71 protein-coding genes (2 of these 71 only partly in view) are annotated in these 52,408 nt (G+C 56.2%); 36 read left to right on the top strand and 35 right to left on the bottom strand.

The window, feature by feature from the left end:
- From GHN92_RS05170 to GHN92_RS05160, 3 genes are all read right to left on the bottom strand, one after another.
- A protein-coding gene (locus GHN92_RS05170) for a phage antirepressor KilAC domain-containing protein (RefSeq protein WP_153379562.1) crosses the window boundary here: on the bottom strand, positions 1-42 show its 5' portion. It extends 717 nt beyond the left edge of the window; the window shows 42 of its 759 coding nt (coding positions 1-42); the start codon lies at positions 40-42; the stop codon falls past the left edge of the window.
- Positions 43-375: 333 nt separating this feature from the next.
- Entirely contained in the window at positions 376-564 is a 189-nt protein-coding gene (locus GHN92_RS05165; protein ID WP_047274383.1) for a hypothetical protein, read from the bottom strand.
- 30 nt (positions 565-594) lie between these two features.
- Positions 595-819 (bottom strand): helix-turn-helix transcriptional regulator, encoded by a 225-nt coding sequence (locus GHN92_RS05160; protein WP_047274381.1) that lies wholly within the window; start codon positions 817-819, stop codon positions 595-597.
- Between the two features lie 103 nt (positions 820-922).
- On the opposite strand from GHN92_RS05160, the gene GHN92_RS05155 reads away from it, so the two are divergent.
- From GHN92_RS05155 to GHN92_RS05140, 4 genes are all read left to right on the top strand, one after another.
- On the top strand, positions 923-1,753 hold the full coding sequence (locus GHN92_RS05155) for a LexA family transcriptional regulator (RefSeq protein ID WP_153379560.1): 831 nt from the start codon (positions 923-925) through the stop codon (positions 1,751-1,753).
- A gap of 19 nt (positions 1,754-1,772) precedes the next feature.
- Positions 1,773-2,012, top strand: a complete 240-nt coding sequence (locus tag GHN92_RS05150; RefSeq protein WP_153379558.1) for a hypothetical protein — start codon at positions 1,773-1,775, stop codon at positions 2,010-2,012.
- 134 nt (positions 2,013-2,146) lie between these two features.
- Complete coding sequence (locus tag GHN92_RS05145; protein WP_153379556.1) at positions 2,147-3,844, top strand: AAA family ATPase; 1,698 nt, start codon at positions 2,147-2,149, stop codon at positions 3,842-3,844.
- A 103-nt stretch (positions 3,845-3,947) separates the two neighbouring features.
- Entirely contained in the window at positions 3,948-4,826 is an 879-nt protein-coding gene (locus GHN92_RS05140; protein ID WP_153379554.1) for a DNA adenine methylase, read from the top strand.
- A gap of 293 nt (positions 4,827-5,119) precedes the next feature.
- Here GHN92_RS05140 and GHN92_RS05135 read toward each other — a convergent pair whose 3' ends face one another.
- Positions 5,120-5,437, bottom strand: a complete 318-nt coding sequence (locus GHN92_RS05135; protein ID WP_153379552.1) for a DUF1654 domain-containing protein — start codon at positions 5,435-5,437, stop codon at positions 5,120-5,122.
- Positions 5,438-5,977: 540 nt separating this feature from the next.
- Here GHN92_RS05135 and GHN92_RS05130 point away from each other — a divergent pair.
- Entirely contained in the window at positions 5,978-6,262 is a 285-nt protein-coding gene (locus GHN92_RS05130; RefSeq protein ID WP_141228733.1) for a hypothetical protein, read from the top strand.
- A 51-nt stretch (positions 6,263-6,313) separates the two neighbouring features.
- On the opposite strand, the gene GHN92_RS05125 is transcribed toward GHN92_RS05130, so the two are convergent.
- Entirely contained in the window at positions 6,314-6,724 is a 411-nt protein-coding gene (locus GHN92_RS05125) for a hypothetical protein (RefSeq protein WP_153379549.1), read from the bottom strand.
- A 69-nt stretch (positions 6,725-6,793) separates the two neighbouring features.
- Between GHN92_RS05125 and GHN92_RS05120 the strand changes: the two genes are divergently transcribed.
- From GHN92_RS05120 to GHN92_RS05040, 17 genes are all read left to right on the top strand, one after another.
- Entirely contained in the window at positions 6,794-6,976 is a 183-nt protein-coding gene (locus tag GHN92_RS05120; RefSeq protein WP_153379547.1) for a hypothetical protein, read from the top strand.
- A gap of 71 nt (positions 6,977-7,047) precedes the next feature.
- On the top strand, positions 7,048-7,485 hold the full coding sequence (locus tag GHN92_RS05115) for a hypothetical protein (protein ID WP_153379545.1): 438 nt from the start codon (positions 7,048-7,050) through the stop codon (positions 7,483-7,485).
- Entirely contained in the window at positions 7,482-7,667 is a 186-nt protein-coding gene (locus GHN92_RS05110) for a hypothetical protein (RefSeq protein ID WP_153379544.1), read from the top strand. The genes GHN92_RS05115 and GHN92_RS05110 overlap by 4 nt, the downstream gene beginning before the upstream one ends.
- Entirely contained in the window at positions 7,664-7,873 is a 210-nt protein-coding gene (locus tag GHN92_RS05105; RefSeq protein WP_106111221.1) for a hypothetical protein, read from the top strand. The genes GHN92_RS05110 and GHN92_RS05105 overlap by 4 nt, the downstream gene beginning before the upstream one ends.
- 408 nt (positions 7,874-8,281) lie before the next feature.
- Entirely contained in the window at positions 8,282-9,034 is a 753-nt protein-coding gene (locus GHN92_RS05100) for a recombinase RecT (protein WP_047274357.1), read from the top strand.
- Positions 9,031-10,632: a YqaJ viral recombinase family protein gene (locus tag GHN92_RS05095; RefSeq protein WP_153379542.1), complete on the top strand. Its 1,602-nt coding sequence runs from the start codon at positions 9,031-9,033 to the stop codon at positions 10,630-10,632. Before GHN92_RS05100 ends, GHN92_RS05095 begins: the two co-directional genes overlap by 4 nt.
- Entirely contained in the window at positions 10,629-10,868 is a 240-nt protein-coding gene (locus GHN92_RS05090) for a hypothetical protein (RefSeq protein ID WP_169894845.1), read from the top strand. Before GHN92_RS05095 ends, GHN92_RS05090 begins: the two co-directional genes overlap by 4 nt.
- A complete protein-coding gene (locus GHN92_RS05085; RefSeq protein ID WP_153379540.1) occupies positions 10,865-11,329 on the top strand; it encodes a hypothetical protein in 465 nt (154 codons plus the stop codon). Before GHN92_RS05090 ends, GHN92_RS05085 begins: the two co-directional genes overlap by 4 nt.
- 72 nt (positions 11,330-11,401) lie before the next feature.
- Complete coding sequence (locus GHN92_RS05080; protein WP_139056675.1) at positions 11,402-11,812, top strand: hypothetical protein; 411 nt, start codon at positions 11,402-11,404, stop codon at positions 11,810-11,812.
- Positions 11,812-12,330, top strand: coding sequence for a hypothetical protein (locus GHN92_RS24130; RefSeq protein WP_241485550.1), 519 nt, complete (start codon positions 11,812-11,814; stop codon positions 12,328-12,330). Before GHN92_RS05080 ends, GHN92_RS24130 begins: the two co-directional genes overlap by 1 nt.
- Positions 12,331-12,626: 296 nt before the next feature.
- Complete coding sequence (locus GHN92_RS05070; protein WP_153379539.1) at positions 12,627-12,818, top strand: hypothetical protein; 192 nt, start codon at positions 12,627-12,629, stop codon at positions 12,816-12,818.
- A gap of 170 nt (positions 12,819-12,988) precedes the next feature.
- Entirely contained in the window at positions 12,989-13,207 is a 219-nt protein-coding gene (locus GHN92_RS05065) for a DUF3850 domain-containing protein (protein WP_153379537.1), read from the top strand.
- 84 nt (positions 13,208-13,291) lie between these two features.
- The gene (locus GHN92_RS05060; protein ID WP_153379535.1) at positions 13,292-13,639 is read left to right on the top strand and encodes a hypothetical protein; all 348 of its coding nucleotides are present in this window, start codon (positions 13,292-13,294) and stop codon (positions 13,637-13,639) included.
- 2 nt (positions 13,640-13,641) lie between these two features.
- Complete coding sequence (locus tag GHN92_RS05055) at positions 13,642-13,815, top strand: hypothetical protein (RefSeq protein WP_153379534.1); 174 nt, start codon at positions 13,642-13,644, stop codon at positions 13,813-13,815.
- The gene (locus GHN92_RS05050; protein ID WP_153379532.1) at positions 13,812-14,267 is read left to right on the top strand and encodes a hypothetical protein; all 456 of its coding nucleotides are present in this window, start codon (positions 13,812-13,814) and stop codon (positions 14,265-14,267) included. Before GHN92_RS05055 ends, GHN92_RS05050 begins: the two co-directional genes overlap by 4 nt.
- Before the next feature lie 407 nt (positions 14,268-14,674).
- Positions 14,675-15,859 (top strand): tyrosine-type recombinase/integrase, encoded by a 1,185-nt coding sequence (locus GHN92_RS05045; protein ID WP_153379530.1) that lies wholly within the window; start codon positions 14,675-14,677, stop codon positions 15,857-15,859.
- A gap of 734 nt (positions 15,860-16,593) precedes the next feature.
- Positions 16,594-17,862 carry a hypothetical protein gene (locus GHN92_RS05040; protein WP_153379528.1) on the top strand — a complete coding sequence of 423 codons (1,269 nt, stop codon included), beginning with the start codon at positions 16,594-16,596 and terminating at the stop codon, positions 17,860-17,862.
- 43 nt (positions 17,863-17,905) lie between these two features.
- Here the strand turns inward: GHN92_RS05040 and GHN92_RS05035 are convergent, their stop codons facing one another.
- From GHN92_RS05035 to GHN92_RS04900, 28 genes are all read right to left on the bottom strand, one after another.
- Entirely contained in the window at positions 17,906-20,440 is a 2,535-nt protein-coding gene (locus tag GHN92_RS05035) for a hypothetical protein (protein WP_153379526.1), read from the bottom strand.
- Between the two features lie 24 nt (positions 20,441-20,464).
- Positions 20,465-22,042, bottom strand: a complete 1,578-nt coding sequence (gene terL / locus GHN92_RS05030) for a phage terminase large subunit (protein ID WP_256666425.1) — start codon at positions 22,040-22,042, stop codon at positions 20,465-20,467.
- A gap of 25 nt (positions 22,043-22,067) precedes the next feature.
- Positions 22,068-22,403, bottom strand: coding sequence for a hypothetical protein (locus GHN92_RS05025; RefSeq protein ID WP_153379522.1), 336 nt, complete (start codon positions 22,401-22,403; stop codon positions 22,068-22,070).
- On the bottom strand, positions 22,400-24,847 hold the full coding sequence (locus GHN92_RS05020; RefSeq protein ID WP_153379520.1) for a hypothetical protein: 2,448 nt from the start codon (positions 24,845-24,847) through the stop codon (positions 22,400-22,402). Before GHN92_RS05020 ends, GHN92_RS05025 begins: the two co-directional genes overlap by 4 nt.
- A gap of 75 nt (positions 24,848-24,922) precedes the next feature.
- Positions 24,923-26,821, bottom strand: a complete 1,899-nt coding sequence (locus tag GHN92_RS05015) for a hypothetical protein (RefSeq protein ID WP_153379518.1) — start codon at positions 26,819-26,821, stop codon at positions 24,923-24,925.
- On the bottom strand, positions 26,818-28,839 hold the full coding sequence (locus GHN92_RS05010) for a hypothetical protein (protein WP_153379517.1): 2,022 nt from the start codon (positions 28,837-28,839) through the stop codon (positions 26,818-26,820). The genes GHN92_RS05015 and GHN92_RS05010 overlap by 4 nt, the downstream gene beginning before the upstream one ends.
- Entirely contained in the window at positions 28,839-29,369 is a 531-nt protein-coding gene (locus tag GHN92_RS05005) for a hypothetical protein (protein ID WP_256666415.1), read from the bottom strand. Before GHN92_RS05005 ends, GHN92_RS05010 begins: the two co-directional genes overlap by 1 nt.
- Complete coding sequence (locus GHN92_RS05000) at positions 29,369-29,818, bottom strand: GNAT family N-acetyltransferase (RefSeq protein WP_153379515.1); 450 nt, start codon at positions 29,816-29,818, stop codon at positions 29,369-29,371. Before GHN92_RS05000 ends, GHN92_RS05005 begins: the two co-directional genes overlap by 1 nt.
- 9 nt (positions 29,819-29,827) lie before the next feature.
- Positions 29,828-31,978 carry a hypothetical protein gene (locus tag GHN92_RS04995; RefSeq protein ID WP_153379513.1) on the bottom strand — a complete coding sequence of 717 codons (2,151 nt, stop codon included), beginning with the start codon at positions 31,976-31,978 and terminating at the stop codon, positions 29,828-29,830.
- Positions 31,978-32,565: a hypothetical protein gene (locus GHN92_RS04990; RefSeq protein WP_256666414.1), complete on the bottom strand. Its 588-nt coding sequence runs from the start codon at positions 32,563-32,565 to the stop codon at positions 31,978-31,980. The genes GHN92_RS04995 and GHN92_RS04990 overlap by 1 nt, the downstream gene beginning before the upstream one ends.
- 73 nt (positions 32,566-32,638) lie before the next feature.
- Positions 32,639-33,100, bottom strand: coding sequence for a hypothetical protein (locus GHN92_RS04985; protein WP_153379511.1), 462 nt, complete (start codon positions 33,098-33,100; stop codon positions 32,639-32,641).
- 44 nt (positions 33,101-33,144) lie between these two features.
- Complete coding sequence (locus GHN92_RS04980) at positions 33,145-34,011, bottom strand: phage capsid protein (protein WP_153379509.1); 867 nt, start codon at positions 34,009-34,011, stop codon at positions 33,145-33,147.
- A gap of 197 nt (positions 34,012-34,208) precedes the next feature.
- A complete protein-coding gene (locus tag GHN92_RS04975) occupies positions 34,209-35,051 on the bottom strand; it encodes a hypothetical protein (protein WP_153379507.1) in 843 nt (280 codons plus the stop codon).
- 2 nt (positions 35,052-35,053) lie between these two features.
- Positions 35,054-35,299, bottom strand: coding sequence for a hypothetical protein (locus GHN92_RS04970; RefSeq protein WP_218580725.1), 246 nt, complete (start codon positions 35,297-35,299; stop codon positions 35,054-35,056).
- On the bottom strand, positions 35,296-36,891 hold the full coding sequence (locus tag GHN92_RS04965; protein ID WP_153379505.1) for a portal protein: 1,596 nt from the start codon (positions 36,889-36,891) through the stop codon (positions 35,296-35,298). Before GHN92_RS04965 ends, GHN92_RS04970 begins: the two co-directional genes overlap by 4 nt.
- Positions 36,888-37,091, bottom strand: a complete 204-nt coding sequence (locus GHN92_RS04960; protein WP_095018599.1) for a hypothetical protein — start codon at positions 37,089-37,091, stop codon at positions 36,888-36,890. Before GHN92_RS04960 ends, GHN92_RS04965 begins: the two co-directional genes overlap by 4 nt.
- 4 nt (positions 37,092-37,095) lie before the next feature.
- Complete coding sequence (locus tag GHN92_RS04955) at positions 37,096-37,503, bottom strand: hypothetical protein (protein WP_141232516.1); 408 nt, start codon at positions 37,501-37,503, stop codon at positions 37,096-37,098.
- A gap of 70 nt (positions 37,504-37,573) precedes the next feature.
- Positions 37,574-38,020, bottom strand: a complete 447-nt coding sequence (locus GHN92_RS24010) for a lysis system i-spanin subunit Rz (protein WP_095018597.1) — start codon at positions 38,018-38,020, stop codon at positions 37,574-37,576.
- The gene (locus tag GHN92_RS04945; protein ID WP_153379503.1) at positions 38,017-38,526 is read right to left on the bottom strand and encodes a glycoside hydrolase family protein; all 510 of its coding nucleotides are present in this window, start codon (positions 38,524-38,526) and stop codon (positions 38,017-38,019) included. Before GHN92_RS04945 ends, GHN92_RS24010 begins: the two co-directional genes overlap by 4 nt.
- A complete protein-coding gene (locus GHN92_RS04940) occupies positions 38,523-38,801 on the bottom strand; it encodes a holin (protein WP_231740659.1) in 279 nt (92 codons plus the stop codon). Before GHN92_RS04940 ends, GHN92_RS04945 begins: the two co-directional genes overlap by 4 nt.
- Positions 38,802-38,891: 90 nt before the next feature.
- Complete coding sequence (locus GHN92_RS04935) at positions 38,892-39,137, bottom strand: hypothetical protein (RefSeq protein ID WP_095018595.1); 246 nt, start codon at positions 39,135-39,137, stop codon at positions 38,892-38,894.
- A 10-nt stretch (positions 39,138-39,147) separates the two neighbouring features.
- Entirely contained in the window at positions 39,148-39,495 is a 348-nt protein-coding gene (locus GHN92_RS04930) for a hypothetical protein (protein WP_141232514.1), read from the bottom strand.
- Positions 39,476-39,766: a hypothetical protein gene (locus GHN92_RS04925; protein ID WP_095018593.1), complete on the bottom strand. Its 291-nt coding sequence runs from the start codon at positions 39,764-39,766 to the stop codon at positions 39,476-39,478. The genes GHN92_RS04930 and GHN92_RS04925 overlap by 20 nt, the downstream gene beginning before the upstream one ends.
- Positions 39,763-40,206, bottom strand: a complete 444-nt coding sequence (locus GHN92_RS04920; RefSeq protein WP_095018592.1) for a RusA family crossover junction endodeoxyribonuclease — start codon at positions 40,204-40,206, stop codon at positions 39,763-39,765. The genes GHN92_RS04925 and GHN92_RS04920 overlap by 4 nt, the downstream gene beginning before the upstream one ends.
- Positions 40,199-40,774 carry a hypothetical protein gene (locus GHN92_RS04915; RefSeq protein WP_178102599.1) on the bottom strand — a complete coding sequence of 192 codons (576 nt, stop codon included), beginning with the start codon at positions 40,772-40,774 and terminating at the stop codon, positions 40,199-40,201. Before GHN92_RS04915 ends, GHN92_RS04920 begins: the two co-directional genes overlap by 8 nt.
- Positions 40,722-41,696 carry a DnaT-like ssDNA-binding domain-containing protein gene (locus tag GHN92_RS24420; RefSeq protein WP_178102598.1) on the bottom strand — a complete coding sequence of 325 codons (975 nt, stop codon included), beginning with the start codon at positions 41,694-41,696 and terminating at the stop codon, positions 40,722-40,724. The genes GHN92_RS04915 and GHN92_RS24420 overlap by 53 nt, the downstream gene beginning before the upstream one ends.
- 2 nt (positions 41,697-41,698) lie before the next feature.
- Entirely contained in the window at positions 41,699-42,007 is a 309-nt protein-coding gene (locus tag GHN92_RS04905) for a CII family transcriptional regulator (protein WP_095009759.1), read from the bottom strand.
- 2 nt (positions 42,008-42,009) lie between these two features.
- Positions 42,010-42,273 carry a helix-turn-helix domain-containing protein gene (locus GHN92_RS04900; RefSeq protein ID WP_256666413.1) on the bottom strand — a complete coding sequence of 88 codons (264 nt, stop codon included), beginning with the start codon at positions 42,271-42,273 and terminating at the stop codon, positions 42,010-42,012.
- A 90-nt stretch (positions 42,274-42,363) separates the two neighbouring features.
- Between GHN92_RS04900 and GHN92_RS04895 the strand changes: the two genes are divergently transcribed.
- The 11 genes from GHN92_RS04895 (at position 42,364) to GHN92_RS04850 (ending at position 49,035) form a co-directional block, all read left to right on the top strand.
- Positions 42,364-43,005, top strand: coding sequence for an XRE family transcriptional regulator (locus tag GHN92_RS04895; RefSeq protein ID WP_153379497.1), 642 nt, complete (start codon positions 42,364-42,366; stop codon positions 43,003-43,005).
- A 16-nt stretch (positions 43,006-43,021) separates the two neighbouring features.
- Positions 43,022-43,363: a Rap1a/Tai family immunity protein gene (locus GHN92_RS04890; protein WP_153379495.1), complete on the top strand. Its 342-nt coding sequence runs from the start codon at positions 43,022-43,024 to the stop codon at positions 43,361-43,363.
- Positions 43,364-43,681: 318 nt separating this feature from the next.
- Complete coding sequence (locus GHN92_RS24115) at positions 43,682-43,816, top strand: hypothetical protein (RefSeq protein WP_256666412.1); 135 nt, start codon at positions 43,682-43,684, stop codon at positions 43,814-43,816.
- A gap of 65 nt (positions 43,817-43,881) precedes the next feature.
- Positions 43,882-44,073: a hypothetical protein gene (locus tag GHN92_RS04885; protein WP_097192795.1), complete on the top strand. Its 192-nt coding sequence runs from the start codon at positions 43,882-43,884 to the stop codon at positions 44,071-44,073.
- 70 nt (positions 44,074-44,143) lie between these two features.
- On the top strand, positions 44,144-44,431 hold the full coding sequence (locus tag GHN92_RS04880; RefSeq protein WP_153379493.1) for a hypothetical protein: 288 nt from the start codon (positions 44,144-44,146) through the stop codon (positions 44,429-44,431).
- Positions 44,428-44,661, top strand: coding sequence for a hypothetical protein (locus tag GHN92_RS04875; protein ID WP_153379491.1), 234 nt, complete (start codon positions 44,428-44,430; stop codon positions 44,659-44,661). Before GHN92_RS04880 ends, GHN92_RS04875 begins: the two co-directional genes overlap by 4 nt.
- 290 nt (positions 44,662-44,951) lie before the next feature.
- Positions 44,952-45,713, top strand: a complete 762-nt coding sequence (locus GHN92_RS04870; RefSeq protein ID WP_094994163.1) for a recombinase RecT — start codon at positions 44,952-44,954, stop codon at positions 45,711-45,713.
- Positions 45,700-47,343 (top strand): YqaJ viral recombinase family protein, encoded by a 1,644-nt coding sequence (locus GHN92_RS04865; protein ID WP_153379490.1) that lies wholly within the window; start codon positions 45,700-45,702, stop codon positions 47,341-47,343. Before GHN92_RS04870 ends, GHN92_RS04865 begins: the two co-directional genes overlap by 14 nt.
- Before the next feature lie 2 nt (positions 47,344-47,345).
- On the top strand, positions 47,346-47,546 hold the full coding sequence (locus tag GHN92_RS04860) for a hypothetical protein (protein WP_095009747.1): 201 nt from the start codon (positions 47,346-47,348) through the stop codon (positions 47,544-47,546).
- 8 nt (positions 47,547-47,554) lie between these two features.
- Positions 47,555-48,370, top strand: coding sequence for a DNA translocase FtsK (locus GHN92_RS04855; protein ID WP_153379487.1), 816 nt, complete (start codon positions 47,555-47,557; stop codon positions 48,368-48,370).
- Positions 48,371-48,432: 62 nt separating this feature from the next.
- A complete protein-coding gene (locus tag GHN92_RS04850; protein WP_153379485.1) occupies positions 48,433-49,035 on the top strand; it encodes a 3'-5' exonuclease in 603 nt (200 codons plus the stop codon).
- 10 nt (positions 49,036-49,045) lie between these two features.
- Here GHN92_RS04850 and GHN92_RS04845 read toward each other — a convergent pair whose 3' ends face one another.
- On the bottom strand, positions 49,046-49,735 hold the full coding sequence (locus tag GHN92_RS04845) for a hypothetical protein (protein WP_153379483.1): 690 nt from the start codon (positions 49,733-49,735) through the stop codon (positions 49,046-49,048).
- 65 nt (positions 49,736-49,800) lie between these two features.
- Here GHN92_RS04845 and GHN92_RS04840 point away from each other — a divergent pair, with 65 nt between their 5' ends.
- Together GHN92_RS04840 and GHN92_RS04835 are read left to right on the top strand one after the other, a co-directional pair.
- Complete coding sequence (locus GHN92_RS04840; protein WP_153379481.1) at positions 49,801-50,523, top strand: HNH endonuclease signature motif containing protein; 723 nt, start codon at positions 49,801-49,803, stop codon at positions 50,521-50,523.
- Entirely contained in the window at positions 50,504-50,749 is a 246-nt protein-coding gene (locus tag GHN92_RS04835; protein ID WP_153379479.1) for a hypothetical protein, read from the top strand. Before GHN92_RS04840 ends, GHN92_RS04835 begins: the two co-directional genes overlap by 20 nt.
- A gap of 112 nt (positions 50,750-50,861) precedes the next feature.
- On the opposite strand, the gene GHN92_RS04830 is transcribed toward GHN92_RS04835, so the two are convergent.
- Complete coding sequence (locus GHN92_RS04830) at positions 50,862-51,749, bottom strand: hypothetical protein (RefSeq protein WP_153379477.1); 888 nt, start codon at positions 51,747-51,749, stop codon at positions 50,862-50,864.
- Positions 51,750-52,090: 341 nt separating this feature from the next.
- Here GHN92_RS04830 and GHN92_RS04825 point away from each other — a divergent pair, with 341 nt between their 5' ends.
- A protein-coding gene (locus GHN92_RS04825; protein ID WP_153379475.1) for a tyrosine-type recombinase/integrase crosses the window boundary here: on the top strand, positions 52,091-52,408 show its start. Its footprint extends 861 nt past the window's final position; the window shows 318 of its 1,179 coding nt (coding positions 1-318); its start codon is at positions 52,091-52,093; its stop codon lies off the right edge, out of view.

The following is a 52,408-nucleotide window of genomic DNA, read 5'->3' as shown; positions in this document are numbered from 1 at the left end:
ATGAATTGATACGGGATTGACATTATTCTGCTGAGTGCGCATTATTCGCTCCAGACATTAGTTTTAAGTGCTGCATAAGAAGCCACCATTGCCCGGTGGCTTTTTTGTGCCTGCGATTCGGTAATCAGTTGTTTCATTGGCAGCTCCTTAATAGTCCCTAAGGGGCTAATCAGCCCTTCGCCCTAGCGACCTGACCTTGCCCCTGCTTGGGGGTGGTCTAGACATTCGGTCCAATTCCTTGTTGATGATTCTTGCTGCCAGCTCTTCCGGTGTTACGCCTGCTTGCCTGGCTAAAAACTCCAGATTGCTGACTCCTTCCCATTCGAGCTGGACATCCAGCTGTTTTGTTTCAGGCACAGGGCCTCCTCGGCAACTTCAGGCCACATCGGTCTTTGCGTTAAGCTCTTCCATCATCTGGTTCAGTCCGCGCTCAAGTATTTCCCGAGCAAGAACGGCTTTTTGTGTGCGCTGGTATCTCGCCATTGCGGTAAGCAGATCGTCAGCCACCTCGTCGAGGCGCACCTTTGTCGGCTTGTCGTGCATGTGGCTTGGGTCGTAATGCATGTGTTGCTCCTTGTGGCTGATGAATTGGGTTTAAGCGGCTGTTAATGGCTGTTTTTCGGGAGGGAAGGCGTCATCCAGCTCGCACTCCGCGCCGAGCACATTTAAGGCGTTGACGATGAGTCGGGCCTCGCTGAGCCCTGGGCAACGAAGACCGGACTCGTAATTCGCCAGGCGGGATTGATTCCAGCCGAGCGCCCGGCGCAGCGCTGCCTGTGTGACGCCAGCCCTCTCGCGGATCATTCGGACTTGATTCATCTGGTGCTCCTTCATAATTAAACACAGGATAAACACGCATCGTGTTAAAGGCAAACACAATAAGTGAAAGCCGGGTATTTCAATTCGTGATTGAATCCCGCGAATGAACGAATCTTTAGCGCAGCGCATAAAGCGCCTCAGGAAAGAAGCTGGCCTCTCCCAGGCCCAGTTGGCAGATGCTTGCGGCTGGAAGTCTCAGTCGAGAGTGGGTAATTACGAGGCGGGGACCAGAGAGCCAAACCTGGCTGACATCTCCGCGATAGCAAAAGCGCTCAGAATTGATGACGCACAGCTACTGCTAAGCACACCACCAGCCGACCTTAGCCCCCTCAGCTTTGAGACTGCGCAGACCTCGGTCGCCCCAGGCAGCGCCGCCGATGCAGTCCGGGCAATGCTCGCCAAGAGCGGGAAGAATGTGCCGGAGGCTTTGAAGCAGAAAATTATTGCCGTAGCGGATACTGCAGACAGCAACGTCGTCACGGTGGAATTCTCCCGCCCCGGCCTTGTTGGGGACGAGGTATGGATTGCTCACTACGACATCCGTGGCGCCATGGGCGCTGGCCAGAGCATTCACGACTTCCCCGAGATGCTCAAAGATATCCGCGTCAGCCCAAGTCATTTACGCGAGCTGGGCGTTGAGTTCGAGGAGCACTATCACCTGAAATTGGTGACTGGCTGGGGCCAGTCGATGGAGCCGACGATCAAGCACCGCGACCCGCTGATCGTGAATGTCCATGTCCGGGAATTCTCAGGCGACGGCATCTACCTCTTCTTCTGGGACGATCACGTTTACATCAAGCGGCTGCAGGTTGCGGACGAAGACCATTTCGAAATGATCTCGGACAACACCAGACACAAGGATCGGCTGATCCGTCGGGACATGACCTACATTCAGGCGCGAGTGTTGCTCGTATGGAATGCCCACCTACTGTAGGCCAAGCCAGGAGACCGCCATGTCCCTCACCAAGCCCAACCAAGACCTAAAGCGCGACCTGCAAGGCATCGCCTCCGACCTCAAGTGGTCGGCCGTAGAGCTGATGAGGATTGCGGAACGCCTGAGCCTGGCAGGCAACGAGGCGGATGCACAGGCCGTGCTGAAGATGTGCACCGTGTTTCATGCGGACGAGGATCGGCAGACAGGCTATGCGGATGAGGTGAAGGTGGGAAGGATTGTTCGGGGGAAGGCTGGATAGGTTGAGTGGTGAGCACCTGAAACCCGTAGTGAAATTGAAGAATGGATGAATGCGAAATAATTAACACAACAAACTAGAGCTCTTGATATTCAGCCTCTCATGCTACCAGCCGCATTTATTTGAAGGGACTCGAAATGGCTAAACCAGCACCAACAAAATTACAAAGAATCGAGATTAAGAAATTTCGCGGCCTCACTGACGTAACCATAGAGTTCGCAAATAGAATCACGCTGATCTGCGGAAAAAACGGAACATCAAAATCGTCAATACTTGGGATCGCCGCACAGGTATTTAGTTTCCGAAAAGACTACGCCGCTGGAACATTACTATCATTTAAAACGCTTACCGGTGATAACTTCAAATCACAGATTTCGGATCACTTCCGGCTCTCGAAGAAATTTGATGTATCGGGCTCAATGGACACGGCCATTTACATCCATGATGGATACACTAACAGCTCGGCCGAATTCAGCCTGAAACTATATAACTCCGCCGACCGGGTTCAGCCGCGACCAGTGGTTAGGGGAAACACCACTACCCCGGGAATAAACAGCAGTAGAAATGCTACACACCCAGTAATTTATCTAAGCCTAAAACGACTAATACCGATTTCATTCCGCGACAAATACACCGAACACGATCTCGAATATTTAACCAAACATAAAGAAGACTTCCTGCGATGCACTCAGAGAATTTTAGGGAAGTTTACTAGTACAGAGCTTACAGCCACAGCAGGAACAATCCACTCAGCTGTAGCGCACAGCGACGAATATGACCAAGATTCTGTTTCGGCGGGCGAAGACAACATCGGCCAAATCCTAATGGCTGTTTTCTCATTTCGAAAGCTTAAAGAAGAGTATAAAGACTACAAGGGCGGCTTATTACTCATTGACGAGGCGGATGCCGGACTGTTTCCAGCGGCACAACTGGAGCTGCTGGCGTTTCTCAACAAGGAGTGCAAGTCATTGAACTTGCAGGTTGTGATGACCTCTCACTCTCCAACCATGATAGAGACAATACACACAGCAAATCAAAGAAGTCAATCCGACAACAAAACTGTTTATCTAACAGACAGTTATGGCTCAATAACGACTCAAAACAATTTTAATTGGTCAGAGATTTACGCGGACCTGCATCAAAAAACAGTTGCTTTCGACGATGAAGTATCTCTCCCATTGGTTAACATATACTTTGAGGATAGAGAGTGCGCCGATCTTTTTTCAGCAATAATCACTGCGCGAAACACCAACAAAGCCATAAACAAATTAAAGGATGTCGCTCTGGGGTGCGGTGAATACATAAAGTTAATCGAGCGGAAAATACCAGAATTCACCCATAAAAGCATAGTTGTATTGGATGGCGATGTTGAGAACGTAAAGAAATTACCAAGCATAATACAGCTACCATCAGTCCTGCCTCCAGACCAGCTTATCTTTGAATTCCTCTTCAATCTTTCTCCTGATGATATTTTTTGGAAAAACAAAGTAATGTACACCAGATTGATTTTCCTGAAGTCAGCCGAGGAAATATTAACAGCTCTTAAAATAACGGGCATGACAAAGTCTATAAGCATGCGTGACTTAGCAAAAGATTATCAAAGCAACAAAAAGCCTGAACAGAAGTCGCTGCGGATTCTTTTTAAGGATTTTTCTCACGACAAAGATTTCCTCAAAATGGTCAGCGGACCGATCAGTGCTAACCCCTATAGAATCTGGGCCAAGCAAAATGCAAATGCGGCCTCTGCCTTTCGAGAAAATTTCAATAAGCAACTCAAAGAAACGCTTGTCAAAGGATTCGGAGTCGATACCGCAAAGCTCGCGGTTCTTGATTGACCTTCTGTCGCCATAGCCCCACCATTGCAGGCAACGGCAGGCTGGCCAAGTATACTGCGCGCCGCTAAACTGAGGCTCGCACACCTCAAAGGATGAGATCAAAATGTACTCCAACAAGCTATACAGCCCCCTACGCTACCCTGGTGGAAAGGCTCGCTTTGCGCCTTTCATTGCAGAGGTGATGCGGGCTAACGGCTTGGAGAGCGGTCATTACCTAGAGCCCTTCGCTGGCGGCGCCGGTGTAGCTCTTGAGCTTCTTTTTGACGGGCATGCAACCCACGCTCATATCAACGATCTAGACCCTGCTGTCCATGCATTTTGGTCGGCCGCGACAAACGACCCTGAAGGCATGCTGAAGCTGCTGCGTGACACTCCAATCACGATGGATCAGTGGCATCACTGGCGATCTGTGATGCTTGTCCAAGATCCGGATCTCTCTCTCGCCGAGAGAGGATTCGCTACGCTCTTCGTGAACCGTACTAATCGCTCCGGCATTCTCAAAGGGGGCGTGATTGGAGGAAAGGCGCAGACTGGCACCTACAAACTTGATGCTCGTTTCAGCAAGGAAATGATTGCCGCCCGGCTTGAGCGAATCGCACTGAACGCGGATCGCATTTCGGTATATTGCGAGGACGCTTTTCTTTTGCTAGGTCGCGCAGCCGAGTTTCTGCCTGAACAATCACTGATCTACCTCGATCCGCCCTACTACGTTAAAGGGCGCGGCTTGTATCGAAACTTCTACAAGCATGATGATCATCTGCAAATTGCTCAATTGCTGCAGTCGCCCGGCTTCGAAAGGCCATGGGTAGTCTCATACGACAGTGCGCCAGAAATCTGCGAGATGTACAGTCGGAACGAGGCGCTGAGTTACGGCCTGCACTACACCGCTCAAGCGCGATATGTAGGCGACGAGGTCATGTTTTTCAAGGAGGGTATCTCCGTGCCTGATGCGAAAATCCCCAGAGCCACAGTCGCGGCCTGATTTAGAGCCCGGCCCAGCGCCGGGCTTCTTATAGCGACCCTTCCTTGATCGCTTCCTAAATTGGTCTACGATTACACAGTCGAGCTGCTGGTCCCCCAACTGGCTCGACTTTGCCCGCACATGCGGGCTTTTTTGTGTCTGCCCTTCCTGCATTACCCCCTACCCCTCGCAGGCATCGACCTGCACCGCCTGCACCGCCTGCACCGAACGGTACGACCTGCTGATTTGTGGTCGGCCTGCACCTGACCGGGTCGCGAACTGAGCCCGCCATTGAGCGGGCTTTTTTGTGCGCATCAGAAAGGCGCTGGCTCTTCTTCTGGCTCAAACTCGACCTCTGCCCTCCCGGCTTCGTCGACTTCCTGCTGCTCCCACCTAACCGTCACGCTGCCATCGTCATTGAGCGTCAACTCGAGTTCGTCAGTGTCGGCAATGACACTAAGCACCTCTTCCCACTCTCGATCACCGTCTGTGTCCAGACGATGAATCTTCACCCACCGCCGCTCCTGGGCGATTGGGTGATTGATCATCGACGATACGCGCAGCCCTAGGCGCTCTACTCCGCTCATTTCCTGCCGTGCTGTAGGTTTCGCATGCTTATGCCCCTTCGCCATTTCAATCCTCCTTAGCTGTACATATAACCAGTAGTAGAAAAATCATAGCTCGACCATGTAGCAGGCGTAAACAGATTTCGGCCGTGTTTATTTGCAAAAATAAATCACATTTTGTGTTGACGAAATAAACACGATGCGTGATAGTTCACTCCATCGAGTCACCCAACAGGGACTCGCCAGGGCCTCACGGCTCGCCGCTCTTTAAAAATTCAGAAGACGATCCCGCTGCGGAAATAACAGCGGGGCCGCCTGTCCGGCAAGGACAGGGAGGGCCGATGCAAAGGCTCTGTCAAAAACTAACTATTAAGCCGCTACGCCTCTACTGGGGACCGGCGATCTGATCTGACCTACCGCCTTGGGAGTGACTTGGGTGCTGGAAGGAAACGCAGGGAGAACCTGCGGCGGATCGAGGGATACCGAACTGGCGAATGATCCAGATATGCGTAGCGAGAAGAAACAGAGATGCCGGGCCGCATATTGCAGCCCGGATGCTCTCCAGGTGGCCCTATCTCAGGGCTACGCGGAAAGCAGGAGAAGCAGATGCAGCTTCACATTGATGTTGATGCGACAAAAACAATCGCACTAATTGAATCCATGCGAGCCGACCTAGCTGCCCTTAAACAGATTCCCGAGTTTCCCGTCGATGAACTCCTTCGCCTTGGTGATGGCCTGCTCTCTCACCTCGCCGTAGGGGGCGGATGCGCCACAGTCGTTGCATGTGATGGTCGACTCGTCGTTCAGGTCGTCGGGGTGCTGGAAGTCTTTGCAGCCGCACTTGCTGCACTGAAGCTCTATGTTCATGCGGTATTGCCTCAACGGTTGTAGGGACTGGAGAGGCTAGCACGGCCCGGCGTGGGTAAATATCCGGGCACCTATTTACTGATGCCACTTCGATGAGGCGGCATTGGAAATCAACGGGAGGTACTTGATATGCCGAAACGGGCCTATGAATGCGGCTCCTGCAACGAAGTGCATGAGTTCCATCACGAAGCGGAGCGGTGCTGCCAGCCTGAGATCAACGATGTTTGGCTGTGCGATATATGCGAGGCCGCTCACGACGACACGGAAGACGCTGAAAAATGCTGCGCCGGGAAGGTTAAAGCGCGCGGCGTTGAAGCTGTTCGCTGCCCCTCCTGCTTCCGCGACCAAGAGCTGGTCCAGCACGCCATCGAGATTGAGGTGGCTGGACATTGCTCTGAATGCAACCCGCACTTCTCGATTGACGACACCTTCAAGATTGGCGATCTGGTCGATCAGCAAATTGCTGAAAACCTGAATCGCATGCACTGACGGGCCTTTTCACTGATGCACCTGGTGACGGGTGCATTGGGAAAACAACCATCACAGGAATACGACATGAACATCACCACCAAACTCGGCAGCAAAATCAAAGTCGGCGACCTGATGTACGTCGGCCTTAATGAACGCATCGGAAAAATCATCGAGTTCAGTCTCCCCGGCCATACAAGCCGCGTGGCGATCACTGATCGGGGCTCAATAACAATCGGTGATCAGCATGTTTGCCGAGTTCCTGCATAACGGGCTTTTTCACTTCTGCCACCGCATCGGTGGCAGAGGGAAACCAACCAAGCGCCACCCTGGAGGCGAAAATGAACGCAGCATTGAAGATATGCCAAGAGCGTTACGACGCTCAGTTGCCTCCAGATATCAGCGAGGCGAACCCGGAACAGGAATGGCTGGAACACTCGGCCGAGCAGTTGGTGTGCGGCATGGACATCAAGTGGATGCGGCGCTTTGGCCGTCCGCAGGTCGTGACCTTCGACCGGTACTGCACCTATCTGCAAGGCATCCTGAATCAGCGCCAAATAGACGGACTGGATGAGCGCGACTCACTCGCCCGACTGTTCCTTTCGGCAATCCTTGGAAGTCAGAGCGATGCCAGGACACACGCCGCCGACTTGATCGGTCAGCAACGCCCCATCGAAGCCGCCGAGAAGATCGCCATCGCGCTGCTCAGACCCTACGCCGCCGACGCGGTGGCAGCAGAGCGGGAAGCGGCCGAAGACGACGTGGATGGTGACCTATGAGCGCCCACATCCTCATCGACGAAGCACTCGAAAGCCTCACGCATGCCGCTAGCACGCAGGAAGAGGCAGCCATTGTTCAGGGGATGATCGCCCAGTTCTTGATTGACCAGGCGATCACCCTCAAGGAATTCGACCACTACTGCGCACGCCTCAACAAGGTCTCGCGCAAGGAGGCTGCATGACCACCCCAATCCTGAAATCGCTGATCGACGAGCAGATCGAAGAGTTGCCCGCCGACCGCATGATCCTGGCCTTTACCCACACCAAGTGGCTGGGCGCCCTGTCGCTTGCTCACGACGCAGGCATCCCCAATGTTCACGCCTGGAGCGGCCGAGCCTGTATGTGCGGTGAGTGGACCGTGGCATACGCCGTGAAGGTGGCGCCGTGAAGTTTCGCAGGCTTGATGCAGCGGACACCGCGCGGATACGGGCAGCCCAAAGTAAGCGCGAGCAGCGCCAGGAGCGTAACTACCGCAACGAAGCCGCGCAGGGTCGTGAGCCAGAAGGCTTGCAGCGGATTGATGGTGCATGGAGGGCTGAATGCCGATCGTGCGGAGACGATTACGTGTTCGACTGCGATGCCCGCGAGTTTCACCAGGATTACAGCTACTGCGGCCGTAGCGACCGCTGCATCCCATAACCGCCCACCAGCGCACCCGGCGCATGCTCATCTGGCGTGGCTCTTTCTCTGCCCTCTCCCTCTGCACCTTCCTGATGTTGCTCGGCGCCCTCGCTGATCGAATCACTCAATAACCAACACCTTCAATCGCTGCGAGCATCGCGGCAAGGATTCTGTCGTGTCCGAATTAACCACAAAGCAAAGTTTCAGCCTGACGCCGTCGTCGCTTACCGAGGCAATGGCCTTTGCCGACATCCTGGCCAAGTCGACGATCGTGCCGAAAGAATTCCTCGGCAACCCGGGCAACATCTTGGTCGCCATTCAGTGGGGGCTTGAGCTGGGCCTGCAACCGCTGCAAGCGATGCAAAACATCGCAGTCATCAACGGTCGACCGGCGCTCTGGGGTGATGCAGTCATTGCCCTGGTGCGCGGCTCCCCTCTTTGCGAGTACGTCTACGAAAGCGACGACGGACACACGGCAACCTGCCGAGTGAAGCGCCGCGGCGAAGACGAGCAGGTCCGCACCTTCGACATGGACGATGCAAAAACTGCGGGTTTGATGGGCAAGCAAGGCCCCTGGACCCAACACCCGAAGCGAATGCGCCAAATGCGGGCCCGAGCTTTCGCCTTGCGTGACGTGTTCCCTGATGTGTTGCGCGGCATGCCGGTCGCGGAAGAGTTGCAGGACATGCCGAAAGAGCGCGAGAACGGCCAGCCGCTCGCCAGCGTAGCCAAGATCGCGGCGCCGACGGAGCTTGAGGCGTATCCCGACGAGAAGCTGACAGAGAACCTGCCGAAATGGCGGAAGGCAATCGAAGGTGGCAAGTCGCCCGAACAAGTCATCGCCACTGTCAGCAGCAAATACACGCTGACCGCCGAACAGATTGACTCCATCAACCAGCTCAAGCCACTTGAAGGTGAAGCCGCATGAAAATTCACAACGTAGCTCAAGGCTCCGCCGAGTGGCACGCCCTGCGCGCCCAGCACTTCACCGCCTCCGAAGCCCCCGCCATGATGGGCGCCTCGAAGTACCAGACCCGTACCGAACTGCTGACCCTGAAGAAGACCGGTATTACTCCAGACGTCACGCCGTCACAGCAGTTCATCTTCGACAAAGGCCACGCCACTGAAGCGGCGGCCCGCCCGCTGGTAGAAGTGCAGATCGGCGAAGAGCTGTATCCGGTCGTTGGCACGCTGGGCAACCTGCTCGCCTCGATGGACGGCGCGACGATGCTCGGCGAGACGCTGTTCGAACATAAGCTTTGGAACGAGTCGTTGGTTGCCCAGGTAAACGCTGAAGATCTTGCTCCTCACTACTACTGGCAGCTTGAGCAGCAGCTGCTTGTGAGTGGCGCAGAACGTGTGATCTTCGTCTGCTCCGACGGCACCGCCGGTAACTTCGTCTCCATGGAGTATCGACCGGTCGCGGGCCGCGCCGCTCAGCTTGTCGAAGGCTGGAAGCAGTTCGAGGCAGATCTGGCCAACTTCGAAATGGCCGAGGCGCCGTCGATTGTCGTCGGCAAGGCCCCGGACGAGCTGCCAGCGCTACGCATTGAGCTGACCGGCATGGTTACCGCCAGCAACCTCAAAGTGTTCGAGCAGTCAGCGCTGGCCGTTATTGATTCTGTGAAGACCACTTTGGCGACCGATCAGGACTTCGCGGACGCCAAGAAGGCCGTCAAATGGTGCGGCGACGTTGAAGAGGCTGTGTCCGCGGCGAAGAAGCAGGCGCTATCGCAAACACAGTCTATCGACGAGCTTTTCGCCTCGCTTGATCGTATCAGCGCTCACGCCCGGGAAACTCGCCTGAAGGTCGACAAGCTGGTGAAGGCCCAAGAGCTGCTGGTCAAGTCTGGCATCAAGCAAAAGGCCGAGCAGGCACTGGCCGATCACATCGCAGCGATCAATAAAACGCTGGGCCGGGTCGCTCTGCCAGATGTGATCGTGGACTTCGTCGGCGCCATGAAGAACAAGCGCACCATCGCCAGCCTGCAGGACGCTGTTGATACCGAGCTGGCCCGGGCGAAGATCGATGCGAGCCAAACGGCCGACAGCATTCGCTTGAACCTGACAAGCCTTGCCGAACTGGCCGCCGACCACGCCTTTCTGTTCAACGACCTTCAACAATTGGTTATGAAGGCCAATGACGACCTGGTGACGCTGGTCAAGTTTCGGATCGATGAGCATCAGAAGGCCGAAGCAGTCAAAGCGGAAACCAAGCGCCTGGCGGACGAAGCCGAACAGAAGCGTCTGGCTGAGGTAAAGCCTGCTCCAGTCGTTGAAGCCGCTCCACAGCCTGCCCCCGCGGTTGCCCGAGTTGCTGCAGTTCCGTCTACGAAGGTCCAGGCCAAACCAGTACGTCACGAAGCGCGAGTCACTGACATGGAAGCGTTGGTCAAGGCAGTCGCGGCCGGAGAGGTCCCTATTTCGGTGCTGACGGTCAACTGGCAAAACCTCGACGACATGGTTGAGTCGCAAGGCTCTGAATTCAATATGCCGGGGGTAACCCTGGAGCAGGTGGCAGCATGATGACCACAGAACTGAGCGCAATTCAGCGCAACAGCGTCGAATCGGCGCGCCTGGCTGCGGCCATGGCCGAGTTTGAAATGCGTGGCGGCGAGGTGCGGAAGGTAGGGGTTTTCCGGCCTGAGCCGAAGCCGCCACGGAAAAGCTGGATCGACCCCGACACGGTACTCAAGCGCAAAGGCGTGCTATTCACGCGGGCTGAGCGGTTCAGGCTGCGCAAGCTGGCGGAGGCGATATGAGCAAAGTCCGCAAGCCCTGCAACCGGCGCGCTCAGATTGACCGGTCCCGCCGCGCCCTGGTGCGAACCAATCACGCTGCAGTAGTCGACGTTCAGCCGCCCGATCGACAGGTGATGCTGAACTGGAAGAACTGCCGACAGATCACCAGCCTCCCAGTGGCGAACGCGCTTTGCGACCTGGCCCACCGGTGGACGATCTACATGAGCGTGTTCTGCCAGCAGCCGGACGGCAGCCAGTACAGCAAGTCGACCGAGTTTTCTCCAGTTGGCGTGCACCTGGTGGCAAATCTTGAACAGCTGATGATCGAGAAGCATGCCGAGCTGGTCGCGGCGAGCAACCCAAATCACATGATCGGGTCGGGCTGGCTCGCTATCCCGGACGACGTGACGCTGACGGAGGCCGAAGCCAACCGCGTATTCACCGCCATGGGAGTGTGGCGACAGCGGGCCCAGGCAGCATGAGGCGCATTAGTAAGCAGGTTCGAACCCGGCGCAGAGCCGAACAACTAAAAATTCCACCGAGCGGTATTCAGTATGACCCCAATCTGGCGTTACCTCACTCAATCGGCCGGCATGACGGCTCAGATGCTGGCCGAGTCGACCGGCATGACCATCCAGGCAGTGCGCGCAGACCTTGCCGAACTTGAACTGAAGGGCAAGGCCGCCCGAGAGCGCGCAGCAATCGGCAAGCCGCACTTGTGGTGGCGCGCCGAGAAACGCCCGGTAGATGGCCTGCATGTGCTGCTGGTCATGGCGTTGGCCGCCGAACTTCAGCCCTCCGCCACGATACTCAAGGAAGTGCTGGCAGATGTCGGCAGTCGAGCCAAGAGCCCGGCAATCAGCAAGATCGTCGCGATGTGCGCTATGTCGAAAGCGCCCCGCGAGATCATCTGGGCATCGCTCGAAAACCTCGATCATGAGGATGAAGCGCTGAGGGCTGCGTGATGGCACTGAGTCAGAAGCAACGGGACGAGCGGACATCGCTCAGGCGGTCCAAGGCTCAGGAAGAGGAATTGCGCCTGCGGGTCAGGCCAGGCACGCGACAGGCACTGGCTGATCTGATGGAGTGGGCTGGAATCGAGGAGCAAGGCGAGGCTCTGACGTTGATGATCCACCACATTCAAGCCCTTGGCCGTGACGGTGTGATTCGATTCCTCTGCTCGCGCCCGGTTTTGGATTATCACGAAAACGTGGCGCCGATCACGGGCGGCGAGATGATCCGCTTCCGCATCAGGCAAGGGACACGAAACGCACTAGCGCTGCTGGTCGAGTGGTCGGGCGCGAAGGATGAATGCGCGGCGATGCGGCTGGCGATTCAGGCCTTACATGAGTGCGGTCCAGTGCAATGTATGCCATTCCTGACGGCGCCGCCCCGCGAAAAGTATGTGATGCCAGATCGATACGCTCGACTGCTTGACGCTGAATTCAAGCGCAAGACCCTGCGCATCTGTCACGACGAATAACTGGCACTCGCCGGTCACCCGTAATACCCCACTTAACTCATCTGCGCCACCTCATCCGGTATCGGAGAAGTGCGCCTGCTTCGGAGATAACGCAATGTCTACCCCCCCCTACGCATCAAGCGGGCTGACCTATCCCGTCGGCGCATTCGTCGCCGTGTACTGAGCGCACTCAAGTCGCACTTTGCACTGACTGGCGGGCCAATCAATAGGGCCTGGCTCTGCGCGCCCGGAACGCTGGTGTTCAAGCTTGGCGAGTGGCACGGCTACTACGACGGCAAGAACGAATGGGTGGCCCTATGACCCCTCATGAGTTTATCGAAAAGAACGTGCACGACGAATTGCGAAAGCTGAAGTTTGCCGAGGGCATTTGTTTCAGCGTGGCCCGCGACTCAGTCGACTACTACCGCCAGCGCAGCATGTTCAGCAAGAGCGTTGTGCTGGATGTGCTGGCTTGGTCGAAGAAGCGGGCCAAGGATATGTCGCGCTAAAACAACTCCCTTGAGAAAAGCATGCCCGCCCTCCGCCGCCCCACCACACCCCGCCTAACAACCCCCCCCCAGCCTGCGACCAATGCGGTCATCTGCGGGCTACCGGAAACCACCGACGGTGCAGCAGATTGCGCCAGGCTATTTATGCGCAGCGCGCGAAGGAGATGTAGATGAGTGAATCCAAAGAGGCAGGCCGCAAGACGTTCGCCGAGCGCATCAAGAATCCACCCCGACTGCCGGAAATGGTCCGAGCGCCAATTACCCACAACCTCAAGATCAATCGTGCTCCATATGACGATCTGGTATCCGGCGCAAAGACGAGCGAGGTTCGGAATTGCAGCGACCGTGATTTCCGGGTTGGCGACAGAGTGGAACTGTTCATGACCTAGACGGCTGACGGCTTCGCTACAGAGAGCATCGTCCGCAAGATCAGCCACATCCAGCGCGGTTATGGCCTGCCCGACGGGCTATGCGTGCTGTCGTATGAATCAGCCCTGCGCCAACAACTGGCCGACGTGTCGAATGAGCGGGATGGGTTGCGGGCCAAGCTTGAATGCAGCCAGGGAGATATGCGGCAGGCCGATCAAGTCATGGAGCGTCAGCGCACTCAAATCTCCGATCTAGAGCAATCGCTGGAAGACTCGCCCCATGCATTGGCGTCGGCGCTGTGTCAGAAGCTCGCAACGATGCGCGGCGGGCCAATCGACTGGGCTGAAGCTATCGCAATCACGGCAATAGTTACGCGCCTAAGTCCCGAGGAGGAGGCGAGACTTCTGGCATTTGATGCAGTTGCACCAGCCACAGACGAACAGGTGGCGTAGTCATGAAGGTTTCAGAGCTGATCAAGCTACTCAAAAAGCAAGACCCTAATGCGACGGTCGTCTGGCAGGCACACGACTACGGACCCGAGGATATGGACTCCATCGACTTTGTTGTCGGCAGCGATAGCGAAGCCCTTCAAGAACGATGCAACGGCCCAGTAGTGGTGATTTCATGACCGACCAACCCAAAACCCCCGGCGCGATGGTTCAGATTACCCATGAGCAGCTTCGTGATTTGGTTGCTGGCTACTGCGGCCCAAGCGCGCTCGGAGACCTGTACGCGCTCGCAGATGCGCCTGCCGAGCAGGCGCCAGCGGTTGGCGGGGATCTGTCTAAAGATCACGTATTCCGTGAACTGGTGAACAGCCTGCGCGACCTTGCCAACCAGTATTACAAAACTGAGCAGCTGCGTGAGCGCGTATCGACTGTGCTGCGCAGCCACCTCGCCCCGCTGCTGGCTGAGATTGCTGAGGAACGTAAATGGAGGCGGGCGGCCGAAGGTGGATGGCGTGAAGCAAACCGGGTCATTGCCATGCAGCGTGAGCGGCTCGATATTCTGGAGGCCCAGATAGCCAAGGCCAACGACTGGTCGCACCTCAAGCCGGACATGGATCCGCCGAAACCGTAACCCCTCCGCACCCCCGATACCCTGGCCGTTCTGGCCGAATCCATTAATTGAAGTCAGCCGCTATAGCGGCAAGGACACCCTATCCAATCAATCCACCCGGAGACGGCGTGGCGAGGCATTCCTATGGCCAACACAAAGCTGGCGCCTGTCCTAGAGACCGCGCCGCGCTTCATCCGGGCGAAACACGCACCTACTTACCTCGGCATGTGCCGAGCAGTTTTCGACGAAACCGTCCGCCCCTATGTCCGCGAATTCCCCATAGGAAAACAGGGCGTTGCCTTCGACCGCCACGAGCTGGACCAGTGGGCAGACGCCTACATCGAGCGCATGGCAATTGAAAAGCAGGCCAATCAGGACAACAATCCGCCCCGCAGCGAGCGCCATGCGCGGGCCACAGGAGCAACGCCATGGCCCAAAAAGCAATCACAGGCCTCCAGCAAATGCCGAACGGCATCTGGAAGATCGACAAAAAATACAGAGGAGAGCGAATTCAAGAGAGTACTGGCACTTGTGACCGCGCCGAAGCAGAGCAGTACCTGATCCATAAGCTGGAGCAGTTGCGCCAGCAGAAGGTGTATGGCGTTCGACGGGTAAGGACCTGGCGTGAGGCAGCAACCCGCTTCCTGCTGGAAGTGAGGGACCAGGCATCCATCCATATTTCAGCTACTTATATGGAACAGCTCGACCCGTTCATTGGCCACATGCCGCTGACTCACATAGATGATGACGCGCTTGCCCCATACGTTCGATCAAAGCTGAACCCAGCAACAGGAAAGCCGGTCACGAACAGGACTGTGAACATAGCGCTACAGCGGGTTATCCGGGTTTTGAACCTCTGCGCACGAAAGTGGCGAGATGAAGAGCGCCGACCATTGCTCGATGTGGTTCCGATGATCTCGTTGCTGGATGAGAAGACGAACAGCCGGAAGCCCTACCCGCTTTCGTGGGAAGAGCAGTCGATCCTGTTCGCCGAGCTTCCAGCACACCTTCAGACCATGGCGATGTTCAAGGTCAACACGGGGTGCCGGGAGCAGGAGGTTTGCAAACTTCAGTGGAATTGGGAGATTGCCGTACCTGAGCTGGGAACGAGTGTGTTCCTGATACCGGCTGGATTTGGAGGAAGGAGCGCAAGGGCTGGTGTGAAGAACCGGGACGAGCGCCTGGTCGTGATGAATGACGTTGCCAAGTCAGTGATCGAGAAGCAGCGCGGAAAGCATCCGCTCTACGTGTTCCCGTTTGGCAAGCCAGATGGTGAGGGGAATGAAACGACGGTTCACCGCATGAACGACTCGGCCTGGAAGAAGGCGAGGATTCGGGCGGCGAAAAAGTGGCAGGAGAAGTTCTTGCGGCCGGCACATGACGGCTTTGCCAGGATCCGCATACACGACTTGAAGCACACCTTTGGGAGAAGGCTGCGTGCTGCTGGCGTGACAGAGGAGGATCGGAAAGCGCTGCTCGGCCACAAGAACGGAAGCATTACCAGCCACTACTCGGCGGCAGAACTGGATCAGCTAATTGCGGCGGCAAACAAGGTATCAGCAACCGACTCACGCGCACCAGCGCTGACGATTCTGAAAAGGAGGGAGGCGTGAAGAAAAAGGCCAGGGTCACTCGGAAAGTCACTATGGCAGAAACAACAAAGCCGCTAAAAAGCGGCTAAGTCATTGAAAAATATGGTCGGGACGGAGTGATTCGAACACTCGACCCCTAGCACCCCATGCGGGCTAAGACCAAAGAACCCCTTATACAACAAGTGTTTACGTGGGCACCCACTGCAATCGATGCCCAACGATGCACAGCTTGGTTTGACGATTCCCCGCAAAATCCCCTGAGGTGCTTTCAGGACCTCCCCCGGCGTCCTGCCGACCGAACACAATCCCATCCCACAAGAAACATTTCTATCATCCACAGCCACGCCACTACTTTTCGCATTAATCGTCTTGACTTGTATTTTTGGTAACGCCTCGGAGTGACTGCTCGGCCATCAGCTGGCAAAGCCAGCCAGGGCCCTAGCTGATGTTTCCGCCATGCGAGTCAACTGACGACTTATGGCCGACCAGAGCGATAAAAGTCGTAAGGCGCTTGGTGACTACAACCTGGTACCCATTCATAGCTGCGCTCAAGACAGGAGCAAAACGCCAGGAACTTGACTGGCGTTCGAAAGGACCTACAGCAGCTACTGACATAGTTTTGCTCCGTTAAAACTTGTCAGAATTTATTGGATATCGTGCCACAGCTAAGGCAGAGCCTGCTTTTATCTTGCGCCTACTGCAGTGACTAGGGGACAATTGGGTGGTAAACACCTACTACTTAGCACGGATTAGCGATGCCTTACTTTATTTACGCTGTAGTCTTGGCACTATTTATACTGCCAAAGATCAACATAATAGGCGTGGAGGGATTTAATGCCGGCCTACGAATAGACGATGCGCTAATACTACTAATGGCATCGCTCATATTCAGCACCAAAATGATTAACAGGAAGGCACCACCACTCAGCCTATTCGAGAAAAAATTCTTTATCTTCCTACTCGTCATAACCGCTGGAACTCTAATAAATTCACTAGGATATAACAGAGGAACGATTCTATTCCCAATAAGATTCGCAGAGTATTTTATATTTTTCTATCTGGGCAGAATTTTCTTCAGTGTTGGCTATTCATTAAAATCAATGATGACTGTTGTGTTTGCGGTCAATGTAACCATAGCACTTTTACAGTACGCTCACGTAATAGGTGGATTCACAGTACGAGGATATACCCCTGATGTTTCCGAGCGAGTAGTCGGCATCACAAGTGGCCCATGGGAGCTAGGGGTTCTTTTAAACTTCATTTGCTGCTACTTCTTGGTAAACGAGAAATCCAGCCTGAAAAAATATGCGATCCTTATAATTGCCACGGCGGTAATCTTACTTAACGGATCTCGCATGTCCTTGGTAGCACAAGCCGCCATAACCTTAGCCTACTTCATATCAGCTTCCAGCATCACTTCGATCCTGAAAAAGTCCTTTTTTTTGATTCCAGCATTAATTGTCGCAATCGCGGTATTTGATGGCTCAGGAGTTTCCAGTCGTTCTGAAAGCCTAGCAAGCTGGGACAATATCGAGTCCTTAACTTCTAGCTACAGTAATGTTCAGCTAAAAGACGAAATACCAACCTGGGATGAGCTCGGAGTCCTTAAGGGTGGCGACTTAGATACAAGCTGGAGCATGAGGGGAATAAAATGGATTTACGCAATTAAGCTGTTCCTATCATCCCCCTTATTCATTCTGTTCGGGGTTGGCTCCGGAGCATTTGGCAATGCCTTGGACGGCGGCTGGTTGCGCATTCTCACAGAGTGGGGAATCATTGGTTCTGCGACATTCGTAGCGTTTTTTCTTTTGATAAAAAACTTGAATGCAACAATGCGATTAATGACTATCGCTTTCGCCGTAAACATGCTCATGATCGACATATATATGTCTTACAAAGTAATGTCATTTATCATATTTTGCGCAGGCTACTTTTATAAAAAACAAACAAAATACGCAACTAATAACCCTTCCAATCTAAGCAATCATAGCCCCTCAAGAACACCAACACTTAAAAAACAATAAAGTAGTTCGATGGCCTGCGAGTCATATCCTCGCAGGCCATCGATCAGGATTGCGAACCTACGACCACTCCCACTCCGGAAGAAGTAGGCCGAGCCGTATGAATCCTCAACTTGCCAGAGGTGACAAATACGTAGTTACCATCCATGATAAACCCCCCATCCTGATAGTTACCATCAAAGTTAATGTACCCCTTAATCCTTGCTGACACCCAAGAGCTGCTAACAGGAATCTCATTACGCAGAAAATTAGGTGCCATGCGAGGGCTAGTCACTCCCGAACCAAATGTAATAGACGCCAACAGCCCGAACTTATCGCGACAGCCCACGCCAAAAAGTGGTGAGTCCTGGTTCTGCACGTACAGCGCTGTATCAGCAGGATTAGAACTTAGGCAGCTCACATTGAATTCATTATTAGACCCTGTCAGGTAGACCTCTCCAGTAACGGGGTGTTTACCAGCTGATGCCCTTGCCCAGACCACCCGATTACCTGTGGTGGTGCCCTGTGAGTCTCTTGTTTTACCGTTAATCGTGCTATCAATACATCCTTGCCAAGATACCGTCTTGCAATCAGTGATGACAGCACATCCAACTAAGTCCGCTATCTCAAGATGATGCCCTGCCGCCTGAACTACCACATTTGTATCTACAGAAGACTGGATAAATGCTTGACCACCGAGAATGTCGACTGTCGAGTTTTCCAGGCCCGTCATCCAGACAGACCGAGGGCTTCCACCATTAGGAGTAACGCCACGTATATTTTTAGCGATAACGCTCGAATTCCATATCTTGTACGGAGTATAAAAAAAGTCGATATAAACGCTGTAGTTACCTTGAGCTGTAGCCTTGGTGTTGTAGCCTCTTGCTCCATCAAGGGTAAGCCCTGGACAGCTCATGAATTTAAGAGCAGCGTTATCCGTAACCCCGACGCTCCCTCCGCCTTTTGCTGTGGAGACGTCCGCATTCCAGACCCATGTGAGATTTGAGGTGGACGGATCGCCAAGACCACGACTCTCCTGCGCGACTATGCGGTGGCCATAGCCTTTCATTACTATCTGTCGATCACTCCTGACCCGATCAAGGCTAAGCTCCAGGTTATTGGCAGCTGTCAGTCTGCGTATCCGGCCTCCTGAAATGCTTACGTCAGTCAGTGCATCTACCTTTATAAGCCAGGGGTTTAAGTAGGATGCTTGCGTGCGCGCTTCAAGCGCGACCTTGAAGGCATCAACTGCGGTCACCTTTACGAATTCAAAGTAAAACGAACTTCCCTCAACCCCAGAAACGCCGTCGATGTTTTCGATGCGGATCATCTCGCCAACCGAAAACTGGGCAGCGTAGTCTCCAGGTATATCTATTGAACCCTTCGCTAGCGCTCCTGTAAATCTAGCGGCATTACTTAGCTTGCTGATAGTGGGCGCCCGGTAGGCCAGTCGAGTACCGGTAGTAAGTACGAGCTGGGCTGATGAGGCGGATTGCACTACGGCAAAATCGAAACCTGCTTCGTTATATGCTTGGCTCCCGCCATTCGACAGCTCTATCATGACGATATCACCAGCAGTATATGCTGAGAAATTATCATTAAACGTCGTTGTGCCAGCAGGGTAAGCGTCGAAGTCACCAGCAAGAGTAACCGATGCGGACTTCATTGCGTCCCGGCCAGAAAGTTCAAGGCCGAAGTTTAGGAAGGCATTCTTACGCAGCACAACAGAGACAGGCTTACTATAAAAAATATCGGGTCCTGTATAAACACCATCAGGAATCTCGACGGACAGGCCATGCAAGCCTGCATACTCAAAAGCAGCAAACACGGCAGCACTCGTAGGAGCCAAAGGCACAACATGCTGAAGAGCATTCGCAACGGTGCCACCATAGGATAAACCTACCATCCCACCACCCTTGCTAGGGTCCACAGGGTTGGCGAGGTCGATCGCCAACTCAGTGCCTGACCCACTCGCAGGCAAAACACTAATCGGCTGACCAGCAGCATCAAACCCCATAACCTTGTTGGCGCGGGATGAGGCTAGCGGCAACTGAGTGAGTATCTCCCCGTTTGAAACTCTTACCGTACGAAGCATTTGCGTATCGGTGTATTGAGTCGTATCGAGCGTCAGCTCATCAGCATATTTTTTTGTTACTGCATCCTGAGAGTTAACCGGGTCATGCAGATCGCGAATCCCATTTCCCTTTGCCTGGTACCAGCCTCTCCCGTCGACGTCGAAATAACCGAGACGCAACGAGCGGCTCGCCCAGCGCAGAAGCTGCTTGAGCGCCTGCCAAATTCTGTCGAAGTCCCGGTTAACCGTTGAGGAAAGAAAGTCACCATTTTCCTGATAGTCATTCAGGCGCTCAAACGGAACGTCTAGCTGCAGATAGATATCGGTTTGATCATCTGGTGCTACCGCGAATGTAAGGGTGCTGGTGGGATAGCCAACATTGGTGACGGTAAACCCTGAACTTATCTCTACCCCGTCAATAAAAACGTCTATATCGGTCGCGGACAGTAGCAAGAAGGGGATGGTGAATATCTTTGTCACACCGTTGCCGGTGTAACGCTTGTCGGTGGGTCCTTCTGGAACTGCCATGGTCTGCCCCTTGGTGGTGGCGGGTTAGTAGTCCACTTGAACTTCATGGACGCCCGCATCTGGACGCCAATCGTCACGCCGGGCCTCTGTCGGTTTCCCGACTATTCGGCCAATGCGTACGGGGGTTTGGCTGATGGCGCCAGCGCCTGAGTCGAGGTAGTCGTCGGCCTGATTGGTCAATGCCGGGTTGAAATCGCGCATCTGGTCCCACAGCGGGCCGCGCAGTACGTCGACGTGTGCCCACAAGAAGCGGGCCGACAACGGCGATTCAAAGGCATCAAGGATGCGTTTCTGTTTGTTGGTGCTCGAGTATTCTTCCCCTACCCCGCACCCGGTGCCCTTGAGCGCCTGTTTCAGAATCGTTGGAACGAATCCACCCGGCCCGTTGGTTTCAACGATGACGCGGGAGATCTGGTACTTGATGACCAGTTCTCGCACCTGGTGCACCTGACCACCAACAATTCGGTCGCGACTATCAAACTCGGCGATTTCACCGGTCAAGCCCTCGGCAACGTGCCAGTAGAGCTGGCCGCGCGCATCGGTCAGTAGCAACGTGAAGGCTGAGGCGTCTGACTTGATCTTGCCCAGCGAGCAGTCCCAATACGCCACTGCACCGACGATCTGGGTCGAACCCAAGAACATGGCCACGGCGTTGTTCGCGTGCCGCATGGTGGGCTGTACGTCGTAAGGGATAATGCGTGCCGGATCCAAACGAACCTCCGTAATGGGTTTCGAGTGGAGCTGGTACTGCGAATCCCATTCATTGATGGTGCGGGTTTTCTTGCGGCGGTCGGCCAGTTCTGCGGCGTTGAAACGCTCAGGCCATGCGCTACCGGCGTAGCAATCGACCAACGTACCGGGCGGTGTAAAGAAGGCAATGCCGGTTTTCGTCAGTTGATAATCAACGCCCAGCACCAACAACCGGGCATGTTTGCCAATACCGGAAAACACCACGTCCGGAACAAACGGCACGTCGTAAGCGTTGAGCTTGGCGTCATCAATGCGGTACTCCTGGCCAAACATGCGAATTGTTAGGCAGTCAGCCCCCAAGCCCTCTACCTCGTCATAGAGGCTGTCATGGGTATGCGGGGTGCCGATGAACAGCTGGCGTGCCCCTGGCACCATGATGTGGATCTGTTCACCCAGCCGGTACCGCATCTTTTCTCGCGCTTCGGGCGTGCCGATGTTGCGCGGTACCTCAACATCATCGTTCTGACATTCATCCGCCCGGGCAGAGGTGACGTTGGACAGGATGCCTTTGGCGAACATGCTGCCGTTTCGGCTATCCACCGCACCCAGAACCCACCACTGTTCAACTGTGCCCTGGTTATGGGGCAGCAGGTGGCGAGTCAACGGATGATTGCGAATGACGTTCTGAGTGTCCCGGCTGGTCTTGTAAGCCGTCGGGTCAGACTCCGACTGGTGCAGGATTCGATAGGTTGGGTCGCAGTAGTACCGCCAGGCGTTGTACACAGCCAGCAATGTGGACTTACCAAACCCACGGAAACAGCGAAGCACCGCAAGGTTGCCGCGGTGCTCCAGCCAGTAGCAGGCCCGGACGTGAATGTCCGGTACCGCCCAACGCATGCGCTTCGCCCACATCAGGAAGAAGACCAGCAGCGACACCTTAGTGGACATTGGCGCCCTTGCTTGCTCGCTCCAGCAGCGCCATAGCCTGGCGTTCAGCCTGGGCTACCTCTTCGTCAAGCTCCTTTTCCTGATCATGAAGGGATGGGTCTTTATCCTTGGACAGAGTGCTGGTGATGTTCATGACCTTCACCAGCAGGGTCATCGATGCCGCCGCATTTTTCTTCGACCAGTACCGATTTCCACGCTCTTCCTGAGTCAGCTCAGCAGCAGGCTTGCCAGCACCTGGCCACGTAGAAGGGTCCGCCTCATTGATCACCACGTCAGCTAAGCCAACCGACAACTCCTGCAGACGAGCTATTTGATCCAGTCTCATCGACTCGCTCCCACAGCGGCACCAAGGTTTGGTGCGCGATCGGGAGTTGCTTCGCCCGGCTCCCACCAGAACGATTGCCCGAAGTCTTTTTGTGCACGGCGCGTCATCCGGCGCAGGTACCCCGGGGACAGCAGCTCTTGCATGTCATGGAAAACGGCATGCTCAAACGCCGCTTTGGTGTACCAGCTGCGAATAAATGGGGTGTTCTGGTAGCCGATACGGAGAAGGTTCGCTCCCACGTCGGCAGGCTCTGTACCCATCTTGAAGACGCTGCCGGCCGTCAGGCCAACATCAGCGGCTGTGCCGTATACAGGGCCAAGCAAGCCCGTTAGGTTTGACTGACCACCACGGTTATCGCCACCGAGGCCGGTATTTAGAATGTCGCCGAAGATCCCGACACCACCGCCACGCAAAGCAGCCTGCACCCAGAACTTGGGATCATTGATGTTGCGCGGGTCACGCCCGTTCATGATGTCCATCAACTGGTTGGTCATTGCGCCAGCCATCAGCAGGCCAGTGAACACCGACGCGGAATAGGCGAGCTTGCCTGCGGTCGTTTCGATCTGTGCGGCGCGCTTCCAGTGGCGTTCAAACATTGCCACACCAAAGGACTTGAACAGGGTCAGGTGGCGCAGGGACTCGCCGCCGATGCTGCCTGACTGAGTCCCCTGGCGCAGGGTTGCTCGCGTCATCAGGCCCGGCAGGATTGATGTGAATTCAGCCTCGTTCTGGATGTATCCCAACAACTTGCCGACGGCATCATTCTTCTGCTTTGCACTGAATCCTTGCAGTCTCGCAATAGATTCAGGAGTGAGCATGTTCTGACCACGCCAGTTCTCAGGCGATGCTGCCTGCCAGACAGCCCAATCTTCCTGGTTGATGCCGTAGCGCTCGAGCCGTGCCTGTAGTTTCGGGTCGGAACCCCAAGGGCTGCGGGTGTCGCTGGCCATGCGCGACATGATCTCAACCGAGAATCCGCGACGCATCGCAGTGGTCCACCCCTCCAGCAGGGTGACTTTCATAGTTGCGTTGGCAAGCTTCGAGGTCCAACCAGCGGACAGGTTGTCAGTGTGGAAGGTGACCATGTCCGAAGTGATGCTATCCATGCCTATGGCCATGCGCGCAGCTTCGGCGCGGTACTCTGGAGAAACACTTTTGAGGGCGCTCACCAGCGTCTTACCAATGGGTAGCCCGTGGTACGCGCTGGTAATAGCCAGCGACTGCATGTCGCCGACCATAGATGTGATCAAAGTAGCCTGTAGCTTGGCCGCCACCATGAAGTTACGGATACCCTGGTTGAACTCAGCAAAGCGAGCATTAACCGGGACGCCCAAGCTGCCATTTAGCACGTTCCACACCATGTCCGGTGTTGCGCCAAACTCGGTACCGGAAAAGAAGCCGTCACCCTTACCATCTTTCATCTTGGCCGTGTCATGCAGCAGGCGATAAGTCTGAGCAGAGTTAGGCCCGAGCTGCTCGATCATGACCGTGTCCTTGATTTGGGCATGCACGGAGCCCTGCATCGCTTCAAATACTGACGTTGGCCCGAAGTCCCGCATGTACTCGAGGTATGAGTCACCGTCTTTAAAGTGAATTTGCCGGTGGGCATCGTCGTGTTTGGCCGCGCGGCTTGCGCCACCTGCAGCGCCCGGCGTCATTTTGTTGAGGCCGTCTGTCTTCAAGGTTTCGTGGGCAGCCAGCAAGAAGTCAGTAACGGCCGCATCATTCATCTGCGTGCCGTCCTCATTCAAATAGCGCTTGCGATCCAGCCGGTTCAACACAAAAGCAGCCCAAGCATCTGGAGTTGCCCTGCGAACTTTCACCAGGCTGTGGGGCTGCGGCAGCCAGCCGTAGTCGAGCCGCCCAATGTTCGCGCCGGCGGCGTTCTGCCGTTCCCGGACAGCGTCCATTTGCTCACGCCATACCTTGGCACCCGTCGCGGCTAGCTGGTTGCCCGTGTCGCGCCCGAACACCTCGTGCACAAAGTCACGCTCAGCGGCCTTGTTGGTGATCATGCCCAAAAACTTGGGGGCGGCAGCATCGATGGTTTCCATGATCGAGCCAAACGCCCGGTTGCGCTCACCCTTGATACGGCTGTCCACCTGGCGCAGGCGCTCAAACAAAGCAGAGGTAAAAGGCTGCTTGCCCCCAATGACCGCAGCTCGGGTCTCTTGGTTGGCCAGCTCGCGGGTTTGCGCCAGCAGGTTCTGCCCTTTGCGCTGCGCTGCCTTATCGACGCTGGCCAAGTGGTCGACCATGGCGGCCTGAGCAGCGGCCAACTGACGCTGCTGTTCGGTCATGGAGTTGAATTTGGCGGGATCGGTGCGGGCCAAGTCACGGATGTGAAAGCTGATCTTGTCCTCGATCGCTTGGGCCTCGGCCTTTTTGAGCGGACGGCCAATGGCCTGTTCAACTTCTTTGATGCAATCAGCGCGCATCGCCATGGGCTTGCCTCCAGTGGGAATGAAAGCAAGCCTATGAGGGAGAGGTAGACGGTTTCCCGACTATTTGAGATGGCGTTACAGGCGCAGCAAGCAACCAATGGCAGCTGTGTATGAAGACGCTTCGCGAACACCGACAGCGTGTTCAGCCTCAATCTCAGCAAGCACTTGATCTGCGCGAGCACTGGTCGGGTTGCCATCAGCGTCATAGCCCGTTCGCACTAGTGCCTCTGGGTTTCGGGCCACAGCTCCGCGCAACAACTGCAACTCGGCGGACTCAGCCCGGGAAGCTGGTCTCCCTTCACCATCCGGCTTACCACCTCCGCTTACCACCTCAGGGCCCGATTTATCAGGAGTGGTAACTTTCGGGGCTGCTGGTTTACCACCTGCTGGTAAGTCGGGTTTCGGCGCCGGAGCCTCTACCGGCTCACGCGGCAAGGTAGCCTCGTATTCACGCACCAGCACATCCAGCTCCTCTCGAGCGGCTCTCTCATCAATCTGGCGCGGGGTCATGGCTCGTTTGGCTGCAGCAACACCATCCGCCAATGGCTTGCGCTGAAAGCCTTGGATGATTTCATCTGCTCGTGCATTAAAGCGCTCATCAAGGCGCGCAGGCAGCTCACCACGATCAAGGGCATTCAGCTCTGCCCGGGCCTGCTCGGCGGAGCGGTTGCCGGTCAGACTGTCATTCAATTCGGATTGACGACCAACCAACTGCGATCTTTCCTCGGCAATGGCCTTGCGCGCAGACTGCTCGGCCTTTTTTCGGCCTAGGCCCTGCCCCTGAAATTCTTTGGCTTTGGCGCGGAAGGTGCTGTCCAGGTCATCAAGGGTTTTACTGACGGTGGCCAGCTCTGCGCGAATATCACGAACGTTTGGCAGGCTACCGGCTGCAGCTTGCTCAGCTTCGGCACGCACTACCGGCAACAGTTCCTCCCTGGCGCTGGCCAACGCTTGATCACGACTTGGCGCAATCACTGGAGACTCATCACCGGCCCGCAAGAAGCTGGCCGACTGGATGTTGTCCGGCAATACAACAGGTTCACCGCGGTTGATCGAATTGATGGCCGCGCGCAAAGCATCCTGGTGGGCAACGGCTGATCGAGAATCAACCGGCAACCCGGGCGCCGAATCAATGTCGGCATGCTGGGCGTTGCGATCAGCCAAAGCTGCATCGACCTGGTCCGTGGTTGGTCGGCGCATGGTTGCTCGACCGATACCAAAGAACGCGGCGCCTAAAATGGCATCCGTGGCAATGGCTGTAGCATCGAGCGCACGGTATTGCGCAGCCTGAGCGTGATACCCACTCGACTCCAATATCTGAGCAGAGGTCGAACGGTGAGCCAGGCCCAGCCCAACGTTGGCGCCAATGGCCAGTCCGGCATCACCGATCAGGGTTTTCGCAAAACCAGCAGCAGGAATAGCCGCTCCCACCCCGGTAACGACACCCTCCGTGATACCCAGCCAAGTAGCCGTTGACTCGTCAATACCCTCTTCCATAGCCGTGCGCTTGCGCGAGTAGCCTGCTGGGCCACCCGCAGCGGCAGCGGCGCCAGCTGGCCCAGCAAGAACAGCACCTGCCAATGTACGCGGGAGGATCGCAGCAGCTTCACCGATGATCTGGCCGGCAACACCGACCTCTGTAGGGGCAGGCCGATAAGCCTTGGCCATCTCACCAACACCTTCGCCCAGTGTTTCTTGGCTGGCCTCTTCGGCACTGGTGACGTTGGGTGTCCCGCCGAACTTCGGCTCGGGCAGCAACAGGCTAGCGGTAGCATCCAGCCCGCCTTGCCAGACCGAGCTGAGTCCAGATTCAACTGCGGTACCGGCCTCGATGCCGCCGCGCAGAAGGTTTGGACCTACAACATCAAGGGCGCCAGTGAAGAACCCCGGTTTGAGTTTTTCATTTGTACGATCAAGGCGCTGGTCCTGGCTCAGCGCCTCATTGTCTTCGACCAATCCATCGAGCCAGCTCATTTGACTTTCACCACCATGGGTTGATTAGTCACCGGATCAACCTGCACCCGGCCCGCATTCATCAAGTAATACGAGCCTTCCTTGCCCGGTACCGGAGATAGAGGCATGTCCTCCAGTTGGCTGATAGGGAGTTTGCTGTGCATGGATAGGCCTTCAAGCTGCATATCTACAAGCGCGTTGAAAGTCCCCTCCTCCATTTCGTATGGTTTGATCACCTTGTCGCCGCCCCTTTCCATGATGCCGCCTGTAGACATTTCAGCAGCCTGATCAGCTAAGTCACGATCCAGCTCCGGAGCAGGCCCATCGTGTTTGATTCCCTTGGGCCCGGACATACCGGCATACAACGACTTGAATGCCAGATACGCCTGCTCCCGCTGCGGTGTACCAGGTACCAATGCATTGCCGACGGCTTTGTCGAATGACTCCCGAAACACAGCGTCCTTGGGCATTGGCGTTGATTTGTCAGTAAGTACCTTGGCGCCAGACAGCAGGGTCCGGGGAACGTCAGTACCATCAGCCCCCTTGAGCCCACGGAACTGAGCCATGCCCGCGAGCATAGTGATGGGCTGGTCAGCAATAAGCGGTTTGATGGCTGCGGCGTACTCCGCGCCCGAAGGGGATGAGCTGGCAATAACACCCAGCACCTGCAATTTAGTGCCGTCATCCGCCTGTTCAAGCAGCGATTTCAGCATGGTCTGCTCTTCGGGCTTCCATGGGTTGCGAGCAACCTCCGGACCGTATGCCTTGCGCACAGAGTTGACCACGTCGAAACGATCAGCGATCTGTTCGCCCAGCTTCTGCTGGCCTTCTTGGGTCATAACTCCAGAAACGTCGAGCGGCTCCACATCGACACCGGTTCGCATTGCGTTGAAGGTCAGCGGGTTCTCACGCAGCATCTTGGTGTTGTAATCGACAGCAGTTTGCAATCGGGTGACATTGGCCTGCTGGGCAACGCTGGCACCATTGACCTGCATCTGCTGACGCTTGCGGTCGATGTACTGCTGCTGCTCGGCCAGTGGTGCCCGCAGCAGGGTTTGCACCTCGCTCATCTCCTGCATACGTGTATTGAATTCGCCTGCGACGGAGGTGCCAGATAACACAGACTTCCAACGCTGCTGGAGCGCTGGTGGTGGTGGCACCCCGGTAGCTGCCTGCTGGTCCATCTGGGTGAGTACCCGCTCGGCTTTCATCTCACGCATTTCTGCCTGGCGCTGCTGATGTTCCTTCACCTGGAAAATCCGGCCACTGACAGTGTTCAGCAACTGGTTACGCTTCTCCGGATCAAGCTTTTTGGAATAGAAACCGTCCTCAGCCGTGAGGTCATGCTCGACCTTTTGCAGGCTGGCCAAGCTCTCGCGCGACTCAATAACGCGCTGGGTGGCATGCGTAGACCAGTTACCATCCTTAAATTCCTGTTTCTTACTGGTCCACCCCTCGCCGAACGCCAAGCGCCCTGCTGTATCAATATCTTCGGCATCCATCCGCGCGTTGATCTGTTCGACATTTGCCCCGGGCATGGCAGCATCTTTGCCCAACATGTCCATGCGCGATGTCAGATCACTCTGGGCCGAGAGGATGCGCCCCTTAGCAGAGGCCGTGCGCACGCTCTCCAGTCCGCCCAGCTGGATGCGTTTCAGTGAGTTGCCAATTGCGCCCTGCTCAGCTTCATTAAGACCGGGAGTTTGCAGTGGCTCCAGCTGCGCCACGGCGGTGCTGTAGGCCTCCTCTGATTTTTCATAACTCAACTGGCCGGTACGCATCTGCTCATCAAGATCGGTAGCAATGGTCTTGATTTGCGACTCACGGTCGATCACTGCGTTGCTGGCTTTTACTCGAGCAAGGGCCTGATCCTCTTTGATCCGCTCATCCATGATATTGAGGCCGACATTGACCAGTGTGCTGGCCACTTTCTGTGCTCCCCGGTTCTGCAGGCCGGGATCAGGGGTTATGACGCGGTTCTGTACAACATCCTGCTGCACATTGACCTGGCCAAAATTACCAAGAGGGATCTGTGCCATTAGGCGTTCCCCCCAACTCTCGGTGCTGTGCCGTTAACTGATGCCTTCCAGCCCATCATGGCGAGCGATGAACCAGTGTTCAGCACGCTGCCCACGGCCTGAGAGTTTGCCGCCGACTGAGCCTGGCTGCCTGCCAGCTTGTAATTGCTGGAATCAACGTAACCGCGGGCCTTTTGGTTTTGCCCGTTGAAGATGGTCAGCGCAGCGTCTTCCTCGGCGTTGCCGATAATTTCCTCGTTGATGTTGATTGCGGTACCGGCGCCAGTCTCAACACCCGAGGCAGCCAGTGCAGCATTGGCCTCACTGGACTGGTTACGGGCCAAGCGACGTATACGGTCAGCTTGCACTACCGAAGCGCTTGCAGCGGCATCAGCGTCTTTCTGAGCCTGTTCTGACTGCGCGTCAGCGTTGAGACCTGCCTGCTTGGCCGTCTGATTGCCCGAGTAAACTGAGTACGCGGTGCCCGCAACAGCCGCAGCAGCAGCAATGTACCCACCATATGCAGCCATAAACGCAGCGCCAGCGGCCATTAGATAAGCTCCTTTTGAAATAGGGGCGCGAACAACTCAAGCCCCAATGATTGATACAGCCGGGATGTGCCCTCGACGTTTACGCCGGTGCCTATACCCATCTGCATATGCTTGGCGCCCTTGATCAGGGCCCAGGCTTCGAAAGCACGGATCAAGCGAATAGCCGTGACGCCATGACGCGTGGTGGGGTCAATGAACAGGGAGTAGTCATAAGCCACCAGGTCATCGTTGAACCACTGATCAACGACCGCCCCCGCCATGCCGCCGACCACAACGCCTTCGACCTCAGCCACAAACACCACGCCGTTCGGCCCATTGATCAGCTCATGCAGGAAGTTGCCCGATTTGGCCGCGTTGAAAGCCATCGTTGAATAGCTGCTGGTGGCATGCAGCAACGTGCCCAGCTCAATAAGGCGGGGAACATCGGAGTGTTTGGCAGGCCTGATCATGGTGTCCCCTCAGTCGTTGAATGTTGCTTTTTTGATGATGCACAGCAGATGGAATGGCAGCGGTTGGTCCTGGGAGATTTCCAAAGTGGCTTGGCCACGATCCCACCCGAGGTTCTCCATGCGGTGAACCCCTGTGAACAAAGCTGGTGGCTTGTCGAGCACCTGAGCCCCGAGGTTGCGGAACGCCACGGTTTGGCCATTGATTTTGCAACCGATGGTTTCGAGGAATCGCAGCGACACCTCGCCGATGCGCATGCTGTTGCCCTGCACGCTGCCGGTATTGCCGGAAACCTCAGGGGTTAGCGTTTTGATCCGAGTCTTGAAGTTGAGACCGATCGAAGTGGTGAGTGCGTTACGGGGAATGGTGACTTGGCCACCGGTGACCAGCTGCTGTTGCATGACAACGCCGTCAGCAACGATATCCACCATCTTGCCTTCCAGGTGTGAGAGCCCACCCCATACGGCCTGACCCTCAGCGCTCACAGCATTCACGCCTGAGTCGACGCGAACATTGGCGGTGAAGCGCTCGATGTAGCGCACGTTCTGGCCATTCACGTTGCGGCGCACCACCACCCATACCTGATCACCATCGGCAGTAGGGATCGATGCCGCAGACTCAAAAGCCCCGTCAGTGATCTGGCGGGCCCAACCAACAACGTCCTGGTCACGATCCACGGTCATGGTGGCCATCACGCCATCGGCACGCACCATGTAGAGAATTGACTCAGGCTCCTGCTGATACGCCATGTCGATGATGCCGGACTTGGTGGCGTGCTCAGACAGCACGGACATGTCAGGCGAACCAAAGGTGTCGGAATCGTACTTATAGGCCATGGCCCGTAGCCTGCGGTTGGAACGCTGAATGAAATACAGCTCGTTGCCAATGCGCACAGGGCGTACACGGTTGCAGCCATACACGGATGGGTTTTTTGCACGGATGTTGGTCGGGGTGATTGCCTTCTCTACCCCGCCACTGACCGTGAATTCACCGCCATAGGTCAATGGAATCAGGGCGTTAATCTGGCCTATGTGCAAAATCGGGTTGATCTGGTCAGACGACAAGTTGTAGGAAATAGCGTCATCGTCTTTGGTACCCAACTCGAAGTTCAGGTACTCCCCAGTGCGCGACTCCCATATGGTTTGGGGGAAATTCGGCGAGCCACCCAAGGCAAGGCGTTGCTCGTACAGGGTGCCTGCACCCGGGTAACCGTCCACATCGTTCCAGACCGAAGCCTCAAGCGACCAGGCATTGGCAGGTGACGCAACAACGGACGTGGGAGCTGATCGGATGATGCCCGACACCACTGTGGGACTGGTGTAAGCACTGACCTCGAGCAGGCCACCATTGATCTTCACGAACTTACCAATGTCGTTGGCGCGCCAGCCGGCAAGACCCAGCGTCATGGTGACGACCCCACCCACAGGGGTGAAAGCGCTCAAGGTATTGGTGGTTTGCGGTGATCCTTTCAAAGACCAGGTGGGGCGCGTGGTTGCACTGAATGCGTTGAGCACCTCAACAGTGGCCACTGTCGGGCTGGTGATTGCCGTAATACGAGCGATGCCGCCACCAGCCCAGATTTCACGGCCAACATCAGCAGCCAGAAAGGCAGCCTCTGCGGCTGTTGCTGTGCGACCGATGCCAACAGCTGGGTCGCTGAGTGTGATCTGGGTCAGAAAGTCTATACCCTTCTCGTCAAAGGGTTTGGTTACGAACGGTGCAGGGGCAAGGGTCCATTCAGCATTGGTGATGCGGCGTAGCCTCTGCACAGGCACGGCATTGTTGAAAATGAACATGGTGTCAGCACCCTGCACGTAATCCATGCGCTCAAGCATGTCGTGGCTATAAGGGCTGACTAGCTCGATACCGCTGTAGCTGCCATCGGCAAAGAAGATCCTCACGTAAAAATCACCAAACTCAACCATGTACGCCTGCGAGGCGTTGAAGACGTAAGGGATCAGTCGGCACTTCTTGTCAGGAAACTTGGCGGGGGCGCACATCAACGTGCCGTCACGACGAACACAGCCGCCATGAATGACCGGCCAAGCGTTCTCAATGATTTCGGCGCCGTTCTGGTACCGGGCAAGATCGACCCGGCCCAGCATGCGCGGGGAGACTTCACCGGCAGTGAAATTGGTTTGGATCAGTGTCAGACGAGGCATTACCAGCCACCTCCGAAACGAGCCCGCAGCAGTCGCTCGTCACCAAGGGTTTGTGGCGGATCCTCTTGACCGTCAACGGCGCGCGCACGCTTGAGTGTCATTTCAAGCTTTTGCTCGAATGACTGCTGCAAGGCGGAGGACTGGGTCACCGGATATGCCAATGCCGCAGCCATGCCCAGCGTCACCAGCTTAACCAGGTGCGCATCCCATGTGTTTTCAACCTCGTTGCGGAACACGTAACGCAGCTCGAGCACGGTGGTGTCAGCCTGGATCGTGCGACCCTCAACCAAGTAATCAATCTGGGAACCGTTGGTACCCACCTCGAGCACGCGCATGAAGTCAGCAGGCAACTCAAAGGAATGCGTGTATCCAAACGCAGGGGCTACCGCATCAGGGGCCAGAACGGCCCGTTTGATAGCGCAGTTCCATGGGTGAGAGCGCAGCATGTCGTCGCGCACTGTTGGATACAGGTTGGCGCAAAGCTTGGCCCTATCCAGGTTCAACTGGTCTGCAAAGTCGTTGATGGTCTGCGCGCCCAGCATCAGCAGCGCGTTGGAGCAGATTGATACACCGGTGGCCATGCTCATCCTCAAAACCTCCAGATAAAAAGACCGGGGCACGCGGCCCCGGTAAGTTATTGCCATCCATGGCCGCCGCGAATCAGTTCTGTCCGGCGTACTGCGCAACCAACGTGATTACTTGGCCTGCCTGCAACGCTGCACCTGCAACAGTGGAGAGCAGCTCACTTTGGTCAGTGGCCAGGCCTTGCTGGGCCACGGCCACTTCAAACAACCCACCGTTGGCAAACTGAGCCTCAGCCACAGCGTTACCAGCAGCAGCAACAGACGTGGCAGCGAGGTAGCGAGCCTGCGAAACCGGATCGCCCAGGTTGATGGTTGAGGACGCAGCGCCAGCCCCGAAGTACAACTTGGTGCCAGGCATCAGGCGAGCACCGAACGGGATAAAGCCCCAGGAGATTTTGTCGCCGATGGCAACGCCACCAGCAGGAACGGTGTAGGTGCTGACCAAAATCTGAATGTCAGCGCCTTGCAGATTGGGCTTAACCAACTGCTGTGGGAGCGCCGCACGGGCTGCGGCTACGAATGCGTTTACGGTTGCCATGGTGTGGCTCCTAAATCTGGACTGAGAGGAAAAGCCAAAGCCGCTTACGCGGCCTCGGTTACAGCGATTTCAACCACCTTCTCTTCCTCAGTCCGTACAGCACCGATGGACTGCTTGGCATAGATCCGGACGTTGAAGCCCTTGCCTGGATCCTCGCCGACCTTGGTGGTGATATCGGCGCCCTTGCCCAGCGTTACGCCAGACTTGGCCCAGGCGTACAGGCGTCGAGTAGCGCCGTCGTAAGGGGTGCGTTCAGATGGAATCCAGGTGAAACCCATCCACTTGCCTTCCACATCGCCTTCCTGCAGGAACTTGCCGGCCATGTAGTCAGCGCTGGTCAAGGTGGCGTCCGCGAGAATGTCGGCAGCCGCAGCAGCCGTGTAGGTGATGAACAGCTCTTCACCGTTGTGGTTGTCCGCTTCGTTACGACGGAACAATTTGCGGGCCTGAATGATCTTGGCCTTGGTCAAGCCAGTGCCGCCCACAACGATTTTCTGGGCAACTGGCAAGATGACGTTGCCGGTGGTCGAGCGCGAGTTGCCGCCCATTGAGGCGATGATCACGTCGTCTTTCGCACGATTGAGCGCTGCAACCATTGCCTTGACGTAGTCCGATGTTGGGTCAACCAACATACGAATCTTGTCCTGGTCGTCGATCATGTCGCCGTCGTCCCAGTCGAACAGATCCACAAAGCGCGTGCTGTGTGGCTGATCATTGATCGGGGTGTCTGCGTGTCGCTGGGTGCGACGCTGCGCAGTACGTTGACCCAGGCGGTTAACAGACTTGGACATGCCGACAATGTTCGGCTCGATGGAAACCCGCGTTTCAAAGCGCGAGGTCATTTGCTGCGCCAGATGGCGGAAGTTGTCCGCAAACTGCTGGACAAAGGCTTCGGTGATTTGTTGGGACATAAGATGCGCTCCAATGCAGATAAGGGATTGCCTGCCGGGTATCCGCATCGCGGGCCGGTATTCCTGGCGTGCATCGGCTTTGCTGCGCCTCGGGGCTTTCTGGGTATCTGCGTGCCATCGCAGGCCAGCCCATTACTGGGATGCCTACGATGTTTGTGCATGGAGGGTGTCGGTTTCCCGACTATTTGCGGAGGGAGTCAGAAGCGGGTTTTAGGCTGGTTGTATTTCTGGTCGTACATGCCGTCGAGCTGAGCCTGGATGCCTTTGCGCTTCGGGTCGTGGGCCGGTAGATCCTGCAGCTGCTGGCGCAACTCAGCCGTCTTGACTGCAAAATCTGCCTCACTGACTTGGGCACCACCATTGATGGCACGGTCTTCCTTGAGTTCTTTGCCAATGTTGGCAGTGAAGGCGATGAAATCCGGATCGTTACCATACTTGGCCATCAGGGCATTGAAGTTGCCCGGTGCATCGCCCTGGCTGGCGAACGCTTCGGCCGCACGGTAGGACGCAGAGACATTGGTGCGGATCGATTGGTCATCACCCCAGACGGCTTTGAGGGCAGCGGTGCAATCCTGCTGGGTCAATACAGCCGCACCACCAATGAGGCCCGGGGCCGCTTTCAAGTACTCGCCAATCACATACTCGACCTGGTCATTGTTCAGGCCTTTGGCATGTGCGCCCTTCAAAAATGATTGGGTGCTCTCGTCAGCCTTGAACTCATCCCAGTTGAAGCCCTCCACTTCGATCTTGGGGGCGTACTCCTCGTGAGTCTTTGGCGGTGCATCACCCGAGCCCATGCGGGTTTCAAGGTGTTTGTAGGCCTCGGCAACCTTGCGCGACGATGCTTCCAGATCAAGGCTGCCATCCTCTTTGTTGGTCCGGTACTTCTCGGGAATGAAGTCGGTGCCGGTGTTGCCGGTGGAAAGCACTGATCCTGGTGCAGGCGCAGTTGCTGGGGTTGCCGGTGTGGATGGGTCGCCACCCTCCCCAGCTTCAGCCATGTAAAAGTGGCCCAGTCGGCCATGAATAAACCAGTTCATCGTTAACCCTCTTGGTCGTTAGCGTCTTCTTGAACGCCGTTGGCACGGTTGATACGGAGTACAACGTGATCCAGGACCTCGCGGGCCCCGGCCTGCTTGTAAGTGGTGAGAACGGCATCGATGCCGCCGACGGTGCAGGCGTTCTTGGCAAAGCGTTGGATCAACAGCTCAAGCACAATCCGGCCTTCGTTGTGATCTTCGAAAACGCGTTTGAACATGTCGTCGACTTGTTCCGGGGTCATGCTCATGCTGCGGCTCCCTGTTGTTTGAGTGCGGCCTCACCGGCCTGCTGCTGCATCACTTGTTGCTGTGCCTGCTCCTGCTGCGCCTGCAGGGCTTGGGCTCGATCCTCACGAATCTTGTCCCGGTCGGCCTTGCTCCGGATGACAGCGGACGGAACGCCCAAGGCTTCACCCTTGAAGCGCTGCGCCTCGTCCATATCGATGTTGTCCATAACGGTGGGATCGACCGCGACAAGCGCTGCAGCACCGGCAACGAACTGGTCAATGGCAGTGACCTCCTCGAGCTTCTGAGACCTGGCCAGCGGCGACAGATAGCGCACGGTGAAGTTGCGCCCCGCCAGTGACTCGGGCGCCGCGCCGAGAATCCCCGCGCGGTAAGCCAGGCCGAAACAACGCTCGATCATGGGTTGCAGGTATTCGGTCTGCAGGCGGCCGTACACCGGACCGAGCAGCTGACGAATCAAGTTCACACGGACGTGCACCTCGGTGGCTGTCATCGCCGGACCGTCCTGTGCCTGGAGCTGATCGGCCATCAGGATCTTGCGGATAGAGCCTTGGAGGCGTGCGATCTTGGTCTCGGCATATTGAAAGTTCGATCCGCTCTGCAGCGGCTTCATGCTGTCCACTGAGTTGGCCACAATGATCTTGCGCGGCCCGACCTTGACCGTGCGTGGGTTCAGCACGCCATCGTCTTCGGCAATCCACATGCCTGCGATGGCCAGATCACCAGCCGCCAAGTCCATGCGGCAAAGCTCGTTGAGGGTGCGTGAATCTGGCAGCGCATCGAACACCGGGCCAACGGCGTAAACGCTGTCAGGGATCATCATCCAGCGCGGAACAACCACCGGCATTTCGTGGTAGCCCGACTCGCTGACCAGCTTCCTGGCTTCTACCTCGACCTTGCAGGATGCAATGGGCATGTTCTTGGCCAGCCTGGCCCCGACCATGTGCGTGGTACGCGGATAGATCGCATGAACGAAGCGCACCATTTCCTGAGGCTTGTCCTTGGCCAGCTTGCGGGTGCTCTCGCTGAGGTTATGTTCCCCGAACTCATTGACCGCCTGCTCAGCCGTGAGCTTGTACTCTCGATAAACCGTATCGATCTTGCCGCCAGCCTTGGATGCCGAGCAGTACACGCTCGCAATTGGCCACAGATCGAAGGTGAAACCGCCCTTCTCCATGTCCTGGTCGATGTACAAGGCAAACCAACCGGCGCACACAACGTCAATCAGCCCCTCAAAGGCGGCAGCGTCGAAGTTGGATGCGTGGATGTTCTGCCAGAGAATGTCGGCGGAGTCGTCCAGCCAGCGACGTTCGTCTTCGCTCTCCTGCCCGACGTCCATGCCGAACCACAGGGAGTTGGCCGGGGTCAGGCCCGACATGATCCCGGACGACAGGATCCGCGCCGCGTCTGTGGTGGTGCCATCGATCATCCTGGCCTTGCGCATCTGCGCCTCCATGGCCGTGATCTGTTCAGTACAAAACCCGCTCCCACGAATCGGGTAGCTGTGGTCGAAGCAATCGCGCCAGACCGACTCATGCGGCGAGCGGAGAGACTTCAAGGTGCTCAGCGTTTTGGCGATCTGGTCGGCTGTCATGATCCGAGGGTTCTCTTACCTTGCTCAAGGACGCTGCCACCGGCGCCAGCGGACGACAGCAAGCTGCTCTCGGCCTTGCGCTTCTTGCGGGTGGCGGTTTCTTCGTTGGCCTTCTGCGCAGCCGTATCAGCGGCTTTTTGGGCCTCAACTGCTGGATCAGGCACATCAACCACTTTCGGCTTGCTTGGCTTGCTTCCCATGGCCTTAACCCTTAACTGCTGGCTCAGGGCACAACCAGCCTTCACTGGTCATGACTGGCTGTTTCAGGGTGGTGGCGTCGATGGCGCCGGTGCTGGTATCGGGGCGGGCCTGAGTTGTGGCCTCGTTGAGGTGCTGCGGATCTAGTACCAGGGGCTCGCCACCCTCGGTCAGACGCAGGGCTTCGGCCTCGGCCTGAGCTTTGGCACCATCACCTGCGGCCATGAAGTCACTGAACCAGTCGGCATCGCCTTCGGCTGGTGTTAGCCATACCTTCCAGCGCCCGCCACCGTTGTGCTTGGCGGTGTACGTGGGTGCGGCTGGGATTTGAGTGATGGCGCCGGTGCTGGTATCGGGCGCAATGGTTGAGAGCGGTTCACCCGGCATCTGCGGGGTAAGGTCTGGTGCTGACATGCTGGAGGCCTCGGTGATGGTTGTGATCAACGAAGGCCAGCATCGGAGAGGTGAGCTGTCGGTTTCCCGACTATTGCGAGACGCTGCGCGTGCAGCTGGTGATGATGAACTGCTGCAGCCCTGCCACCTGGGCAGTCACTTTGCTGTTGGCGGCAACGAGGTCGGCATAATCCTGTCGAGCATCAGCTGCAAGTTGGGGGGTGGCTGCATCAGTGCTGCCGGTGGCGTTGGGATTGGCGGGCACACAGGCGGCGCGGACGTACACGACGCGAGCGCCAGAGTTGAGGTCAGCAACAAGCTGAGGTTTCGAATCTTCGGCATTGCGAATTGCCTCCTGATACTGGCGGTCGATTGAGTCACGGACGGTGATGGCCTGCTCGTATGCCTTGGCTTCGCCTTCCAGCACGCCTACACGGCTCGTTGCGATGGTTAGGCTGGCGCTGACATGGTCGAGACGCCACAACGCCAGCAGCAGGCCAATGACGAGCGCGGCGCAGATACCTGCAAGAGTCTTCATTGGGCTGCCTTGCACTTGGCGTTGCGCTCGAGCTGGCGAGACCAGACGCCCCAGCACCGCTTGTTGCCCGGCGTGGAGCAGTCGAAACCAGCGGCATAGCGATACTTGAGCAGATCGGTGCATGCCTGGGAGTACTCACCTGCGATCAGGTCCCGGCGCATCGATGACGAACGCCAGTTGCCAATGCCGTACTGCCCGGTGAAGTCCATGTACACATCGAACTCCACCTGGTGCAGCTTCACGCCCGGCAATGACGCAGCGAACTGCCTCTCGTCTTGGGTCATCAGGTTGCGAGCCAGTAGCTCGGCGCGCGGACGGGTGATGGTGTCGCCCATCTTCACGGGCTTGCCATCCTCGTAGCGTGTCGAGCCGTGGCCTATGGTCGGCACGTCGCCTTTGGTGGGGATGACGACGGTATCAGTGAACCCCTCGCTGGCCTTCCAAGCCCCGAAACCGGCAAGGCTCACGGTCAATAGCCCGACGGACACACGCTGGCGGGCACTCATCTCTGGCACTGATCGCGCAAGGCCTGGATCCGGGCAGCGCTCTCGTCGTGTTCGCGGCGGTCCTTGCGCACCTGGAAGTACAGGTTGATAAGCAAGCCCAGCACCGCAATGGCAACGCCTGACACACCGATCCAATTGACTTGGGAGAAGAAACCCACCAGGCCGACAGCGCCCCCCGTGAGCATTCCTTTACTGGCGACTGATGCGCCGACTGCCTCAACGATGCTTTCCGGCGCAGGGTTGGCCATGCTGTTGCTCCTGATTGGGGCGCTCATGGGTTGCCTCCAGGGTCAAAAAAAAGCCCAGCGCGGTGGCTGGGCTGCGATGAAGGCAAGGATCATCGGGGCGGGGTGTCGGAATCCTGACTATTTCGAAGCGTTCCAGCAGTCCTGGAACACCTGAGTAGTTTTGCTGACGTACTGGCCTTGGTAGGTTTCAAGGTTGAAGCCACCTACTTCTTGGGCCCACTCCTCAAAGGTCTGGCCACCGCCCAGCAGCTTTTCGGCCTGCTTGCTCAGCTTCAAGGCCAGCTCGGGCAGGCTGTTGTTGTGGGCCCGGCCAGCGGCGTCAGTCAGCTCAATGGCGCGGCGTTCGTTGTCTTCGGTAAGCATTGGTATTTCCTCAGGGTTTGGAGTGATAAGCCCACCAATCGCTTGCAGCGACCATGGGCAGTTTGTCGCGGCTTTCGCCTGATATCTGGCACCAGAGCAGTACCAAACGTTCGCCTTCGCTGTAGCGCGGCTCGGCGCCCTGCTTCCAGCCAATGAGCGTTGTGCGGGCCACATCGATGGCGTCTGCGGCGCTCTGGATCGAGTGCCCGCCGCGCAACACCTCCGTGATGACCCGGAACCAGTCGATGCGCTTTGGCCCTGAGCGGACAGGCGCAGGCGTGTGCAGAACATGCTGCGCGATCGATACGCGAGCTGGCTCTGCAAACAGGGGCATCTGCTCAAGCACTGGGGGCTTCATCACAAGCACCAAACGCGCGCGCACGCGAGGCAGACAAGGTATGAACCTCCACCCCAAGCCCCCTGCCCATCACGTAAGTCATTTCGGATATAACCCGCTTGAAATCCATAACCGGATCATTTGACTCGTCAAAGTGGAAGGGATGCACAGCACGGCGGTACCCAAGCAAAGCCTCTGGCTCTCCCGGCAGTTCAAGGCTTGCGTCAACGCAAAGCAGCACCCAGCCATCAGCAAGCTTGTGCGTGGTCCAGATCAGGGTTGGCAGGTTCATGATGATTTCCCCACAAGAGGGACAACACGCACTGACACGCCCGGTGTTTCGCTGAAACGCTTGCTCAGCGACACATTGACCACCTGCACGTCGTCTTTGAAAACGATGCCGTTGATGCCGTCACAGATGGCCTTGAGCACGTTGTCAGCGTCTGGTTTCTTGGTTGGCATCACATCACCCGCCAGTGCTTCGGCCGTTTTCTTCTTCGACCAGGACGCAGCGACGGAAACCAGAATTTTCATTTCAACCAGTACGGGGCCCCCAATCAGTTCGCGCCCTGCCATGGCTTGCTGTGCTGCCATTGCGATCAATGTTTCGTAGTTGGCCGTTTTCTGCGGCGTGAACATGCGAGCGTGGCCACCGATGGTGCTGACACGCGGCCTGCCCTTCCCCACGGCTTCACCTGGTACAACGAACAAAACAGGTTTCAGGTCAGACATGCGTGTCTCTCCGGATATTGAGCTTGGCCAGCAGCATTGCCCTGGCGGATTGGCCGTTTGATGGGATGCCCTGGGCGATGACCAGCGCTTCGGCTTCCTTTCGGGAGTGCTCGAGCTGGATCTGTTCACGTGGCCGGCTGCTGTCGTTGCCAATACCGTGGGCGATGCGCCCTTCCAGCGGCTGGCCGGTCTGTGCACGGCGCATGACGATGGCGTAGTTCCTTTCAAAGCGTTGCTTGAGCGCCTTGTCGTTGCTCCTGCCTGAGTGCAAGTCAAACGTGCTGGTTGCCTCGGCAGCAATCTTCACGGCCTTGTGGCTGTACTTGCCTGAGCGGGCTTCGTCCCATGCCTGCGCTTCGGATGGCAGTCCAGGTACTTGCAGGCACATGGCGCGAAAAACGTTTGCCGGAGGTGGCCAGCTGAACTCATCCGCCTTGTCCACCAGTGCATTCAAACCGTTAGCGATCTGCTTGCCAGTGATGCCCTTGAGCACCGTGGCCCACGAATGACTCAGATCAGCAGATACGCCGAAATTCGACGTCCAGCGGTGGCCGTACATCTCGCTCATCTTGATCCAAAGGTTGTCCATCAACGCCTGCGACAGCTTCTCTGGCTTGTCGCTCTGCAATGGCTGCTCGCACCTGGTCTGGAGCTGGCAATGAGCCTTTTCGAGCATTGCGTTGGCCTGACTTGGCACCCTGGCCTTGACGGTTTTGGGCAGCGTTTTCGGGTCGAGCGTTTCCATTGGCGGTGCTCCCGCTGGCTTTGGCGAATTGGATTTGGGTGTTCAGGAAGGCGACCAGCTGGTATTCCCACTGGGCCTGGGACTGCTCTTTCTCTGGCCTGACGAACCAGTACGAGCAGAACGCGTCGAGCAGCTCAGGGGTGGCCGCGCTGACGGGGATCTGGTTTTTGAAGGCAATGGCTTTGAAGGTTTTGGGATCTGGCTCCCAGCCTTCGAGCGGCATCGGGAAGTAAGTCCCGCGCTCTAATAATTTAATAGGATTAACGGATATCGGAGGTAGGTTGTTGATCAGGGGTTCGCCTGATTCTGATCCGGTTGTTGATCCTTGGTCGGGGTCGGCGAAAGCACCGGGTTCATTGATGTTTTCCGGTATTTCTTGTGGTTGTTGATGTGGTTGCTGATCGGGTTGTTCATCGGTTGCTGATGATTTGGACGAACCATCCCAATCTGCATTTGGCAGCTGGTAAACAAGGGGTCCAACAGGGGTTATTGCACCTAGGGTGATCAGGCGATCAACCAGCGATCTGACCTTTTGTCTAGTAGGGGATCCAGACTCATGACGGCCACGCGTTGGGGCAATATACAGCTCTTCGCGGAACATTTGTTCGCTCAGTCGCCGCTTCTGTCCAGACACGCCCGTCCTGTAATCCATAAACCGGCGAATGGCGCAGTACAGCTTGAACACGTCCGCTGGCTCATCAGCCAGGGCGCCCCACTCTGCGTCATTGATCTGGAAGGAAGGCACAGTCAGTCCTCCTCGAGTTGATCAACGTGCTGGACGTGTTCCATCCAGCGCTTGGCCTGGTGAAAGATCGCTTCAATATCCCGCTGATTGAAGCAACGCATCTCACCGGGAACGATCTTCAAATCAAGCACGGCCAGAATTTGAGCGAACTGCTCGAACTTCTCCGGCTTCATACGGCTGATCGTCGCCTCGTCGCAACCGACTGCAAGCGCCACGGGGCCGTTACCGATCGATGCAAGGCGCTGCATGAGAACGGAGTAGTTCTTGCGAGCCCTTACGGTCTGCTCTTGGTTCAATGGGCTCGTCGACATAATCAAGCCGCCACTTCGGCGGAACCCTTGAAGCGCTCCGGGTACAAGATGTGAATTTCGGTTATTTCGTGATCGAAAACCCGGCACAAGTTTTCGGCCAAGGATGTTGATGCGCGTTGAGCGCCCCGCTCAATCCGGGAAAGGTTTCCGGTATCGACTGTCTCGCCGACCTGGGCAAGCCGCGCCGAAACCTCGGCGAGTGTCCAGCGGCGCAAGGTGCGCGCTTGTTTTAAGGGAGTCATGGCAAGGCCCTGAGTTGATTTCAAGGAACATTCTGCGCAGCACGCAGATTTAACGCAAGCCAAATCTGCGCTGGACGCTTTGCGTGTAACGCAGTAAGTCTCGAGAATTGCTGAATGGATATCGGACAAAGCATTAGAAAAGCGCGTAAAGCCAAGGGCTTGACGCTAGAAGCTCTCGCCAACCAGGTCGACACCGACACGGGCAACCTGTCACGCCTTGAGCGTGGCTTGCAGGGTGCGAGTCAGGAGCTACTGAAAAAGATCATGGCTGCTCTCGATATGACTATCGGGCATAGCCAGCCGCTCGATGATGGGCATTCAAATGTGCAGATGGCTTTACAGCCAAACAGAGCACCTAAGGAGTACCCGCTGATTAGCTGGGTTATTGCTGGATCGTGGGCAGAATCCCCCGAGAATTTTCAGCCAGGTGACGCAGACGAGTGGATTTCCTCAACCGAAAATGCCGGTGATCATGGTTTTTGGCTCGATGTAAAAGGTGACTCGATGACCTGTTTTGGAAACCCAAGCTTTCCAGAGGGGTCCAGGATATTAATCAGGCCGGAATCAGACTTAGTCAGCGGCAAGTATTATGTCGTACGGCTTCTGGATAGTGGCGAGCAGACCTTCAAGCAGTACGTTGAGGATGCTGGCCATAAGTATCTTCGCCCCTTAAATCCGAACTATCGAACGATAGAGATCAATGGAAACTGCCATTTCATCGGGCGAGTTGTCGACGCCAAAATGACAGGGCTTTGACCCCCCAAGGATGAACATGAAAATTTTGAAATTTGTTGTGCTTGCATCTGCATTAAGCACATCCGGCTCTGCCTGGTCTTATTCAGGTAACGACTTAATGAATTGGCTACAAAGCTATGAATCATCCCAAGCCAATTGGTCTGGCGGCATGTATTTGGGGTATATCGCTGGAGTGGCTGAATTTGGACAAGGCTTTATGTTCTGCGCTCCTAGCAATGTCACTCAGGGGCAAAACGCAGCCATTGTCGCCAAGTACTTGCGGAATAATCCTGAAGAATGGAACCGCCAGGCCTCGGGTATTGCCCTTCGCGCGTTCATGAAGGCATACCCACCTTGCCCTGAAAAGAAAAAAACCTAGACCTCTTATGAAATCTGAGCCCGCCGTCGAGCGGGCTTTTTTTCGTCCCGATGAAATAATCTGCGCTTGACGCAGAAAACAATCTGCGCATAATGCAACCTATGTTCTGCGTGCAGCGCAGAACCCGGCGAAAGCCACCGCTCTTTAAAAACCAATCGCTACACAGCATCGGTCGGGAAAGGCTTTGACGCATCGAGGGTGGGCGACTCCCACGTTGATGCGCCGTATAGACCTCGGTAAGTCGGTGCGCAATACGGAAATTTTCACCAGATGCACCTGGGCAACCGGGTGCATTGGGAAACCTACCGGAGAAGTGCAATGAACCACTACCAAGCAATCAGCAAGTTTTCTGGCCGCGTGTACGCCTCGGGCTCTACGGCGGCAGAAGTGAACGGGGCGTGCAAGGCGATGGGCGTACCGCGCTCGGAATACACGCTCAAGGGCAGCAGATGAATAACGGAGCTTTTCGCTTCTGCCACTGGATCGGTGGCAGTGGGAAAACAACCGGAGAAGCACCGATGAACGAAGCACAAACAGTCACAACCGTGAAATGCGCTCGCTGCCATCAGGCGGTAGAGAAGCCGATCTACCGCACCATCTACTTCATTGGCTTCGACAGCCGTCGAGGCAAGCGGGCATCCATGAGCGAAAACCTCCCGTTCTGCAGCGCAGAGCACGCCAGTCACGAACAGATGAGCCGCGAAGGCTGAATGCATCACCTCCGTCCATTCCACCGAGTGGGCAGACGGATGTAACCAACCCGCCACCTTGGAGGCGACCATGACTTATGAAGTGATTGTTGAAGGGTTCGTCCTCCAGGTGGAGGTTACGAACTGCGAGAACACCCCGCCCAACCCACGCAGCTGGGCCAGCGACTGGGATTGCCTCAGCAGCCGTGAACTGGAGTTCGTTGTTGTCTCGGGCATCACCTACGACGATGACGGCGTGCCGATGGATGTACCTGGTTACGAGTGCTACCAGGCTGGCCAACTGTACGAAAAGCAGGTCGAGGCCGAGCTTTGGCGTCAGATCGACAGCCACACGCAGCGGCAACGGTGGGCAGCATGAGCCGTTATCACAGCATCGCAGTTGGGATGATCGACTCTCGGATTGATCAGCTGATTGCAGGCAGCACCTCGGCACAACTGCACGCGGAGGTGGGTATGGCCATTGAAATGGCTCACTCACTGGGTGCGATTGATATCAGTGAGTACTCCCACTACGTGGCTCGGCAGAACCGGATTATTGAGCGCCAGCATCAAGACCTGCTGGCCAAGCTCGAGGGGCTCAGCGCATGACCATCCTCTGTCGAACGTCCGCCCAACTTGTTCAAGCCCTGCATCGACAGGGCTTTTTTCTGGTCAGTGAATTGCCCCGTCCACTTCGCATTGAAGTTCGGCGCGGCATGTTGATTGCGAGGTTGTTATGACCAATCGCCAACGCCAGCGCCGCTATCTGCTGTGGCGCGGTTCATTCCCTGCCCTCGCCATCTTCACCGTCCTGATGCTGCTCAGCGCATTCGCTGATCGGATCACCCAATAACCCCTCCCCTTTTCAATGCTGCGCACGTCGCGGCAAGGAAACTCTTGTGTCCGAATTAGCCATCAAGCCCACGTTCAGCCTGGCACCGCAAAACCTCGACGAGGCATTGAAGTTCGCCGACTACCTCGCGAACTCCGACATTGTCCCGAAGGACTTTCAGAAAAAGCCCGCCAACATCCTGGTGGCCGTGCAGTGGGGTATGGAACTGGGCTTGCAGCCCATGCAGGCCATGCAAAGCATCGCGGTCATCAACGGGCGCCCATCGCTCTGGGGTGACGCGGTAATAGCTCTGGTCCGCAGCTCGCCGCTGTGTGAGTACGTATACGAGACCGACGACGGCGAGACGGCTTCCTGCCGGGTGAAGCGTGTCGGAGAGGACGAGCAGACCCGCACGTTCAGCATGAACGATGCCCAGCAGGCCGGCCTCAAGGGCAAGCAAGGCCCCTGGGCGCAGTACCCGAAACGGATGCGCCAGATGCGCGCCCGGTCCTTTGCCCTGCGAGACGTATTCCCCGACGTGCTACGCGGCATGCCGATGGCCGAGGAAGTCCAGGACATCCCAACCGAGCGCGAGCTCAACCAGACCCACGCCCGTAAAGCCGAAGAGCCGAAGGTGCTGCCGGCCTATCCCGACAGCAAGCTGGAGGAAAACGCGGAGAAATGGCGCGGGATGATCGCGCAGAACCGCACAAGCCCCGAACACCTGCTGGCGAACCTCACCAGTAAATACGTCGTTACCCCTGAGCAAGAAGAGCGCATCCGCGCCCTTACCCCTATCGAAGGAGAAGCCACCGATGAAAGTGCATAACGTTCAGCAAGGCACGCCCGAGTGGCATGCCCTTCGTTCCAGCTATTTCACCGCTTCGGAGGCGCCCGCGATGATGGGCGCTTCGAAGTTCCAGACCCGCAACGATCTGCTGACCATGAAGAAAACCGGCATTGTTCCGGACGTCAACCCGCAGCAACAGGCCGCATTTGACCGCGGCCACGCCACTGAGGAAATGGCGCGCCCCTTGGTCGAGGAAATGATCGGCGAGGAGCTTTACCCCATCGTCGGTACCAGCGGCAACCTGCTGGCCTCCATGGACGGCGCCACGATGCTGGGTGACGTACTGTTTGAGCACAAGCTGTGGAACGAGAAGGTCGTCACGCAGATCCGCGCCGGCGCGCTGGATCCCCACTACTACTGGCAGTTGGAACAGCAGCTGCTGGTGAGTGGCGCCGAACGCGTGATTTTCGTCTGTTCGGACGGCACCAAAGACAGGTTCGCGCACCTGGAATACAGCCCGGTTGCCGGTCGTCGTGAGCAACTGCTCGCTGGCTGGGCCCAGTTCGAGCAGGACCTTGGCGAATTTGTGGTCAAGGAAGCCAAGGTCGAGGCGATTGGCGCCGCCCCCGATCAACTGCCGGCGCTGCGAATCGACGTAACCGGCATGGTTACTGCCAGCAACTTGGACGCGTTCAAGTCCCACGCCCTGGCTGTAATTGGCGATATCAACACCGATCTGTCGACCGACAAGGACTTCGCCGATGCGGACGCCACTGTGAAGTGGTGCGGCGAGGTTGAAGACAAGTTGAAGGCAGCTAAAGAGCACGCACTGAGCCAAACCGAAAGCATCGACGTGCTGTTCAAGGCCATCGACGACATCACAGCAGAGACTCGACGCAAGCGCCTCGAGCTGGAAAAGCTGATCAAAGCGCGCAAGGACATAATCCGTAGCGATATGGTCATGGATGCCGCGAAGGCCTTGCAGGCGCACATCGACCAGATCAACGAGACGCTGAACAGTCGGATCCGGATGCCGAGAGTGCCGGCGGATTTCGCAGGCGCCATCAAGGGCAAGCGCACCATCGACAGCCTTAAGGAAGCCGCCGACGCCGAGCTGGCCCGCGCCAAGATCGAGGCCAGCCGCATTGCTGACCTGATTCGAGCGAACCTGAAAAGCCTGAACGAACTGGCCATCAAGCACGGTTTCCTGTTTCACGATGCGCAGGAACTGGTGCTCAAGGCCAACGATGACCTGGTGGCGCTGATCAAGGTCCGGATCAACGAGCACGAACTGCAGCAGGCGGAGCTCAAGCGCCAGGAAGAGGAAAAGGCGCAGCAGCTCGCAGCCCAACAGCGACAGAAGGCCGCTGAACCGGTTGTTGAACAGCCAGTGAAAGCCCCGCAACAGCCGGAGCTGGTCGCCGCCACTCCGATCAAGACGACTGCAGCAGCTCAGCAGCCCGTCGATGATGGTCAGCGCATCAAGCTTGGCGATATCAGCACTCGCCTGGGCTTCACATTGTCCGCCGAGTTCCTGCGCTCTTTGGGGTTCGAAGCGGTGGAACGCAAGCAAGGCGCCCAGCTTTATCGCGCCAGTGACTTCCCACGCATCTGCGTCGCCCTGGTCCACCACATCCAGGCAGTACAGGCCAACCAGGTCGCAGCCTGATCATGGCTGTCCAATCCATCCTCGACATCTACGACAGTGTTGAGGAGTTCACCGGCATCCTGGTCTCCGCCGAGCTTCACGCCAGCGGGACCTGGGAGTTGGAGTTCGTCGAAAGCATGCGCGCCAGCTTCAAGCGTTACGGCGCCCATACCAACCTGAGCCCGGCTCAACAATCGAAGCTTGAGCGCATCGCCAAGCACTGAGGATCCTTATGAAAATTGAACACATGGAAGCCATCGAGCGCGCCAAGATGCACGGCGTAATGCCTTCGGTGCTGGCTCATGAGCTGCTGGTGCGCGACCTGGTCGAAGCTGCAATGTTCGAATGGCAGAACATCGCGGCACCGTTCAGCAAGCTGAACGAAGGCCAGCGCCAGGAAGTCACCGACCGCGCCACCGAGAAAGTCACTACAGCGGTTTATACGGCTGTCGGCATCATTTCTTCGCGTAGCGTCGACACCATCCCGCTGACGGTGGCAGACGCCAAGTTCAAGGCCAAGAGCATCACGGTCACCGCGACCATTGATGCTCAAGATCCGAATCGTCATGGACTTATCGATGTTGCCGGCAAGCTGTGTTTGCTGGTCTTGGCTCCAAACGATTACGCCGAAGGCCTAGACAGCCTCCAGGCTGAGCGTGATCAGCGCGAAATGCCGCTGCACGTCAGCGACCTGACCGGCAGCCTGTTCGAACACAGGGCGACAGGATCGGGCGAACCGGACGGTGGACACCCACTTGGCAGCGCCACTGAACTGGCCGAGCGCACCGATGGTGCTAGCGGCGCCGACCTGGACAAAGAGTTCGGTGAGTTCACCTACGACGATGCCAAGCAGTTGATCGTGCTCAAGTCCAACAACAAGCCGTTCAAGGGTCACTGGGTGCAAAGCCGACTGGCCATCGATAGCGACAAGACCGCCACCCTGCTGCTGCGGCTGCTCGATGACAAAGTGGTCGAGATCGAAACCGAGGGTGAATCGGCGTTTGACCACAGCTTCAAGGTCATCGCCGCGCTGGAAGACGTCGTCTGACTCTCCCGCCACAACACCAGGCGCCAACACGGCGCCTTCTTTTTGCCTATAGGAAATGCCCCATGAACCTGATCACCCCTTACGACACTGAAACCACCGGTCTGCCGCTGTTCCGCGATCCAAGCGACGATCCACGTCAGCCGCACCTGGTGGACATTTGCATTCTTGCCTTCAACGCCGACGGCACTCTGGTCGATTCCTTCGAAGCGATGGTTCGTCCGGATGGCTGGGTGATCCCTGCCGAAGTGACGGCGATCCACGGCATCACCAACGAAATGGCGATGGACCTGGGTATCCCTGAGTCGGAAGCGCTGGATGGTTTCATGGCCATTCATGACCGTGCGGGCCTGCGGGTGGCCCACAACATCAGCTTTGACGACCGGATCATGCGCATTGCACTGTCGCGGTACCGGGGCAAAGAAGCGGCCGACGCATTCAAAACCACCCCGGGTTACTGCACCTGCCAGAACAGCAAGAACCTGGTGCAGTGCCCGCCGACCGCCAAGATGATCGCCGCGGGCTTTGGGCGACAGTTCAAGGTTCCGACCGTGGCCGAGGCGCTGCGTCACTTCACCGGCGAAGAGCTGGTTGGTGGCCACCGTGCGCGGCCTGATACAGAGGCTTGCGCGCGGGTTTACTTCGCCATGAATCCGCCTGTTGAATAACTTCTTGTACTCAAAGATCCTCTACCTTTACTGCGGGCGCTATGGTTGCCATGCGAGTGTCCGCTATTAAGGACAAATCCATATCGAAAGAAATTCTTCTGCCATCGCGAGTCTTATAGAAACAATGAAGAGCCCCATGACAGTCCTCGGCAAAGAGTTCAAAATTCAACTTTACACTTACAGCCTGCCCTTCTCTCAACACTTCAAAATCTCTGCGGAAATTTATTTCTCGCAGGCCCGATAAGAACATAACATCGAAAGCATCAGCCCCAACATTGCTAATCTCGAACGTATTAGTAACTTGCGTATTTGAAACTATGTATGGGCCCGGATAAAAAACAAAACGAGCATTCATGCTTTGTTCGTACTGCCGTCTGGCTTGGTTTAGAGCCTCAGTCTGAGCAGTAATCTGTTCTCTTCCTACGCTTACCAAATGTGCCTGTTGTGCGACCGAGTTCTCAAGCTCTTTCGCCTGCAAATGCAGTGCTTCAGAGCTTAACCTTAGCTCCCGCCCCTGCTGTAAGTAACCCAGTATCAACCATAAAAAAGCAATAGGCCCAAACACACCTGCTAGAAAATCCCCGAGTTCATTCAACTCTAGTTTCGGTACGGTATCCCACTTCCAGTAAACCAGCGCTGCTATCAACAGCAGATACAGCCCCGTTACAACCCCTCCAATAACTTCCGACTTCAACTTCATCAGCTCACCCCATTGAGTAGGAGCGAGAGTTTAGTTTGAAGCCTGGCACATAGCGAGACATCCCAATGAACCTAATCGCTGAACAAGCCCTAGCTAGGGCTAAGGGGATTCTTTCACCAGGTGCAAGCAGCAAAGCACCGACCCGAAAATTCTGGACGCCAAACGATGAACAGCGCTTCGCCGAGCTGTACGGGAATACCCCTATGCCAGAATTAATCGAAATATTTGGCCGTCCGAATCATGCCATTTACGGAAAGGCCGCGAGCATGGGCCTCAAGCGCAGCGAAGCGTATATGGCCAGCGAGCACGCCTGTCGCCTTCGCCGAGAAAACAACCCGGGCGTGGAGTTTCGTTTCCAAAAAGGGCAGAAGCCCTGGAACACAGGGACTAAAGGATTGCCATCGACGGGGCGCATGCCAGAGACCCAATTCAAGAAAGGATCGAAGCCTCGCAACTGGCTGCCTATCGGTAGTCTTCGTCTCAGTAAAGAGGGGTATCAGCAAAGGAAAGTAACTGATACCGGCTACCCACCACGAGATTGGGTTGCTGTTCACGCGCTGCTCTGGGAGGAGCACTACGACCCGGTACCTGCCGGGCACTGCCTGTGCTTTCGCGATGGAAACAAACAGAACATCGAGCTCGCCAACCTAGAGCTGATCACCCGCGCTGAACGTATGCGCCGCAACACCATCCACCGATTTCCTCCAGAACTAAAAGACACAATCCGCCAACTCAACAAGCTCAAGAGAGCTATCAGCGAGGCATCCGATGAAAAACAAAATGACTGACCTGCGAAACCATCTGTTCGCCACTCTTGAGGCTCTCCAGGATCCAGACAAACCAATGGATATTGATCGGGCCAAGGCGATCGCTGAGGTCGGCAAAGTATTGGTCGACTCAGCCAAGGTCGAAGTGATGTTCATCAACGCAATGGACGGCGATGTTAAAAGCACCGGATTCATTGAGTCGGAGCGGGATATTCAGTCGCTACCAGGCAGGGTGGGTACGCAATGAACTCACGATGCACAGCGGGCGCTTGACCATGCTCGCTAAACGCCTGCACCTGCCCTCATCGTTCCAATCAAGACCAGCACAGCCCTGCCGGACCTGATCATCAACGGTCCCATCAACGGCGCAATGGGATTTTTGATCTGGAAACAGGAACGGAATACCCAGAATCCTTCATAACAAGCTCTATCAAATCAAAAAACCACTGACTTGCTGCCGGAGATACCATCACCCCTTTAATTAAAACCATCGGATCAACACCAACTGATGTTCCGAACTCATTTCTAGGTGCATTCAAGTCCTTGAGCAATGTCGGATGCAATACAAACCTCAACTCCTTCTCAAAAGCGTAATACTTGCTTTTGTTGAAAAAAAACTTTAACGGCTCATCCACCCCGACATAGTCATTTCTATAATCAATATATGAAACAACACCGGCATAAACATTAATCTCAGGAGCAATACTCATGGAACGAATCACTTCACCGACAGTCGATTCAACACAAACAGATGCTGCCCCCCCGCCATAAATCTTCCACATCGCCATGCTTTCTACATCGCTTGCATCAGTATGCCAGCAGCTGACATCAACCCAATTTGACACAGCTTTTTGCACAGATGAATAATCGGCAAATTCAGATGCTTTCTGGGGGCCAAAAATTGTCTTTATCGTTCTATTTTCAGAATTTGATTTCGCCTTTTTAATTGCATCTTCTTTTTCCCTACGACCCTCTTCACTAGTATCTGGCGACATGCTCGGCCATAAAGAGTTGAGTGCGACATCTAAAAGCTCGGCAAGATCACCTTCTAGATACTCATCTAATTCGGTAGGCATACCCTCAAGGCTGTCTTCATAGCTACTTGCCCGTGCAAAAAAAATAGTCTTTTGGTGAATCAGAGATAGAAATTTTGCCAAATCCATATACCGAAATACTTTCGTATCTAGGTTCAAGTTTTCATTATTTATGTAAGGCATAAATTCCGCTCCAAATATTTCACTGATCATAGCGAAATTTCGACAGATAAATCATCAATCAAAGCTGCTTCTGCCAGAGCTGAATAGCGAGGTACCCCCATGGCCAACACAAATGCAGTCCTGTCAGTAGAGACCGTCCCCCGCTTCATCCGAGCCATGAATGCGCCTGCATATCTCGGCATGTGTAGGGAAGAATTTAAGAACACTGTCAGGCCCCACGTCAGGGAATTCCCCATCGGAAAACAGGGTGTTGCCTTTGATCGGCATGAGCTCGACCAGTGGGCAGATGCCTACATCGAAGCGGCTGCGATTGAAAAACTGAACGATCGGGACAACAATCCGCCCCGCAGTGGGCGCCCAGGAGAGAAACAATGGCGCGAAAAACGATCTCCGGTCTCTACGAGAGGAACGGTATCTGGCACATCGACAAGGTCGTCAGAGGTACACGACTTCAAGAAAGCACTGGAACGAGCGAAAGGGAAGAAGCCGAGCAGTACCTGATATTCCGGCTTGAGAAACTCAGACAGGAAAAGGTTTACGGCGTGCGCCAGGTGCGAACTTGGCGTGAAGCGGCAACAAGGTTTTTGGTGGAGTACCAGCATCAACCATCAATTGCCCTGTCTGCATTGCACATCGAACAGCTTGATCCTTACCTTGGCGATCTGCCCATAACCCACGTCGATGACGGG

Origin of the sequence: Pseudomonas sp. FSL R10-2964 (assembly GCF_009600035.1) — a bacterium.
GTDB classification, from domain to species: domain Bacteria; phylum Pseudomonadota; class Gammaproteobacteria; order Pseudomonadales; family Pseudomonadaceae; genus Aquipseudomonas; species Aquipseudomonas bubulae.
Note: the sequence above shows the minus strand (reverse complement) of the source record. Positions and strands in the feature narration are given on the sequence as shown.

Coding starts and splice junctions, on each gene's coding strand:
- GHN92_RS05080 (WP_139056675.1), top strand. CDS start 11,402: ATGACCCCAATCTGGCGTTACCTCACTCAATCGGCCGGCATGACGGCT.
- GHN92_RS04965 (WP_153379505.1), bottom strand. CDS start 36,891: ATGACAGCCGACCAGATCGCCAAAACGCTGAGCACCTTGAAGTCTCTC.
- GHN92_RS04955 (WP_141232516.1), bottom strand. CDS start 37,503: ATGTCAGCACCAGACCTTACCCCGCAGATGCCGGGTGAACCGCTCTCA.
- GHN92_RS05005 (WP_256666415.1), bottom strand. CDS start 29,369: ATGGCCGCTGGCGCTGCGTTTATGGCTGCATATGGTGGGTACATTGCT.
- GHN92_RS05085 (WP_153379540.1), top strand. CDS start 10,865: ATGAGCAAAGTCCGCAAGCCCTGCAACCGGCGCGCTCAGATTGACCGG.
- GHN92_RS05140 (WP_153379554.1), top strand. CDS start 3,948: ATGTACTCCAACAAGCTATACAGCCCCCTACGCTACCCTGGTGGAAAG.
- GHN92_RS05155 (WP_153379560.1), top strand. CDS start 923: ATGAACGAATCTTTAGCGCAGCGCATAAAGCGCCTCAGGAAAGAAGCT.
- GHN92_RS04835 (WP_153379479.1), top strand. CDS start 50,504: ATGAAAAACAAAATGACTGACCTGCGAAACCATCTGTTCGCCACTCTT.
- GHN92_RS04940 (WP_231740659.1), bottom strand. CDS start 38,801: ATGAGCGCCCCAATCAGGAGCAACAGCATGGCCAACCCTGCGCCGGAA.
- GHN92_RS05065 (WP_153379537.1), top strand. CDS start 12,989: ATGAGTGAATCCAAAGAGGCAGGCCGCAAGACGTTCGCCGAGCGCATC.
- GHN92_RS05055 (WP_153379534.1), top strand. CDS start 13,642: ATGAAGGTTTCAGAGCTGATCAAGCTACTCAAAAAGCAAGACCCTAAT.
- GHN92_RS05120 (WP_153379547.1), top strand. CDS start 6,794: ATGAACATCACCACCAAACTCGGCAGCAAAATCAAAGTCGGCGACCTG.
- GHN92_RS04995 (WP_153379513.1), bottom strand. CDS start 31,978: ATGCCTCGTCTGACACTGATCCAAACCAATTTCACTGCCGGTGAAGTC.
- GHN92_RS04930 (WP_141232514.1), bottom strand. CDS start 39,495: ATGAAGCCCCCAGTGCTTGAGCAGATGCCCCTGTTTGCAGAGCCAGCT.
- GHN92_RS04895 (WP_153379497.1), top strand. CDS start 42,364: ATGGATATCGGACAAAGCATTAGAAAAGCGCGTAAAGCCAAGGGCTTG.
- GHN92_RS04885 (WP_097192795.1), top strand. CDS start 43,882: ATGAACGAAGCACAAACAGTCACAACCGTGAAATGCGCTCGCTGCCAT.
- GHN92_RS04970 (WP_218580725.1), bottom strand. CDS start 35,299: ATGAGCATGACCCCGGAACAAGTCGACGACATGTTCAAACGCGTTTTC.
- GHN92_RS04960 (WP_095018599.1), bottom strand. CDS start 37,091: ATGGGAAGCAAGCCAAGCAAGCCGAAAGTGGTTGATGTGCCTGATCCA.
- GHN92_RS05070 (WP_153379539.1), top strand. CDS start 12,627: ATGACCCCTCATGAGTTTATCGAAAAGAACGTGCACGACGAATTGCGA.
- GHN92_RS05020 (WP_153379520.1), bottom strand. CDS start 24,847: ATGGCGATGCGCGCTGATTGCATCAAAGAAGTTGAACAGGCCATTGGC.
- GHN92_RS05145 (WP_153379556.1), top strand. CDS start 2,147: ATGGCTAAACCAGCACCAACAAAATTACAAAGAATCGAGATTAAGAAA.
- GHN92_RS24010 (WP_095018597.1), bottom strand. CDS start 38,020: ATGAAGACTCTTGCAGGTATCTGCGCCGCGCTCGTCATTGGCCTGCTG.
- GHN92_RS04880 (WP_153379493.1), top strand. CDS start 44,144: ATGACTTATGAAGTGATTGTTGAAGGGTTCGTCCTCCAGGTGGAGGTT.
- GHN92_RS04855 (WP_153379487.1), top strand. CDS start 47,555: ATGAAAATTGAACACATGGAAGCCATCGAGCGCGCCAAGATGCACGGC.
- GHN92_RS05035 (WP_153379526.1), bottom strand. CDS start 20,440: ATGGCAGTTCCAGAAGGACCCACCGACAAGCGTTACACCGGCAACGGT.
- GHN92_RS04845 (WP_153379483.1), bottom strand. CDS start 49,735: ATGAAGTTGAAGTCGGAAGTTATTGGAGGGGTTGTAACGGGGCTGTAT.
- GHN92_RS04985 (WP_153379511.1), bottom strand. CDS start 33,100: ATGGCAACCGTAAACGCATTCGTAGCCGCAGCCCGTGCGGCGCTCCCA.
- GHN92_RS05150 (WP_153379558.1), top strand. CDS start 1,773: ATGTCCCTCACCAAGCCCAACCAAGACCTAAAGCGCGACCTGCAAGGC.
- GHN92_RS05050 (WP_153379532.1), top strand. CDS start 13,812: ATGACCGACCAACCCAAAACCCCCGGCGCGATGGTTCAGATTACCCAT.
- GHN92_RS04980 (WP_153379509.1), bottom strand. CDS start 34,011: ATGTCCCAACAAATCACCGAAGCCTTTGTCCAGCAGTTTGCGGACAAC.
- GHN92_RS04865 (WP_153379490.1), top strand. CDS start 45,700: ATGAAAGTGCATAACGTTCAGCAAGGCACGCCCGAGTGGCATGCCCTT.
- GHN92_RS04860 (WP_095009747.1), top strand. CDS start 47,346: ATGGCTGTCCAATCCATCCTCGACATCTACGACAGTGTTGAGGAGTTC.
- GHN92_RS04830 (WP_153379477.1), bottom strand. CDS start 51,749: ATGATCAGTGAAATATTTGGAGCGGAATTTATGCCTTACATAAATAAT.
- GHN92_RS05090 (WP_169894845.1), top strand. CDS start 10,629: ATGATGACCACAGAACTGAGCGCAATTCAGCGCAACAGCGTCGAATCG.
- GHN92_RS05095 (WP_153379542.1), top strand. CDS start 9,031: ATGAAAATTCACAACGTAGCTCAAGGCTCCGCCGAGTGGCACGCCCTG.
- GHN92_RS04890 (WP_153379495.1), top strand. CDS start 43,022: ATGAAAATTTTGAAATTTGTTGTGCTTGCATCTGCATTAAGCACATCC.
- GHN92_RS04905 (WP_095009759.1), bottom strand. CDS start 42,007: ATGTCGACGAGCCCATTGAACCAAGAGCAGACCGTAAGGGCTCGCAAG.
- GHN92_RS04875 (WP_153379491.1), top strand. CDS start 44,428: ATGAGCCGTTATCACAGCATCGCAGTTGGGATGATCGACTCTCGGATT.
- GHN92_RS05160 (WP_047274381.1), bottom strand. CDS start 819: ATGAATCAAGTCCGAATGATCCGCGAGAGGGCTGGCGTCACACAGGCA.
- GHN92_RS05165 (WP_047274383.1), bottom strand. CDS start 564: ATGCATTACGACCCAAGCCACATGCACGACAAGCCGACAAAGGTGCGC.
- GHN92_RS04945 (WP_153379503.1), bottom strand. CDS start 38,526: ATGAGTGCCCGCCAGCGTGTGTCCGTCGGGCTATTGACCGTGAGCCTT.
- GHN92_RS05040 (WP_153379528.1), top strand. CDS start 16,594: ATGCCTTACTTTATTTACGCTGTAGTCTTGGCACTATTTATACTGCCA.
- GHN92_RS05135 (WP_153379552.1), bottom strand. CDS start 5,437: ATGGCGAAGGGGCATAAGCATGCGAAACCTACAGCACGGCAGGAAATG.
- GHN92_RS04840 (WP_153379481.1), top strand. CDS start 49,801: ATGAACCTAATCGCTGAACAAGCCCTAGCTAGGGCTAAGGGGATTCTT.
- terL (WP_256666425.1), bottom strand. CDS start 22,042: ATGTGGGCGAAGCGCATGCGTTGGGCGGTACCGGACATTCACGTCCGG.
- GHN92_RS05115 (WP_153379545.1), top strand. CDS start 7,048: ATGAACGCAGCATTGAAGATATGCCAAGAGCGTTACGACGCTCAGTTG.
- GHN92_RS24115 (WP_256666412.1), top strand. CDS start 43,682: ATGAACCACTACCAAGCAATCAGCAAGTTTTCTGGCCGCGTGTACGCC.
- GHN92_RS04975 (WP_153379507.1), bottom strand. CDS start 35,051: ATGAACTGGTTTATTCATGGCCGACTGGGCCACTTTTACATGGCTGAA.
- GHN92_RS04990 (WP_256666414.1), bottom strand. CDS start 32,565: ATGAGCATGGCCACCGGTGTATCAATCTGCTCCAACGCGCTGCTGATG.
- GHN92_RS04915 (WP_178102599.1), bottom strand. CDS start 40,774: ATGAGCGAGATGTACGGCCACCGCTGGACGTCGAATTTCGGCGTATCT.
- GHN92_RS05010 (WP_153379517.1), bottom strand. CDS start 28,839: ATGGCACAGATCCCTCTTGGTAATTTTGGCCAGGTCAATGTGCAGCAG.
- GHN92_RS05110 (WP_153379544.1), top strand. CDS start 7,482: ATGAGCGCCCACATCCTCATCGACGAAGCACTCGAAAGCCTCACGCAT.
- GHN92_RS05025 (WP_153379522.1), bottom strand. CDS start 22,403: ATGAGACTGGATCAAATAGCTCGTCTGCAGGAGTTGTCGGTTGGCTTA.
- GHN92_RS05045 (WP_153379530.1), top strand. CDS start 14,675: ATGGCCCAAAAAGCAATCACAGGCCTCCAGCAAATGCCGAACGGCATC.
- GHN92_RS04850 (WP_153379485.1), top strand. CDS start 48,433: ATGAACCTGATCACCCCTTACGACACTGAAACCACCGGTCTGCCGCTG.
- GHN92_RS05105 (WP_106111221.1), top strand. CDS start 7,664: ATGACCACCCCAATCCTGAAATCGCTGATCGACGAGCAGATCGAAGAG.
- GHN92_RS04920 (WP_095018592.1), bottom strand. CDS start 40,206: ATGTCTGACCTGAAACCTGTTTTGTTCGTTGTACCAGGTGAAGCCGTG.
- GHN92_RS04935 (WP_095018595.1), bottom strand. CDS start 39,137: ATGCTTACCGAAGACAACGAACGCCGCGCCATTGAGCTGACTGACGCC.
- GHN92_RS04925 (WP_095018593.1), bottom strand. CDS start 39,766: ATGAACCTGCCAACCCTGATCTGGACCACGCACAAGCTTGCTGATGGC.
- GHN92_RS05130 (WP_141228733.1), top strand. CDS start 5,978: ATGCAGCTTCACATTGATGTTGATGCGACAAAAACAATCGCACTAATT.
- GHN92_RS05000 (WP_153379515.1), bottom strand. CDS start 29,818: ATGATCAGGCCTGCCAAACACTCCGATGTTCCCCGCCTTATTGAGCTG.
- GHN92_RS24130 (WP_241485550.1), top strand. CDS start 11,812: ATGGCACTGAGTCAGAAGCAACGGGACGAGCGGACATCGCTCAGGCGG.
- GHN92_RS05015 (WP_153379518.1), bottom strand. CDS start 26,821: ATGAGCTGGCTCGATGGATTGGTCGAAGACAATGAGGCGCTGAGCCAG.